The following is a 56,103-nucleotide window of genomic DNA, read 5'->3' as shown; positions in this document are numbered from 1 at the left end:
GACGACCGCCGCCAGCAGCAGCGCGACCAGGAACGCCACCCAGGTGCCGAAGTCCCCCGGCAGGGCCATCGGGAAGAACAGCGCACCGAAGATGAACGGGATCACGCCCCGCCCCGCCAACTGGAACAGCATCCGCCCCAAGTCGCTTGCCAGCCACCACAGTTGTAGATCGGCCGGCCGGTACAGATCGATCGCGATCTCACCGGTGCGAATGCGTTCCATGAGCTCGGTCTCGAAGCCTCCGCCCTGGATGGCCAGCGCCGCGAACAGCGCCTGCCCCAGCCACACATAGGTCACGGCCTGCGCCTGGTCGTACCCGCCCAGATCCGGCCGCTCCTCCCACAGCGCCAGATACGTGTACACGAGGATCAGCCCGAACACGGTATTGGTGAACACCCCCGCCGCCGTGGCCACCCGATACGTCGCGTACCGCCGGAAACTCCCCACCGCGACGGCCGCGTACAACCGCCCCGCACCCACGACCACACCCCTCCCGCGCGCCCGCCCGCCAGACACCGAAGCGCAGGAGCCTAGTCCCCGGGCCGTACCCCATGCCAGGCATTTTCCGAGCACAAAGCGTGTGCCTCGGGTCGGGAACGGAACACACGGTGCGAGAGTCTTCAAGAGCGGGCAACAGACAGTTAAAGAGGGCGTACAGGATGTACGCCGTGAAACGGGAGTACGGCACGACATGAACGACCAGCCGCAGCCGCAGCAGCCGAGCACCGCGCCCCCGAGACGGCGCACCGGCTGGCGCCGGCTGATCCCGACCTGGCGGACGGTGCTCGGCACCTTCCTCGGCGTACTCCTCCTGCTGATCGGCCTGTTCGCCCTCGGCTACTTCCTCGTCGAGATCCCCGCGGCGAACGCGGCTGCGACGAAGCAGAGCAACATCTACCTCTACGCGGACGGCAGCCGGCTCGCCCGCGACGGCGAGGTCAACCGGGAGAAGGTCACACTCGCCCGGATCTCCAAGGACACCCAGCACGCGGTGCTCGCCGCCGAGGACCGGGACTTCTACTCCGAGTCCGCCGTCGACCCCCAGGCGATGATCCGCGCCGCCTGGAACACCGTCACCGGCAAGGGAAAGCAATCCGGATCGACGATCACCCAGCAGTACGTCAAGAACTACTACCTGGCGCAGGAGCAGACGGTCACCCGGAAGATCAAGGAGTTCTTCATCGCCATCAAGCTCGACCAGGAGGTCAGCAAGGACGACATCCTCGAGGGCTACCTGAACACCAGCTACTTCGGCCGCAACGCCTACGGCATCCAGGCCGCCGCCCAGGCCTACTACGGCGTCGACGCCAAGGACCTCACGGCCGCCCAGGGCGCGTACCTCGCGGCGCTCCTCAACGCCCCCAGCGAGTACGACGTGATCGCGCACCCCGAGAACAAACCGGCGATCGTGGACCGCTGGAACTACGTACTCGACGGCATGATCAAGAAGAAGTGGCTGACCCCCTCGGAGCGGGCCGCACTGAAGTTCCCGACACCCAAGGAGGCCAAGGGCTCCGCCGGTCTCTCCGGGCAGCGCGGCTATCTCGTGCAGGCCGTCAAGGACTACCTGACCGGCAGCGAGATCCTCGACGAGAACGCCCTCGCCACCGGCGGCTACCGCATCACCACCACCATCCAGAAGGACAAGCAGGACGCCTTCGTCAAGGCCGTCGACGACCAGGTGATGGACCAGCTCGACATGAAGAACAACAAGATCGACCGCAACGTCCGCGCGGGCGGCGTCTCCATCGACCCCGCCACCGGCAAGGTCGTCGCGATGTACGGCGGCATCGACTACACGAAGCAGTACGTCAACAACGCCACCCGCCGCGACTACCAGGTCGGCTCCACCTTCAAGCCGTTCGTGCTCGCCTCCGCCGTGCAGAACGGCTCGACCACCCAGGACGGCCGCCTCATCACCCCGAACACCGTCTATGACGGCACGAACCAGCGGCCCGTCGAAGGCTGGCAAGGCGCCACGTACGCGCCCGAGAACGAGGGCCAGGTCTCGTACGGCCCGATCCCGGTCCGCGAAGCCACCGACAAGTCCGTGAACGCGGTGTACGCACAGATGGCAGTGGACGTCGGCCCCGAGAAGGTCCGGCAGACGGCCCTCGACCTGGGCATCCCCTCGTCCACCCCCGATCTGACGGCCTCCCCCTCCATCGCCCTCGGCCCCGCCACCGCGAGCGTCCTCGACATGGCGGAGGCGTACGCCACGCTCGCCAACCACGGCAAACACGGCCGGTACTCACTCGTCTCCGAGATCACCAAGGACGGCACCGAGAGCGCCGTCGAACTGCCCTCCCGGAACACGGGCGTCAGACAGGCCGTCAGCCGCGAGGCCGCCGACACCACGACCTCGGTCCTACGCGGCGTCGTCGAGGACGGCACCGGCACCGCCGCACAAGCCGCGGGCCGACCCGCCGCAGGCAAGACCGGCACCGCGGAGGAGGACCAGGCCGCCTGGTTCGCCGGCTACACCCCCGACCTCGCCACCGTCGTCGCCATCATGGGCCAGAACCCGCAAACGGGCGCCCACACCCCGCTGTACGGAGCACTCGGCCAGGCCCGCATCAACGGCGGCGGCTACCCGGCGCAGATCTGGGCCCAGTACACGCAGGACGCCCTCGAAGGCACGGAGGTGAAGGACTTCGACCTGCAGATCCAGGAGGGCGCGGAGGAGCCGGAGCTCCCGACGGAGGAGCCCTGGGAGGAGTGGCCGCCGGACACGGGCGAGGAGGACAACGGCGGGACGACGGACGGGAGCGACGGAGCGAGCGGGCCGGACGGTCCAGGCGGACCGGACGGGGGCACCACCACCGGCGGCGAGGAGACCCCGAGCGAGTCCCCGGCCCCGACGGCCCCGGACCAGCCCAGCGGCGGAACGACGACCGACGGCGGCACGACGGACGGGACGAACGGAGGGAAGCCGACGGACGGCAGCACGACCGACGGAGGCACGACCGACGGAGGCACGTCCTCGACGGGCGGCGACACGTCCACGGGAGGCGGCGGCACGACGGACGGCGGCGGGATCACCTCGGGCAGGACCGACGACGGCGTGACCTCGTGACCTTCAGAAGCGCCGGATAGCTACAGGTCCCCTGGATACCCACAGGCCGGCTACAGGTACAACCCCGTCGAATCCTCGGAACCCTCGAACCGGTCCGCCGCCACCGCGTGCAGATCGCGCTCGCGCATCAGCGCGTACGGGACACCGCGCACCTCGACCTCGGCGCGGTCCTCCGGGTCGAACAGGACACGGTCGCCCGGCTCGACGGCCCGTACGTTCTGCCCGACCGCGACGACCTCGGCCCAGGCGAGCCGACGGCCCACGGCCGCGGTCGCCGGGATCAGGATGCCGCCACCGGAACGGCGCTCGCCCTCGGTGGTGTCCTGCCGCACGAGCACACGGTCGTGCAGCATCCGGATGGGCAGCTTGTCGTGATGGGTGTTCGCACTCACGCCCCCGAACCTACCTGGCTTTGCGCGGAACGTACGCGGCCGGGGTCAGCGCTTGCGACGCCGGGAGCCCGAGGCACCGCGCCGAGAGCCGCCCATAGCACCGCGCCGGGAACCCACGGCGAGCAGCCCGACCACCCCGACCACCACCAGGGCCACCGGCACGATGCGCTCGAGCCGCGGCGCGCCCTCCTCGTTCACCAGCTGGCTCTTCACATCGCTGACCGCGCGATTCACACCGACGTAGGCACGGCCGAGGGTGTGGTCGATGTTCGAGACGACCTTGGCCTTCGCGTCGCCGACGATCGTCTTCGGGTGCACCCGCGCACCGATCTCGTCGAGCGTCTCGGCGAGGGTCTCGCGACGGCGCTTGATGTCCGCCTCGATCTGCGCCGGAGTTCTGATGTCCGGCGTGCTCGACGTATCCGACACCGCGCTGCCTCCGTGGTCGTATGTAGCCGTTTGCTCTGGCCGACAGTCTGTCAGCTCCGCCCGCGACCCACCCCCCTGGCACCCCCATTACGCTCGGATCCGTATCCACCACCCCGCAAGGAGACCGAACCGAGATGAGCGAGCGACTCCAGCCCGGCGACACCGCCCCCGCCTTCACCCTGCCCGACGCCGACGGCAACGAGGTCTCCCTGGCCGCCCACAAGGGCCGCAAGGTCATCGTCTACTTCTACCCGGCCGCCCTCACCCCCGGCTGCACCAAGCAGGCCTGCGACTTCACGGACAACCTCGAACTCCTCGCGGGCGCCGGCTACGACGTCATCGGCATCTCCCCCGACAAGCCCGAAAAACTCGCCAAGTTCCGCGAGAAGGAGTCCCTCAAGGTCACCCTGGCCGGCGACCCCGACAAGACGGTCATCGAGTCCTACGGCGCCTACGGCGAGAAGAAGAACTACGGCAAGACGTACATGGGCGTCATCCGCTCCACGGTGATCGTGGACGAGGAGGGCAAGGTCGAGCGGGCGCTGTACAACGTGCGGGCGGCCGGCCATGTCGCCAAGATCATCAAGGACTTGGGGATCTGAGGTCCGGCGCGGGCCGTCCGGCCAGTAGCATGACCGGACGGCAGGCGGCCGTGGTGGAACTGGCAGTCACGCTGGGTTTAGGTCCCAGTGGGGTAACACCCGTGGGGGTTCGAATCCCCCCGGCCGCACAGACGAGAAGGGCGCACACCATCCCGGTGCCGCGCCCTTCGTCGTACGCACCCGACGGGTGTCAGCCCAGCAACTCCCGCAACACCGGCACCAACCCCCGAAACGCCTTCCCCCGATGGCTGATCTCGTTCTTCTCCTCGGGGGACATCTCCGCGCACGTCCGCGTATCCCCGTCCGGCTGGAGGATCGGGTCGTAGCCGAAGCCGTGGGTGCCGGCCGGTTCGTGGCGGAGGGTGCCTCGGAGGTGGCCTTCGACCACGCGTTCCGTTCCGTCCGGCAGGGCCAGGGCGGCGGCGCAGGCGAAGTGGGCGGCGCGGTGTTCGTCGGGGATGTCGCTCAGCTGGTCGAGGAGGAGGGTGAGGTTGGCGCGGTCGTCGCCGTGGGAGCCGGACCAGCGGGCGGAGAAGATGCCGGGGGCGCCGCCGAGTACGTCGACGCAGAGGCCGGAGTCGTCGGCGACGGCGGGGAGGCCGGTGGCCTGCGCGAGGGCGTGGGCCTTGAGGAGGGCGTTCTCGGCGAAGGTGACGCCGGTTTCCTTGACGTCGGGGACGTCGGGATAGGCGTCCGCGCAGTCCAGTTCGTAGTGGAGGCCTGCGGCGGCGAGGATCGCCTTGAGCTCGGTGAGCTTTCCGTGGTTGCGGGTGGCGAGGATCAGGCGGGTCATGGCTCTCACAGTAGTCACGTCGCCGGTGAGGGGCGCGCCTCTCGTTCAGGGCGCCCCCCAGTTCCGTAACCCCTGGATCACCTACGAGGTGCAGACCTTCGTCAGTTCGCCGGCGGCGTCCGTCACCGGGCTGATGTCCGGTGTCTCGTCGCCGTTCTTGATGGAGTCGCGGACGTTGGTGACGGCTGCCTGGAGGTCGTCGACCGCTTTGTTGACGTCGGTGTCCTCGGTCTTGTCGCCGATCTCGTTGAGGTTCTTGTCGATGGAGTCGAGCGCTTCGTCGGTCTGCGTCGGGTCGTTCGCCGCGTTCTCGACGGCCTGTTGGAGTTCGGTGACGCTGTCGGCGATGGCGTCGGCGGTCCTGGCGCAGTCCAGCGCCTTGTTGACGGCGTCGCAGCCGGTGGTCAGCCCAGCGGTCAGCGCGACGGCTGCCACTGCGGCGGCGATGGTGATACTGCGACGTCGCGGGCGTCGGCTCGCGGCCATGGAACGGTCCTCCCGTTGCTTTCCGGGCCTCGGGGGCCCCGTGTGGTACGGCGGGGGCGTACGGCGGTGTGCCGTGCGCCCGTATTGGTAGGGACGCGGGGACCGCTGCCGTGGTTGCCCGTGGCGCTGCGGCTCCTCTTGGTGCGGAGTTGGTGCGTCCTTTACCTTTCGAGGACCGTATCAAGCGCCTTGCGCTGAGCGACAGCCAGTTCTGTGCAGCCCGAAACGGCAAGGTCGAGGAGGGAGTTGAGTTCTTCGCGGGCGAAGGGTTCGGCCTCGGCGGTGCCTTGCACCTCGACGAAGCGGCCGTCGCCGGTGCAGACGACGTTCATGTCGGTGTCGGCGCGTACGTCTTCCTCGTAGCAGAGGTCGAGGAGGGGTACGCCGCCGACGATGCCGACGGATACGGCGCTGACGGTGCCGGTGAGGGGCTGGCGGCTGGCCCTGATGATCTTTTTGGCGCGGGCCCAGGAGACGGCGTCCGCGAGGGCGACGTAGGCGCCGGTGATGGCGGCGGTGCGGGTGCCGCCGTCGGCCTGGAGTACGTCGCAGTCGAGGACGATGGTGTTCTCGCCGAGTTGCTTGTAGTCGATGACTGCGCGCAGGGAGCGGCCGATGAGGCGGCTGATCTCGTGTGTACGGCCGCCGATCTTGCCGCGTACGGATTCGCGGTCGCCGCGGGTGTTGGTGGCGCGGGGCAGCATGGAGTACTCGGCGGTGACCCAGCCTTCGCCGCTGCCTTTGCGCCAGCGCGGGACGCCTTCGGTGACGGAGGCGGTGCAGAAGACCTTGGTGTCGCCGAAGGAGATGAGGACGGAGCCTTCGGCGTGCTTGCTCCAGCCGCGCTCGATGGTGATGGGGCGGAGCTGCTCGGGCGTGCGGCCGTCGATTCGTGACATGGCGACGAGCCTAGCCCTTTCCCGAGACCGCTCAGGCACTCACATCATGTCCTCGATGTCCGCCGCGATGGGGTCGGCGTCCGTGCCGATGACGACCTGGATCGCGTTGCCCATCTTGACGACGCCGTGCGCGCCGGCGGCCTTCAGGGCGGCCTCGTTGACCAGGCCGGCGTCGACGACCTCGGTGCGGAGGCGGGTGATGCAGCCCTCGATCTCTTCGATGTTGTCGATGCCGCCGAGCCCGGCGACGATCTTCTCAGCCTTGGTGGCCATGTCCTTCTCCCTGATCCGGTCCGTTGTGCCGCGTTGCCTGGTTGACGCTGTGCCGCAGTAACGCACAGGTCTACACCAGTTTGCAATGGCCGCCAAACACAGGGTTGGCGAGAAACGAAAGTGCGGGTTCCTTATCCTCCCTTCACCGTGCTACAACAGGTCTACACCACTGAGTGGTTTAGACCAGGCGGCCGATGGATCATGGGTCGCTCCCATGTCGCTCCCATACGGAGTCACCACCGTCCCCCAGGAGGAAGTTGTGTCCACGGCCAGCGCCGCTCCCGCGGCCGACAAGAAGAAGGGCTCCGGCGCGATGGCTGTCATGCAGCGCATCGGCCGCAGCCTGATGCTGCCGGTCGCCGTCCTGCCTGCGGCCGCGCTCCTGGTGCGCCTCGGCAACACCGACATGCTCGGCCGCGAGTCGTTCCCCGAATTCCTTACCAAGATCGCCGGCTTTATGTCGGCGGGCGGCAACGCGATCCTCGACAACATGGCACTGCTGTTCGCGGTGGGCATCGCGATCGGCTTCGCCAAGAAGTCGGACGGCTCGACCGCGCTCGCGGCCGTCGTCGGCTACCTGGTCTTCAAGAACGTACTGGCCACGTTCACCGACAAGAACCTGCCGCAGGTCGCGGAAGTCGTCGACGGCAAGATCGTGATGGTCGACGCGCCGGTGGACGCCAAGGTCCTCGGCGGTGTGGTGATGGGCATCGTCGTCGCCCTGCTGTACCAGAAGTTCTACCGGACCAAGCTGCCGGACTGGGCGGGCTTCTTCGGCGGCCGACGCCTCGTGCCGATCCTCTCCGCCTTCGCCGGCCTGCTCATCGGCATCGTTTTCGGCTACATCTGGCCGGTCCTCGGTACGGCGCTGCACAACTTCGGTGAGTGGCTGGTCGGTTCAGGTGCCGTCGGCGCGGGCATCTTCGGTGTCGCCAACCGTGCGCTGATCCCGGTCGGCATGCACCACCTGCTGAACTCCTTCCCGTGGTTCCAGGCCGGCGAGTACGAGGGCAAGAGCGGTGACATCGCGCGCTTCCTGGCCGGTGACCCGAGCGCCGGCCAGTTCATGACCGGCTTCTTCCCGATCATGATGTTCGCGCTGCCGGCCGCCTGTCTGGCGATCGTGCACTGTGCCCGTCCCGAGCGCCGCAAGGTCGTCGGCGGCATGATGGTCTCGCTGGCGCTGACCTCGTTCGTCACCGGTGTCACCGAGCCGATCGAGTTCACGTTCATGTTCATCGCGCCGGTCCTGTACGCCATCCACGCCGTCCTCACCGGTGTCTCCATGGCGCTGACCTGGGCGCTGGGCATGAAGGACGGCTTCGGCTTCTCGGCGGGCGCGGTCGACTTCTTCCTGAACCTCGGGATCGCGACGAATCCGTGGGGCCTGGTCCTGGTGGGCTTGTGCTTCGCGGCGGTCTATTACGTGGTCTTCCGCTTCGCGATCACCAAGTTCAACCTGCCGACACCAGGCCGCGAGTCGGACGAGGAACTGGCCGAGCTGCAGAAGGCGGAGGCGAAGTAGGACTCTCCCCCGTACGTACGAGAAGGCCCCCGGAGGAAACTCCGGGGGCCTTCTCGTACGTACGGGCACTAGATCTCGTACGTCACTCGCGGCGCCGCCAGTTCCACCGGGCCCGTGTACGTCTCGCGGGCGTCCGCGAGGTTGACCTGGGGGTCCGTCCACGGCGGGATGTGGGTGAGGACGAGGCGGCGGGCGGCTGCGCGGGCGGCGATCTCGCCCGCCTCGCGGCCGTTGAGGTGCAGGTCCGGGATGCACTCCTTGCCGTGGGTGAACGCGGCCTCGCACAGGAACAGGTCGGCGTCCCGGGCGAGTTCGACGAGCGAGTCGCATACGCCCGTGTCCCCGGAGTACGTGAGCGTCCGGCCGCCGTGCTCGATGCGGATGCCGTACGCCTCCACCGGGTGGCTCACCTTCTCCGTGTGCACCGAGAAGGGGCCGATCTCGAAGGAGCCGGGCTTGACCGTGTGGAAGTCGAAGACCTCGCTCATGGAGGAGGCGCTGGGGGTGTCGGCGTAGGCGGTGGTGAGGCGGTGCTCGGTGCCCTCGGGTCCGTAGACCGGGATGGGGGCGGCTCGGCCGCCGTCGTGCCGGTAGTAACGCGCCACGAAGTAGGCGCACATGTCTATGCAGTGGTCGGCGTGCAGATGGCTGAGGTAGATCGCGTCGAGGTCGTAGAGACCGCAGTGGCGCTGTAGCTCGCCAAGGGCACCGTTGCCCATGTCGAGGAGCAGCCGGAAGCCGTCGGCCTCGACGAGGTAGCTCGAGCAGGCCGATTCCGCGGACGGGAACGACCCCGAGCAGCCGACGACGGTGAGCTTCATAAAGCAGAAACCTCCGCTGGCGGGGAGTGAAGTCGGGGGTCGTGCGGTCCGTCGAGCGTAAGGCGCAAAACCTCCGGTCGCTCCTCCATAAGGGGGGTTGTGGGGGAACTCACCTGCGGCGTCACCGGTTTGGGGGTGGTTCGCCCCCGCCGCCCCTACCCATTCCCGTCCCCTGGGGCTCCGCCCCAGGCCCCGTCTCCGGGGCCAGCCCCCGGACCCCCGGTCCTCAAACGCCGGACGGGCTGAAATCAGCCCGTCCGGGGGCACCTCTGGGGGCACCCCCAGCGGTAGCTGGGGGAGTTTGAGGACGAGGCCGTCAGGCCAATGGGGGGCTGGGGGCGCAGCCCCCAGCAGGGGTCCAGGGGGCAGCGCCCCCTCTAAGCCCAAAGCTGCCCCTGCAACCGCTCGATCGCCTCCTCGGTCGTCGTCGCCGTGTAGACGCCCGTCGACAGGTACTTCCAGCCGCCGTCGGCGACGACGAAGACGATGTCCGCCGTCTCCCCCGCCTTGACGGCCTTGCGGCCGACGCCGATCGCGGCGTGGAGGGCGGCGCCGGTGGAGACACCCGCGAAGATGCCCTCCTGCTGCAACAGTTCGCGCGTACGTGTCACCGCGTCGGCGGAGCCGACCGAGAAGCGGGTGGTCAGGACGGAGGCGTCGTACAGCTCGGGGACGAAGCCCTCGTCGAGGTTGCGCAGGCCGTACACGAGGTCGTCGTAGCGCGGCTCGGCCGCGACGATCTTGATGTCCGGCTTGTGCTCGCGCAGGAAACGGCCGACGCCCATCAGCGTGCCCGTCGTCCCCAGGCCCGCCACGAAGTGGGTGACGGAGGGGAGGTCGGCGAGGATCTCGGGGCCCGTGGTGGCGTAGTGGGCGCCCGCGTTGTCCGGGTTGCCGTACTGGTAGAGCATCACCCAGTCCGGGTGTTCGGCCGACAGCTCCTTGGCGACGTGTACGGCCGTGTTGGAGCCCCCTGCCGCGGGGGACGAGATGATCTCGGCGCCCCACATGGCCAGCAGGTCCCGGCGCTCCTGTGAGGTGTTCTCGGGCATGACGCAGACGATGCGGTAGCCCTTGAGCTTGGCGGCCATGGCCAGGGAGATGCCGGTGTTGCCGCTCGTCGGTTCGAGGATCGTGCAGCCCGGTGTGAGGCGGCCGTCCTTCTCCGCCTGCTCGATCATGTGCAGGGCGGGACGGTCCTTGACCGAGCCGGTCGGGTTGCGGTCCTCGAGCTTCGCCCAGATGCGGACGTCGGCGGACGGCGAGAGCCGCGGCAGGCGCACCAGAGGGGTGTTGCCCACCGCGGCCAGCGGGGAGTCGTAGCGCATCAGGGATCAGAGCCCGGTCAGACCATGCCGCCGGCTACGGCCGGCAGAATCGTCACGTTGTCGCCGTCGGTCAGTTTGGTGTTGATGCCGTCGAGGAAGCGGACGTCCTCGTCGTTGAGGTAGACGTTCACGAAGCGGCGCAGTTCGCCTGCGTCCACGATGCGAGCCTGGATGCCCGAGTGGCGGGTCTCGAGGTCGGCGAACAGATCGGCAAGGGTGTCACCGGTGCCCTCCACCGCCTTCTGACCGTCTGTGTACTGGCGGAGGATGGTGGGGATGCGGACCTCGATGGCCATGGTTGCGGGCTCCTGTCGGAAGAAGTCAGGTCGGTGGGCGCGCGGCAGCGCGGAAAGCAGGGTGGTACGCGATAAACCGCGCCGCGGCTCTCACAGCCGTACGGCGGCAGGCGGCATCAACAGATGGCGCTGGCGAGCCTGCACAGGTCGACGTGCAGCCGCGCCACGAGCAGCATGCCCGGCGTCTTGTCGCTCACGTCGTGGAAAACCATGGGCTCATCGTATCGATTCCCGGTCCGGGTCCTGGAATGTGATCTCGCATCGTGGATGATTTCTGCCCGCATCGCGGGATCAGTAGGCCTCCACGACCTTGACCTCTTCCTCCGTGACCTCGCCCTCGACGATCCGGTACGAGCGGAACTGGAAGTCGCCGACCCCGTCGGTGTCGGCGGTGGACACCAGAACGTAGTGGGCGCCGGGCTCATTGGCGTACGAGATGTCGGTGCGGGACGGGTACGCCTCGGTGGCCGTGTGGGAGTGGTAGATGACGACCGGCTCCTCGTCGCGGTCGTCCATCTCGCGGTACAGCTTGAGCAGATCGCCGGAGTCGAACTCGTAGAACGTGGGCGACATGGCCGCGTTCAGCATGGGGATGAAGCGCTCGGGGCGGTCCGAGCCCGCCGGGCCCGCGATGACGCCGCACGCCTCGTCGGGGTGGTCCTTGCGCGCGTGCGCGACGATCTGGTCGACGAGGGCCTGGGTGATGGTGAGCATGCTCGTCAGGATAAGCAGAGGGGCCGCCTCGTACCGAGGGGTGGTACGGGGCGGCCCACATACTGATCTACAGGGCTCGGATCAGTCGAGCGCCTTCGCGGTCCCCGGCTCCACGTCCGGCAGGCCGTCCTTCCGGCGCCGGACGAACTCCAGGAAGGAGTTCAGCTCGCGCTTGACGACGGGGGCCAGCAGGTAGAGGCCGATGATGTTGAACACCGACAGCATGAATAGCGCCGAGTCGGCCAGGCTGATCAGTGTCTCGAGGGAGAGGAGGGAGCCCGCGACGACGAACAGGCTCCAGATGGCCTTGAAGACGGTCTCGCTGGTCTGGCTCTTGCCGAAGAGGTACGTCCACGCCTTGAGGCCGTAGTAGCCCCAGGTCAGGATCGTGGAGAAGGCGAACAGCAGCACCGCGACGGTCAGCAGGTCCGGGAACCAGGGCAGTACGGTCTCGAAGGCGTCGGAGGTGATGGTGACGCCGCCGATGTCCGTGTTGCCCTCGCGGGCCTCGGCCCAGCTGGCCGGGTTGGCGATGGCGATGGTCAGTGCGGTCATGGTGCAGATGATGACCGTGTCGATGAACGGCTCCAGCAGGGCGACCAGGCCCTCGCTCGCGGGGTGCTTGGTCTTGACCGCGGAGTGGGCGATCGGGGCGGAGCCCAGGCCGGCCTCGTTGGAGAAGGCGGCACGCTGGAAGCCGACGATCAGAGCACCGATCACACCGCCCACGACACCCTCGGCCTCGAACGCGCCCTGGATGATGCCCTGGACCGCGTCGGGCACCGCGGTGACGTTCGACCCGATGACGACCAGGCAGGCCACGATGTACATGCCCGCCATGGCCGGGACCAGCCGGCTGGTGACCGAGGCGATGGAGCGGATGCCGCCGAGCAGCACGAGGCCGACCAGCGCGGCGACCACCAGGCCGAAGAGGACGGCACCGGCGGAGGAGGCCATGAAGCCGTCCTCGCCGCCGAAGGTCGAAGCGACCTGCGCGTAGCTCTGGTTGGTCTGGAACAGGTTGCCGCCGAAGAGGCCGAAGAAGAGGATCATGATGGAGGCCAGGACGGCGAGCACCTTGCCGAACTTGGCGCCACCGCTGCCGAAGCGCTCGGCGAGCCCCTTGGGCAGGTAGTGCATGGGACCACCGGAGACGGTGCCGTCCTCATGTTCCTCGCGGTACTTCACACCGAGGGTGACCTCGACGAACTTGGTCGCCATGCCGAGCAGACCGCAGAGGATCATCCAGAAGGTGGCGCCGGGGCCGCCGATGGAGACGGCGACGGCGACACCGGCGATGTTGCCGAGGCCGACGGTGCCGGAGACGGCGGCGGTCAGCGCCTGGAAGTGGTTGACCTCACCGGGCGAGCCCTCCTCGTCGTACTTGCCGCGTACGACGTCGATGGCGAGCTTGAACTTGCGTACCTGGATCAGCCCGAACCAGGTGGTGAAGATCAGGCCCGCGATCACGAGCCAGGCGACGATGAGCGGAAGCTCGGTGTCGCCGACGGGCACGGCGTAGAAGACGACGTCGCCGACGTGTTTGGCGACGGGTTCGAAGAAATCGCTGACGGCGTCGTCGATGGAGTTGGTGACGGACTCGAGTGACATCTGGTCTACCTCGGTGGGGCGGGGACGTAGTGGCGTGGCGCAGCAGTGGGGGGCAGGTAAAGGGACGGTGCACGCACGGCAAAGGCCGCCCCATGAAGGAATTGGGAAGTCGTATCACGTTCCCCACGGGGCCTCGAGTGACCCAAGTCACGCAAAGGCGCCCCCGGGGCACAAAACCCCAGGGGCGGTGATGCGATCGTTATCCGGATTTGAGCGTCTTCTGAGCGAACGCGCAATCCGCACAGGTCGGGGCATATGCGCCCCGCATCTCACGGCATGAGCGTTTCGACGAGCGTCTCCTGGAGTCCGCCCAGCCACAGATACGCCATCACCATCGGCTTGCGCGGATCGTCGTCCGGCAGCCGGTAGAGGAGGTCGGTGTCCTCCTCGTCGACGACGTCGAGCCGGGAGCCGATCGCGAGCCGCAGGTCGTTGAGGGCGCCCAGCCACTGCTGGGACTCCTCCGTCGACAGCTTGAGCACCGCTCCGCCCTCGCCGGCCGAGGCGAGCGCGTCCAGGGAGCGGATCACCGTGAGCGCGTTGTCGCGCTTGCCCGCGCGCAGGTCGTTCTCGGTGAAGCGGCGGAACTCCGAGGAGTACTGGCGCTGTTCCTCGGCCTGCTCGGGCGAGGTGGCCTCGACGTCGGGTCCGCTGTAGGCGTCCGGGAAGAGGCGTTGCAGTACGGGGTCGGCGGGCGGCTCGCTGGGGCCCTCCGCGAACAGCTCGGCGAGCGGGTCGGCGGTGGCGTCTTCCGCCGGTCCGGGGCCTATGAGCTCCAGGAGCTGAACCGCCAGGGAGCGGATGATGGAGATCTCGACCTCGTCGAGGGCGACGGCCGCGCCGCCGCCGGGGAGCGGTTCGAATTGTCCTGGCATGGAGTGAGTTCGCTACTTCCGGTCCTGCTGGAGGGTGGCCCACAGACCGTAACCGTGCATGGCCTGCACGTCGCGCTCCATCTCCTCGCGGGTCCCGCTGGAGACGACGGCACGGCCCTTGTGGTGGACGTCGAGCATGAGCTTGGTGGCCTTGCCCTTCGAGTAACCGAAGTACGTCTGGAAAACGTACGTCACATAGCTCATGAGGTTGACCGGGTCGTTGTGGACGATCGTGACCCAGGGAACATCCGGCTCGGGTACGGCGAAGACCTCCTCGGCTGACTCGGTCTTTTCGGTCTCTAGAGGTGCGGGAGCCGTCACATGGCCCATGCTGCCACCAGAGGGGGGTACGCGGCCAAACGGCCCCCTTCCCCGGCCGCCTCCCCGACCTCTCCTCGAAATCGTCAGAGTGACGAGATTGGCGGTAATATCTACTGCCATGCTGCATACACCGGGGGACAACCCCCGGACCCCCGGCCGACCCGGGGACACCGGAGAGTCATGGCGAGGAGAGCTTTCGTGGGTGTAGCGGACCTAGGGCTGCCGGTGGACGTCCCGTCGACAGCGCTCTTCACTGATCACTACGAGCTGACCATGCTGCAGGGCGCCCTCGAGGGCGGCACCGCCGAGCGGCGTTCGGTCTTCGAGGTCTTTACGCGCCGGCTGCCCGAGGGTCGCCGGTACGGCGTCGTCGCGGGCACGGGGCGGGTGCTGGACGCGGTCGAGAACTTCCGGTTCGACGCGGACGTCCTCGGCTTCCTGCGCGAGCGCCGCGTCGTGGACGAGCCGACCCTCGCGTGGCTGTCCTCGTACCGTTTCAGCGGCGACGTGTGGGGCTACCCCGAGGGCGAGGTCTACTTCCCCGGCTCGCCGATCCTGCGCGTGGAGGGCACCTTCGCGGAGTGCGTGCTCCTGGAGACGGTGATCCTCTCGATCCTCAACCACGACTCGGCGATCGCCGCCGCCGCCTCCCGGATGGCCTCGGCCGCGGGCGAGCGGCCGCTGATCGAGATGGGCGCCCGGCGCACCCATGAACTGGCCGCCGTGGCCGCCTCACGCGCGGCGTACGTCGGCGGCTTCACGACCACCTCGGACCTGGCCGCCGGTTTCCGCTACGGCATCCCCACCGTCGGCACCAGCGCCCACGCCTTCACGCTCCTGCACGACAGCGAGCGGGACGCCTTCCAGGCGCAGGTGCACTCGCTGGGCCGGGGTACGACGCTGCTCGTGGACACGTATGACGTGGCCGAAGCCGTACGGACGGCCGTCGAGATCGCCGGGCCCGAGCTCGGCGCCGTGCGCATCGACTCCGGTGACCTGCTGCTGGTGGCGCACCGGGTGCGGCAGCAGCTCGACGAGCTGGGCGCCGCCGACACGAAGATCATCGTGACCTCGGATCTGGACGAGTACGCGATCGCCTCGCTGGCCGCGGCGCCCGTGGACGCGTACGGAGTGGGCACCCAGCTGGTGACGGGATCCGGCCATCCGACGTGTTCGATGGTCTACAAGCTCGTCGCCCGTGCCCAGTCGGCGGATCCGAAGGCTCCGCTCGTGCCGGTGGCGAAGAAGTCGACGGGCGGCAAGACGTCCATCGGCGGCCGGAAGTGGGCCGCGCGGCGGCTCGACGAGGAGGGCGCCGCCGAGGCCGAGGTGATCGGCACGGGGACCGTCCCGGCGGAGCTGGCCGACCGTCAGCTGCTGGTCGAGCTGATAAAGGGCGGCAACGTCGTTGCCCGCGAGCCCCTGGACGTCGTACGCGACCGGCATGCGGCGGCCCGCGCCAACCTGCCGCTGTCCGCGACCCAGCTGTCCCGGGGGGAAGCGGTGATCCCGACCGAATACGTCTGAGCACGCCCGCGTACGCCCGATGCGTGCGCCCGGGTACGCCCGATTGCGTCCGACATGAGCGAAGTTCAGGACCAGGGGTACCCGGCAAACAAGTCCGGACAGCCTCGCCCCGAAGACGAATGAACCGGCGGTGAGGGGGAAAAGCAACGCCAATGCCCGCCCCGGGGCCCCGTATGGGGGTTAGGCCTACACCTTGAGGACACGACCATGCGCCGCGCACTGATCGTCGTAGACGTGCAGAACGATTTCTGCGAGGGGGGCAGTCTCGCGGTGGCCGGAGGTGCCGACGTGGCCGCCGCGATCACGGAGCTGATCGGGCAGGCGCCCGCCGGCTACCGCCATGTCGTGGCCACCCGCGACCACCACATCGCCCCCGGCAACCACTTCTCCGAGAACCCCGACTACGCCCACTCCTGGCCCAAACACTGCGTGGCGGGCACGGAGGGCGTGGGCTTCCACCCGAACTTCGCCCCGGCGGTCGCCTCCGGCGCGATCGACGCGGTCTTCGACAAGGGCGCGTACGCGGCGGCGTACAGCGGCTTCGAGGGCGCCGACGAGAACGGCGTCACGCTGGCGGACTGGCTGCGCGCCCGCGAGATCACCGACGTCGACGTGGTCGGCATCGCCACCGACCACTGCGTCCGCGCCACCGCACTGGACGCGGCCCGCGAGGGCTTCCGTACGACCGTGCTGCTCGACCTCACGGCCGGGGTGGCCGAGGAGACCACCGAGCGGGCCCTGGAGGAGCTGCGCGAGGCGGGTGTGGAGCTCACAGGGAAGCCCGTGGTGTAGCGGCCCCGGGAGCCTGAGCGGGAGGTTGAGTGGGGACGGAAGCCTGCGTGGGAGCGGGAGCCTGAGTGGGGGCCGTACGGCGCTTCAGGGCGCGGATCGAGCGCCACAGCTCCGTGGCGGTGGTGGTGGCGTCTCCGGCGGGGGGCGTGCGCCATATGAGGCCGTCGGGATGGTGCAGGACCGCGGTGATCTCGTCCGGGGTCGGCGGCTCGCTGTTGCCGCGCAGATAGACCGCCCGCAGGCCGAGGTTGCGCACCCGCGTCAGCGCGCGGGCCCGGTTCTGGGCGTGCACGAGAACGCGTACGCAACCGTTGCCGCCCATGGCGGAAGGGGTGGGCAGGTTCAACGCCACCACCACGCTGCCGTTCGGCAGTTTGCAGAAACCTCCTGCGGCCACGTCACACCCCCGTGAGAAACAGTGTCAATAAGAGAGCCACAGGACGCACCTAAACACGATCGGCCGCAACCCGCCAGAGGGTCGCGGCCGATCATGCTCTGACCTGCGAAGACGCCGTTCACTTCGTCGCGGCCGAGATCTTCACCGTGATCGTCGAGCCGTCGCGGGACTCCTTCACGATCGCGATCTTGGTGTTGGTGTCAGTTACTGCGGTACGCAGCACCCCGAGTTGGTGTACCGCTCAACCGGCGCGCCGGACCGTCCAGTGGGTGGACGCCATGACTCCGTGCGCCCCCCGTGCACCGGCACCGTGGGTTAGGTCACGCTTACCGCTCGTTCCACTCGGGCAGACAGCGGAATAGAGTCGGCTGGCGGCGCGCTGGAAATCAGCGGTTTGCCAAGCCGACACCCCTTGTCGGCACCCCCTGATTCGTATCCGCATCCTCCCCCTTGGCGAGAGGCACGGGGGGAGACCCCCGACCCGAGGAATGCTCATGCCTCGTCCGACCGCCGCACAGCTCGCCTACGGCTCATGCACCGTGATCTTCTCCACGCTCGCCATGCTGCTGCTGTCACAGACGAGTTCGGGCCCGGGAGTCGCGGTGATCGCGCTCTCCGCACTCGCACTCGGCCTCCTCGTGGCCCTGACGGTTCCCGTCCCGAAGAAACCGGCACCCATTGCCACATCCGTTGCCCGGGAGCGTGTTGCCGAATCCGTACCGGTGGCAAGCGGCAGCGAGCGCTGACCACCCCCCTCAACCGGTGCTGACCACCACGGTCTTCGCCGGCTTGTCGTGCAGGCCCTGCTTGTAGGGCTTGTCGAAGAAACTCCAGCCACCCGTGATCGCGGTCCAGATGCACGCGCAGCAGAACGCGAACGGCAACCACAGGACCAGCGCGCGGATCAACGCGGTCTGCCAGGAGGGCGTCGAGCCGTCGTTCAGGTTCGCCACCCGCATGTGGAACAGCTTCTTGCCGAGCGTCTGCCCCGACTTGGCGGTCAGGAAGGTGTCGTACGCGACGTAGAGCACCGCGGCGATCACGGACTGGCCGACGGAATCGCTGTACTCGACAGTCCCGCCGTCCACGTCGTAGTCGGTGACACCGAACGCCCACGCCAGCAGCCACGCCACGACACCCACCAGGATCATGTCGATGATCCGCGCCAGTACACGCTTGGGGCTGTCGCCGAGGGGCGGCATCCCGGCGAGGGGTTCATTGCCTTGCGGGCCACCGCCGTAGGGGTCGCCCGCGTACGGCGGGGGCGTGGCGCCCCCGCCCTCTGACGGGGTGTCGTACGGAGAGCCGCCGCCCTCGCCGGGTGGCGGCTGACGTTTCTTGAACGGATCGTCTTCCGGGGGAGGCGGCGGCTCGGTCGTCATACTGCGAGTCGACCGCGAACACTCCGGCGGCGCAATGGGCGGGGAGCCGTCCGGGGTATCGGGCGGCTCGTGGGTCGTGGGTCGGTCCGCGGGGTCAGCCCGCTACGAACGTATGCGCCGCCTTGTCGTGCCAGCACTGGCGCCACGGGCGGTCGAACAGGCCCCACAAGACACCCAGCACACCGATGCCGAGCAGTCCGGGGACGCTGTAGACGAGCCAGCGGCGCAGGGCCGCGCCGAACGACGGGGGCTCGCCGCCCTCGATGTCCCGCACCTGGATACCGCACAGCTTCTTGCCGAGCGTACGGCCCCACTTGGCGGTGGGCAGCGCCTCGTAGAGGACACCGAAGAGCAGCAGGACGGCGAGGACGATACCGAGGTAGGCGCCCGTGGTGCCGTCCAGCAGCCAGACCGTGACGGTCTCGCCGGACAGCTTGGCCGCGTCGATCTTGTCGTTGACGTGGTCGAGGGCCCTGATGCCCAGCGGCACGGCAGCCGCGCCCGTGACGGCACCGAGCACGAGCGAGTCCACGAGCCGGGCGGCCAGCCGCTTGCCGAGCCCGGCGGGACGCGCGGACGCCTGCGCCCGGGCGGCGGCCTGGAAGGGGTCCTCGGACACCGGCTTCCAGGGGACGACGGGCGGCTCGCTCTCGGGCCCGGCGAGACGGTGCACCTGCTGAGCCCAGGAGGGCTGCCCACCGCCGGCGCCCGCGGCCATGGGGGTGGACTGCTCAGGTGTGGAGGGCGTGGAGAGGGAGGAAGGCGTGGATGGAGGGGCTGGGGAATTCGTGGACTGGGCGGGCGCAGCGGGGGTCTGGGCACCGGCGGACGCTGCTGTGGCGCCCTGGGAGAGACCCGCGCGGGCGGCGGGCGAGCTTCCCGCGGTCGAGCCCCTTGCCGCTGCGCCGCCTGCGGTGGGGCCGGGGGCCTGGGGATCGCGCAGCTGCCTCTGACGCGGAGTGACGGCACGGAACGCCATCGTGCCCTCGGAAGCGAGAGGGTTACGTGCGCTGGGGACACCGGAGGCCCCAGCCCTGGGCTGAGGCGAGTCGGCCTGGGACGAGCCGGACGGCTCCTCCTCCGACCCTGGGGTCGGCCGCACCCGCCCCGTCGGCCTGCGGAACACCACCGTGCCGCCGGAAGCCGGAGACCGGTCGTCCCGGGGCGTGTCCTCGATCCGGTCCTCGGCCCTGGGCGCGCGGAACGTGACCGTACCGTCGGTGTGCTCGGACCTGCCCTCGGGTTGGGCCGGCTCGGACGGTACGCGCGGATCGGCGGGAGAACCCCAGGAGACCCTGCGGTCCTGCTCACCCCCGAAACCGGTCTGCCGGGAGCGGTCGGCGCCCCACGCGGTCGCGGGCTCGGGGCGGCTGCCGTGCTGGGCCTCGGCGGGCGAGGGGGCCGCGGCGGGCGGGTCCTCGTCGAAGAAGTGCGGGCCCGTCTCCTCCGTAGGGGCGGGGCCGGTGGCGGCGGGTCCCGCGGCGGCCGGGGCGGAGCGGCCGGCGGGTGGTGCCGGTAGCGATTCGCCGTCGGAGGGCGCCGGTCGGCTGGTGCCCGGTACCCATGAGGCACCGTTCCAGTACCGGACATATCCAGGAATGGACGGGTCCGGGTAATACCCTTCGCGGGGCCTGTCGTCGCCGGGGGCCGGGGTTGGGGCGCTCATGTCCGTCGTCCCGTATCTGCTCGGGGGTCGTATGGGGCATCCACATCTATCAGACCGGAGCAAGAGTCACGTCCGGTCCGCCAGTACCTACCCCGTTCGGGCAAGGTTCCGCCACGCCTTCCCGAATACCGGACTGAAGACGGGCGGATAACGGGCCGATACCGAGCGGGTACCGGGCAGATACCGGCGAAGGAATTTCCCCGAATACGCGTAATGCTCCGCGCCCGACCCCGTCTCCACTCGTACGGGCCCGCCCCAGGCCCCCGAACGAGAGGAAACGGACGACATGCACACCGTGGTGGAACGCGAGCTCGACATGAGACTCGTCATGTCGCCGGAGCGCAGCATCCCCGTCCCGGCTCGGCTCAGCTACCGCAGCGACGATCCGTACGCCGTCCACTTCACCTTCAACGTCGGCTCCGACCACTCCGTGAACTGGACGTTCGCCCGGGAACTCCTCGTCGAGGGCCTCCTCCGGCCGTGCGGGCACGGTGATGTGCAGGTGTGGCCGACGAAGGCGGGCAGACGCGGCGTCGTCCTGATCGCGCTGAGTTCACCCGGCGGAGACGCCCTGCTGGAGGCGCCGGCGGCCGAGGTCTCCGACTGGCTGGAACTCACCCTGCGAGCGGTCCCGGCGGGCTCCGAGGGCGAGCGGCTCGGTATCGAGGACGGACTGGTCGAGCTGTTCAGAAGACCTTGCCAGGGTTGAGGATGCCCAGCGGGTCGAAGGCCGCCTTGATCGCTCGTTGCATCTCCACGCCCACCGGGCCGATCTCGCGGGCCAGCCATTCCTTCTTCAGTACGCCCACGCCGTGTTCGCCGGTGATCGTGCCGCCGAGTTCCAGGCCGAGGGCCATGATCTCGTCGAAGGACTCGCGGGCGCGGCGGGACTCGTCGGGGTCGCCGGCGTCGAAGCAGACGGTGGGGTGGGTGTTGCCGTCGCCGGCGTGCGCGACGACCCCGATGGTCAGCTGGTGCTTCTCGGCGATCCGCTCGACGCCTTCGATCAGGTCGCCGAGCCGCGATCGAGGCACGCACACGTCGTCGATCATCGTCACGCCCCGCACCGCTTCGAGCGCGGTGAGCGACAACCGCCGTGCCTGCAGGAGCAGTTCGGACTCGGCCAGGTCGTCGGCCGGGACGACCTGGGTGGCGCCGGCGGTCTCGCACAGGGCACCGAGCGCGGCGAGGTCGGCGGTCGGGTCCGAGGTGTCGAAGCCGGCGAGCAGCAGGGCCTCCGTGGTCTCCGGCAGGCCCATGTTCGCCATGTCGTTGACGGCCTTCACCGTCGTACGGTCCATCAGTTCGAGGAGGGACGGCACATGCCCGCCCTCCATGATCCGGCACACGGCGTCACAGGCGGCGGACGCGGACGCGAACTCGGCGGCCAGCACCAGTTGCTGCGGCGGCTGCGGCTTGAGCGCGAGCGTCGCCCGTACGACGATGCCGAGCGAACCCTCCGAGCCCACGAACAGGCGGGTGAGGTCGTACCCGGCGACGCCCTTCGCCGTGCGGCGGCCGGTGGACATGAGACGGCCGTCGGCGAGGACGACGTCCAGGCCGAGGACGTACTCGGCAGTGACGCCGTACTTCACACAGCACAGGCCGCCGGAGGCCGTGCCGATGTTGCCGCCGATGGTGCACATCTCCCAGCTGGAGGGGTCCGGCGGGTAGTACAGGCCGTGTTCGTTCACGGCGCGGGAGAGCGTGGCGTTGATGACGCCGGGTTCGACGACGGCGATCCGGTCGACGGGGCTGATCTCGAGGATCCGGTCCATCTTGATCAGGGACAGCACGATGCAGCCGTCGGAGGCGTTGGCGCCGCCCGACAGTCCGGTGCGAGCGCCCTGCGGGACGACCGGCACGCGCAGCTCGGTGGCGATGCGCATGATGTGCTGGACCTCTTCGACGGTCCGTGGCAGCACGACGACCGCGGGCGTCCCGGCCTCGCAGAAGCTGGCCATGTCATTGGCGTAGGAGACCGTGACGTCCGGGTCGCTCAGCACCGCCTCGGCCGGCAGCCCCGCGAGCAGACGGTCGAGAAGGTTCCCCGTCACTTCATCGCGAGGGGCTTCGATACGGCTCATGATCACAGCGTCGCATCCGGAAGCAACGGTGTGAACCCCACCTGCACGAGGGACAGGCGGGCCACCCTGGAGCCGTACCGTCAGAGGTTGCCCCGCTTCTCCTGCTCCCGCTCGATCGCCTCGAACAGCGCCTTGAAGTTGCCCTTGCCGAAGCCCATCGAGCCATGCCGTTCGATGATCTCGAAGAAGACGGTCGGACGGTCCTGGACCGGCTTGGTGAAGATCTGCAGCAGATAGCCGTCCTCGTCGCGGTCGGCGAGGATCTTCAGTTCGCGGAGGGTGTCGACGGGGACACGGGTGTCGCCGACCCACTCCCCCAGGGTGTCGTAGTACGAGTCGGGCGTGGCCAGGAACTCGACTCCGGCCGCGCGCATGGTGCGTACGGTCTGGACGATGTCGTTCGTGTTGAGCGCGATGTGCTGGACGCCGGCGCCGTCGTAGAACTCCAGGTACTCGTCGATCTGGGACTTCTTCTTGGCGATGGCGGGCTCGTTGATCGGGAACTTGACCTTGAGCGTCCCGTCGGCCACGACCTTGGACATCAGCGCGCTGTACTCGGTGGCGATGTCGTCGCCCACGAACTCCTTCATGTTCGTGAAGCCCATGACCTTGTTGTAGAAGCCGACCCATTCGTTCATCCGGCCGAGCTCGACATTGCCGACGCAGTGGTCGATGGCCTGGAAGGTGCGGTGGACGGGCGGCTCGACGATCGGAGCGGCGGCCACAAAGCCCGGCAGATACGGGCCGTCGTAGCCGGTCCGCTCGACGAGTGTGTGCCGGGTCTGCCCGTACGTGGCGATCGCCGCGAGGACGACGGTGCCGTGCTCGTCCTTCATCTCGTACGGCTCCTCGACCGAGCGGGCGCCGTGCTCGATCGCGTACGCATACGCCCTGCGCGCGTCCGGGACCTCGATGGCGAGGTCGATCACGCCGTCGCCGTGCTGGGCCACGTGCTCGGCGAGGAAGTGGCCCCAGGTGGTGGCGGGCTTGATGACGGAGGTGAGGACGAAGCGCGCCGAGCCGTTGGTCAGGACGTACGAGGCGGTCTCGCGGCTGCCGTTCTCCGGTCCGGAGTACGCGACGAGCTTCATGCCGAAGGCGGTGGAGTAGTAGTGCGCCGCCTGCTTGGCGTTGCCCACGGCGAAGACGACCGCGTCCATTCCCTTGACCGGGAAGGGGTCTGCCTCGCGCGCGGTACCAGGGGTGTGGTGGAGGGTCTCAGTCATGGCGATACGCTCCCTCTGTTCCGCAAGGTGCGCAATAGTTTGCGTATTCACTGGGCAATATGCGCAGCGACTGGCTCGTACGACCGGGCCTTCTGTACAGGATGACCACCTGGGAGGCCTCCATGGGGATCGATCAGCTGGACGGCCGGCTCATCGTGCTGCTCGCCGAGGAGCCACGGATCGGGGTACTGGAGGCGTCCCGGCGGCTCGGCGTCGCACGCGGGACGGTCCAGGCCCGTCTCGACCGCTTGCAGTCGAACGGCGTCATCCGCGGATTCGGTCCCCAGGTGGACCCCGCGGCGCTCGGGTACCCCGTCACGGCGTTCGCGACCCTCCAGATCCGGCAGGGGCAGGGGACGGACGTACGCGCGCATTTGGCGACCGTCCCAGAGGTGCTCGAACTGCACACCACCACCGGCAGCGGCGACATGCTGTGCCGTCTCGTGGCACGCTCCAACGCCGATCTGCAACGGGTGATCGACCGGGTCGTCGGCTTCGACGGCATCGTCCGGGCCGCCACAGCGATCGTCATGGAGAACCCGGTGCCGCTGCGGATCATCCCGCTGGTGAAGCAGGCGGCGGAGGATCAGGCGTAGCCGGGCTGGGGGTTCAGCAGCTGGGGACGGAGCCGGTGCCCGTCTCCAGAGCGCGGAGAGCGTCGACCGTGCCCTTCAGCGTCGTCACCGGGATCAGCCGCAGCCCCTCCGGCAGCTCCGACTCCGCATCCGAGCACTCGGCTTTCGGTACGAGGAAGACGGTCGCACCGTCACGCTTGGCGGCCTGGGTCTTGAGGGCGACACCGCCGACCGCGCCCACCGTGCCGTCGGCGTCGATGGTGCCGGTGCCCGCGATCGTACGGCCGCCGGTCAGGTCGCCCCTGCTGCCGTCACCGTCCAGCTTGTCGACGATGCCGAGCGAGAAGAGGAGCCCGGCACTGGGCCCGCCGACGTCGGCGAGCTCCAAGGTGACCTTGATGTCGTCCGGGTCCTCGCCGAGGTAGTTCAGGGCGGCCTCGGTGGCCGTGTTCTGGGACTCCCGCATCTCCTCGGCGTTGTGCTCCTCGATCTCCTTGACGGTGTCACCGCTCGGGTACACGGAGTCACGCGGCATCACAGCCCGGTCCGTGTCGAACCACCCGTCGATCACAGTCCCCAGGCGCACATCCGCATCGGGCCCGGTCGCCTCGATGGTCGTCATCCGCAACTGCCCACGCGTCCGGTGAGTCTCCGCCCCACTGATGGTGATCACCGGCTCCCCCCGGTTCTCCCCCAGCACATCCGCCGTCATCCCCGGCTGAGCCACCGCAAACGGCAACGGCACGAAACCCACCGTGACCAGCAGAGCCACGACAGGCAGAGCACAGACGGCAACGGCCCGGGGGCGCGAGAGACGAGAGAGCACGGGATCAATCTAACGCCACTGCCTCCGGCGGTTGGGCGGGGTGCCTACGGGGAGGGTGAGTTCGGTTCGTGGGCGACTGCAGGCCCGTCGTGGCTGATCGCGCAGTTCCCCGCGCCCCTAGAAAGCCTGCGGCTACCCGCGCCTCGAAAAGCACGCGCCCCGGAAGAGCCCGTACCCCCGACTACCCGCAGCTTCCCACCGGCGGGAGGGGCCGTGGGCCGGTGCGTCGTATGCCCGTCGCGTAGGTTCAGTCTCAGGAAACCAGGACCCTGTACCAGGCCAGGGCCGTACGCCCGGCCTGCGACGGGCTGACGCACCGGCCCACGGCCCCGACCCACCGACCACCCAGGGGCGCGGGGAACGGCGCGAGCAACCACAACGCACCCGCAGCCGCCCCACCGCCGGAGGCACCCCGCGGGGAACGGCGCGACCAGCCACAACGGACCCGCACCCAAAAACCGCTCAAGCCAGCGCTAGCGCAACGCCTCGGCCACTTCCTTCGCCGCCTCCACCACCCGCGCCCCCACCCTCTCCGGCACAGAATCCGCAAGCATGACCACCCCCACGCTCCCCTCCACCCCGGTCACCCCGAGCAGCGGCGCAGCCGCCCCGCTCGCGCCGGCCTCCAGCTCCCCGTGCGTCAGCGTGTACCCGGGATCCGCCAACGTCCCGGCCGCGGCCCGCGCCGCAAGGATCGCCTTGCCCGCGGCCCCCCGGTCCAGCGGATGCCGAAACCCCGCCCGATACGCCACGTGGTAATCCGTCCACGTCGGCTCCACCACAGCGACGGCCAACGCTTCCGTCCCGTCGACCAGAGTGAGATGCGCCGTCGCCCCGATGTCCTCGGCCAACGACCGCAACGCGGGCAACGCGGCCTCACGTACCAGCGGATGCACCTGCCGCCCCAGCCGCAGCACCCCGAGCCCCACCCGGGCACGGCCACCCAGATCGCGGCGTACGAGAGCATGCTGTTCAAGCGTGGCGAGCAAGCGGTACACAACGGTCCGGTTCACTCCGAGCTTGCTGGACAGCTCGGTGACGGTCAGCCCGTGATCGGTGTCGGCGAGCAGCTTGAGGACACGCAGTCCTCGGTCGAGCGTCTGAGAGGTCTCCGCGGTCACGACGCCCACTCCTTAGTGGTGAGAGTCGACGGCCCCCTCCGCGGCGGTTGCGTCACCGGTCCCAACGGCGACGCGCTTCAGAGGCCGCCGGTCGGCAAGCGTCCCGGGCACTGCCCGGGCAGGCACCGGCTGCGCTCCGCGGCGGCGCTGCCACGGGGCGTGTGCGTAGCGGGACAGTAGCGAGCTGGTTCGCTCAGCGGAAGACTCCGTCCAGAATCCGGTCAGTGTCCAGCAAGAGCGTTGCTGCGTTTGTCCTGGTACGCCCGGCGCACATCACTCCCCGTACACCACCCCCGCACAACGCGCACACACCAGTACGCCGGTCCCGTACGCAACGAAACCGGCGCCCTGATCCCTGTACAGCCACCTGTGCCGTCACCGCATCCGCGTGGCCCACTCCCGCACTTTGTCGATCCGCTGCCTCAACTGCCCCGCTGTCGCCTCCGCACTCGGCGGTCCGCCGCACACGCGCCGCAACTCGGTGTGGATCACGCCGTGGGGCTTGCCGCTCTGGTGGACGTACGCGCCGACCAACGTGTTGAGCTGCTTCCTCAGTTCCAGCAGCTCCTTGTGTGTGACCACCGGCCGCCGCTCGGCGGGGATTTCGAGGAGGTCGGCCTCGTCGTCGGGCTTCTTGCGGCTGTGTGCGATCTGGCGCGCCTGCCGCTTCTGCAGCAGCAACTGCACCTGATCGGGTTCGAGAAGCCCCGGAATCCCGAGGTAGTCCTGCTCCTCTTCACTCCCCGGGTGCGCCTGCATGCCGAACTCGGCGCCGTCGTACAGCACCCGGTCGAAGGTGGCCTCGGACTCCAGCGCCTCGAAGGCGAACTCCTCCTGCTCGCCGGTGTCCTCGTCCTGCTCCTTGTTCGCCTCCTCCATCTCCTTCTCGGATTCGGCGTACGGGTCCTCCTCGCCCTCCTTCTTCGGCTTGTCGAGGGCGTGGTCGCGCTCGACCTCCATCTCATTGGCGAAGGTGAGGAGGTCGGGGACGGTCGGCAGGAAGACGGAGGCGGTCTCGCCGCGCCGCCGGGAGCGTACGAAGCGGCCGACGGCCTGCGCGAAGAAGAGCGGCGTGGAGATGGTGGTCGCGTACACGCCCACGGCCAGCCGGGGCACGTCCACGCCCTCAGACACCATGCGGACGGCGACCATCCAGCGGTCGTTGCTGTGACTGAACTCGTCGATCCGCTCGGACGCGCCGGTGTCGTCGGACAGGACGAGGGTCGCCTTGTCGCCCGTGATCTCACGGATCAGCTTGGCGTACGCCCGTGCCGAGTCCTGGTCGGAGGCGATGACGAGGGCGCCGGCGTCCGGGATGCCCTTCCGCACTTCCGTGAGCCGCTGATCGGCGGCGCGCAGCACGCTCGGCATCCACTCGCCGCGCGGATCGAGGGCGGTGCGCCAGGCCTGGCTGACGGCGTCCTTGGTCATGGGCTCGCCGAGGCGGGCGGCGATCTCGTCGCCCGCCTTCGTACGCCACCGCATGTTGCCGCTGTAGGAGAGGAAGATGACGGGCCGGACCACGCCATCGCCGAGCGCGCTGCCGTAGCCGTACGTGTAGTCGGCGGCGGACCGCCGGATCCCGTCGTTGCCTTCCTCGTACGCCACGAAGGGGATGGGGTTGGTGTCGGAGCGGAACGGCGTACCCGTGAGCGCGAGGCGGCGGGTCGCGGGCTCGAACGCCTCGAGGCAGGCCTCGCCCCAGGACTTCGAGTCGCCGGCGTGGTGGATCTCGTCGAGGATGACGAGCGTCTTGCGCTGCTCGACACGGTTGCGGTGCAGCATGGGTCGTACGCCCACACCGGCGTACGTGACCGCGACCCCCTGGTACTCCTTGCTGAGCGGCCCCGCGCTGTACTCCGGGTCCAGCTTGATCCCTATCCGCGCCGCCGCCTCGGCCCACTGCTTCTTCAGATGCTCGGTCGGCGCGACCACCGTCACCTGCTGCACGACATGGTGGTGCAGCAACCAGGAGGCGAGCGTCAGCGCGAAGGTCGTCTTCCCGGCGCCGGGCGTGGCGACGGCAAGAAAGTCACGCGGCTGCTCCTGGAGGTACTTCTCCATCGCCCTCTGCTGCCAGGCACGCAGCTTGCCGGCGGTGCCCCAGGGGGCACGGCCGGGGAAGGCGGGAGAGAGGTGATGTGAGGAGTGGCTGTTGGCGGCGGTGGTAGTCACGGTCTCCGTGGGGTGGTCGGGGGTTCTGCTGCGTATGACAACCGGGCCACCCTATCGGCGGCCCGGTTGTGCCAACGCGCGGACTACGCCGCCCGACCCGTGGATGGGATCCAGCTCACAGTTCCGCTCGTAGGGCGCGCCGTCTGCCCGCGATCACCCCGATATCGCCCTCGGCACCGGAGGCCACGTCGATGACCAGGTCGTACGCCGTGTCCTGATCGCACGTCGCGAGGTCCACGCCGTTGGCGGCGAGAAACGTCGCGGCGGCCAGCCAGGCAGTGCGCTTGTTGCCGTCGACGAGGGGGTGGTTGGTGGCGAGGCCGTGCAGGAGCGCGGCGGCCTGCTCGTACAGGTCCGGATAGGCGGCCGTGCCGAACATGCGGGCGCGCGGCCGGTGGACGGCCGAGGCCAGCAGCCCGGGCTCCCGGGCCTCTGGCGCCCGCCCGCCGAAGGCGACTTCGGCGATGTCGGTGACCTCGGCGACGGTGAGATGGCGGGTCACTCCCCCAGTCTCCTCAGCAACTCGGCGTGCTCCTTCGCGATCCGCTCGGCGAGGGATCGGACGAGCCTGCCCTCCGCGTGCAGATACCCGCGTACGGCCTCCTCCGCGAGCTCTTCGGGCCGGCGGCCCTGAGCGTCCGCGAGGTCGTCGAGGGCCTGCCTCAGGCTGGCGTCGAGGCGGATGGTCAGCTCTTTCATGAGGTGAGCGTAAGGCTCGCGATCACCTGGTTTCGACCGGTTTACGATCAACGCTCCCGGACCATGGCTCACTTGGTCACCGTTCCCGCACCCGCGTAGTCACCCAAGCCCCCGCCAACGCCACCCCCGCCATCGGCAGGAACACGGCGGCGAAGGCCGCCGGGGGTACGCCGGCGCCGGAGGCGGCCGTGGCGGCGTGCGTGACTGTGCCGCCGCTCAGTGCCGCGAACGCCGCCCCGCCCGCCGACAGCAGAAGCACGTTCGACAGACCGTCGGATATCTGGAGCGCGGCGGAGTTGGCACCCGCCTCCTCGGGTGCGGAGAGGTGGAGCAGCAGAACGCTGGTGGAGGAGATCACCAGCCCCATCCCGAAGCAGCCGAACGCCCAGGTCACGGCCAGCGTCCACACCGGCACCGCATCGATCAGCACACTCGGCGCGGCGGCGATCGCCGCCGCCACCAGCACCATCCCCAGGCCCATCAGCCGCTCCCGGTACGGCTCCACCCGTGCCCTCGACTGCACGAAGGACCCCAGCGCCCAAGTCCCCCCGCCCGCCGCGAGCGAGAACCCGGCGAGCGTCGGCGACAGCCCCCGCTGCGTGACCAGCATCAGCGGTACGAAGGACTCCGCCGCGATGAACGACCCGGCCGCGACCCCGCGCAACAGCACCACGGACGGCAACCCGCGCGCCGCCCGGTACGTCCCGCGCGGCAGCAGCCCCAGCACCGCCGGCACCAGCAGAGCCGTCCCCACCACGGCGGGGGCGGCCGACAGCCACCGCAGATCTTGGGCGGCGTACTGCAGCAGCCCCGCGCCCAGCGAGATCCCCAGCGCCAGCCGGATCCGGCGCCGGTCGAAGGGCGCGGCGACGGCACCCTTCGTCGGGCCGGACGCCCGCCGCCGTATCTGCGGCAGGGCGAGCGCCAGCGGGAACACCACCAGGACCGGTATCCCGATGAACACCCAGCGCCAGCCGAGCTGTTCGGTCACCGAACCGGCGGCGAGCGGCCCGACTATGGACGGGATCACCCAGCTCGCCGCGAACGCCGCCATGATCGACGGCCGCAGTCTCTCCGGATACGCCCGCCCCACGACCACGTACAACGCCACGATCACCAGCCCACCGCCCAGCCCCTGCACCGCCCGGCCGAGGATGAACAGCCACATCACCCCCGCCGTCCCGGACAGCGCAAGGCCCGCCGCGAACGCCCCGATCCCCGCGGTCAGCGACGCCAGCGGCCCGCCCTGGTCCGACCACTGTCCGGCCAGCACCATCCCGAACAGACTCGTCGTGAAGTACGCCGAGAATGCGAACGCGTACAACGAGACCCCGTCGAGCTCCCGCGCCGCCACCGGCATCGCGGTCCCCACCGCCGTCGCCTCGAAGGCGATCAGCAGCACGACGGAAACGATCCCGATGCTGAGCGCCCGGTAGGGGCGGCTGAGCACGCTGTCCTCGGAGCCGGGTTCGGCCAGTGCGGGCGCGGTGTCTGCGACGTCGGCGTCGCTCGGTTCCCGGGTGGTCATAGTCGTCAGCGTAAGGGGCACAATGCGCGTTGGCCCCTGTCGCGAGACGGTGGCCGCCTGGGACCTTGGTCGTACGCCCTCTCTCCTTTTATGAACGCGGTATGGCAGTCCCATTGCAGCCCCAGTCCATCCCTTGAGCGTCCCGTCCCCCGCGGCCTACGGTCGACGACATCGAGTTCGGAACGAGCGATTCGGAAGAAGCGCATTGTTCCCAACCCGGCCGTGTGCCCGAGTGGTTGAGGGGCTCGCCTGCAAAGCGAGTTACACCGGTTCGAATCCGGTCACGGCCTCGAGTGTGGTTACGGCCTCGGGCAACTTGCGCGGTGCAGCAACCAGAGCGTGAACGCGAGCGTGGATATGTCGGCGTTGAGCGGTCGCAGTCCGGCGTCCGGGGTGGACCACTCGTGGAGCTCCCCGGTGGTGCCGTCGACGAGGAGGTCGGTGTCCTCGACGACGAGACGGCCCGGGCGACCGAGACAACCAAGGCGACCGAGACGGATCAACCGGTCGGCCCCGTCCGGGAGTTGGCTCTCGGGGACCTGGACCTCCTCCGCCCGCTCGGCCGCGTAGCGCTCGGCGAGTGTCTGCAGCGGCACGTCCATCTCCAGCTGGAACATGTCACCGTCCTCCGGAAGACCCGTCTCCCGGAGGAAATGGCGGGTCGGCTCATGCGTGAGCGTGGCCGGGAAGTCGACGTCCTCGAAGCGCATGATCGCGCCCGCGCCGAACTCCTCGTCGAGCAGCCGGGCGGGCAGGTCGAGCAGGAGACCCGCGCACGGGTCGGCGATCCGGGTGAGGGCATGGACCAGCGCGGCCATGCGCCAGTACGCCGACATCTCGCCCCGCACAGTCGCCTCGGTCGGCACCTCCAGCCGAGGCCCCGTGCCACCGCACTCGTCGGTCAGCGTGATCGCCCCCGTACCGGCGTCAATCGTCCTCATGGCTCCCCCGTGCATGTGATCGCATAGTGCATCCCCAGCAGGGCACAGCCGCTGTCCCAGCGGCCGCTCCCCACTGATCGAAAACCATACGCCGCACCACTGACAACGCCTCAAAACCCAAGCGCCACAAGGCTTCCTGCGTCCAGTCGCGACACCAGCCGCAGACCGTCAACAGCCGCCGACCGTCACTGCCCCGTCGTCACCACGGCCGCCTGCGGCCGGATCGGCAGCCGGTTCACCGGGCGGCCGGTTGCCGCGCGTACCGCGGAGGCGATCGCCGCCGGGGTGGTCACCACCGGTACCGCGCTGGCCGACTTCGCTCCGAAGGGGGCGACCACGTCGCGTTCCTCGAGGAGTTTGACGATGCGGATGTCGGGGGTGTCGAGGGCGGTGGGCAGGGCGTAGCCGGTGAGGTCGGGGTGGCGGACCAGACCGCGTGCGGTGCGGAGGTTCTCGGTGAGGGCGGCACCCACGCCCTGGGTGACGCCGGCTTCGATACGGGCCGTGAGTTGTGCGGGGTTCAGGATCCGCCCGACGTCCTGGGCGAGCGCCAGTTCGACGACACGTACGGAGCCCAGCTCGATGTCGACGTCGACGACCGCGCGGATCGCGCAGAAGGCCATGCCTACGAAGGCGTCCCCCTGGCCGGCTTCGTCCAGTGGCTCGGTGGGGTGCGGGCGGCACTGGGCGGTGGCCCACAGCTCCTTGCCGTCCAAGGCCTCCGTGACGGTGGTCGACAGCACGCCGTCGTACGAGGTGATCTTGCCGTCAGTGATCTGGAGCAGCTCCGTGGACATCCCGAACTTGTGCGCAAGGGGCTGCAGCAGCTGCGTACGGACCATCTTGGCGGCCCGTTCGACCGCGCCGCCGGAGACCCAGGTGTGACGGCCGCGGCAGCCCGGTCCCGCAGGGGGCTGATCGGTGTCCACGGAGGCGACGTGCACCTCTTCGATGCCGAGCGTCTCCTGGACGATCTGCCGAGCCAGCATGGCGAAGCCCTGGCCGGTCTCCACGGCCGCGCAGAGCACCGTGGCGACGCCGTCGTGGACCTTCACGGTGGCCGTCGAGACCTCGTCCGCGCCCTCGGCGCCGAGCATGTGGACCATGCCGAGGCCGTAGCCCACACCGCGCCGCACCGCGCCCGGTTCGCCCGCGCCCTCGGGGCCGCCCGGCAGCAGCCACTCCTCCTCGGGGGTGTCTTTGGGGAGGGCGGGGAGCGGGAAGTCCCGTACGGCCTGGAGGAGTTCGGCCACGGGGGCCGGGCAGGTCACCGACTGGCCGGTGGGAAGTACGTCCCCTGTAGTCATCACATTGCGCAGGCGCAGCTCCGCCGGGTCGATGCCCAGCTTCTTGGCCAGCTTGTCCATCTGCGCCTCGTAGGCGGCACAGACCTGCATGGCGCCCTCGCCGCGCACATGGCCGGAGGGCGGGTTGTTGGTGCGTACGGCCCAGCCCTCGATGAAGGCGTTCGGGACGACGTACGGGCCGCAGGCGAAGGAGACCGCGGCGGCCAGCGCCTCCGACGACGTGTCCGCGTACGGGCCCGCGTCGAGCAGGATCTGCGCCTCGACCTTCACCAGGTTGCCGTCGGCGTCCGCGTGGTGGCGGTAGCGCAGGAGGGTGGGGTGGCGGTGGACGTGTCCGAGGAAGGATTCTTCGCGCGTCGCCGCGAGTTTGACCGGACATCCGGTCTTCAGGGCGAGCAGCCCCAGGGGGAGTTGGAAGCCCTGGTCCTCACGGTCGGCGGTGGCGCCGGGCACGCCGGTGACGACGACCTTCACGCGCTCCGGTTCCAGGCCGTAGCAGGCGGCGGCGGTGTCGCGGTCGGCGTGCGGGTCGGTGGACGCCAGGTAGAGCTCGACGCCGCCGTCGGGGCGGGGCACGGCGAGGCCAGCCTCCGCGCCGATCGGGGCCGGGTCCTGGCGGCCGATGCGGTACAGGCCCTCGACGACGATCTCGCCGGCGGCCTCGGAGTCGCCGTGCCGCAGCGGGATATGGCGGATCAGGTTGCCGTCGGGGTGCAGGGGTTCGGCTTCGAAGGCCTGCTCGGGGTCGGTCACCGGGTCGAGTACTTCGTACTCGACGATGACGGCGGCGGCGGCCATCCGCGCGGTGTCCGGGTGGTCGGCGGCGACGGCCGCGATGGGCTCCCCGTGGTGGCGTACGACCTCCGAGGCGAACACCGGGCGGTCGGCCGTGCCGCGGCCGTACATCGCGCTGCCTGGTACGTCCTCGTGCGTGACGACGGCCCGGACGCCGACCATCTGGAGCGCGTGAGTGGTGTCGATGGAGACGATGCGCGCGTGCGGGTGCGGTGAGCGCAGCACGGCGGCCCACAGCAGGCCCTCGGCCCACAGATCCGCCGCGTACGGGAACGTGCCCTCCGTCTTGGCGCGGGCCTCGGCGGACGGCAGGGACGCACCCAGGCCGTACTGCGGCGAGGAGTCCGGAGCGGAAGCGGCCTCCACGGTGGTCGTGGTGGCGGTTTCGTTGCTCACGCCTGGCCTCCGTCCTGACCGTAGGACCGCTCACGCGGATCGTAGGGCTGCTCACGCGGCACTGAGGCCTCGTACGCGGATGGGTTGACGCTACCCCCGCCGGGGCCCGCCTGGTGCGGGATACGGGTCTCCTCGGCGTCCTGGGCGGCTTCGGCGGACGCGTGCGCCTCGCGTTCGGCGACAACATCGCGCACGGCGTCGAGGACGCCGCGGTAGCCGGAGCAGCGGCACAGGTTGCCGGACAGCGCCTTGCGGGTCTCCAGTTCGCTGGGCGCCGGGTTGCCCTCGAGGAGGTCGTGCACGGTCATCGCCATGCCCGGGATGCAGAAACCGCACTGCACGGCGCCGCACTTGGCGAGGGCCCGCTGTACGTCCGAGGACTGCCCGTCGGCGGCGAGACCCTCGACCGTACGCACCTCGCTGCCCGCGGTGGTCACGGCCGGTACCAGGCAGGACGCCACGAGCCGTCCGTCGACCTGCACGTTGCAGGCTCCGCACTCGCCCTGCGAGCAGCCGTCCTTGGCGCCGGCGAGTCCGAGCCGTTCGCGCAGCACGTAGAGGAGCGATTCGCCGATCCAGGCGGCCGTCACGGGCCGGTCGACGCCGTTCACCCGCAGGACGTACGAGGCCAGGGGGTGCATCTCGTCGTGTGGAAGCGCACTCGGGGAGTCGTCGGCCTCGTCCTCCTCGGCGCCGTCTTCAGGGGTGTCGGCGGACGCCGCGGGCTCATCGGGCTCCTCGCGCACCTCCTGGGACACCGCTTCGGACTCGGCGCCCGGTTCGTCAGCGGGCTCCGGAGTGCCGTACTCGGGCGACTGTTCCACCGGCTCTTCGCGCTCTGCGAAGACGCTCTCCGTAGAGGCTCTCTCCGCCGAACCGCTCTCTACGGAGACGGCGATTTCGTCGGCGTGCTCTCCGGAGACGTCGATGATCTCGGCGGCCTCGTCGGCCCGGGCAGCCGCGGAACTCTCGGCGTGGCGGGCGGCCTCGTCCGAAGGGGCGAGGTGCTCGGCGGCCTGCTGGTCGGGTGCGTGCTGCTCAGGCTGCGCCCAGGACTCCTGCGCCCAAGGTGCCGCAGCCCCGCCCGGCAACGTTGCCGGAGGGTTCCCGCCCCACTGCTCGACCAGGGCCGAGGTGGTGAACTCGCCGGACTCGTCGGGCAGATCACCGTCGGCGACGGGGATGGACCATTGTCCGGTCACGTCGTGTCCGGGAGCGCCCGAGCCCTCCTGGACGGGCGCTGCGGGCTCGTCGAAGGTCCACTGGCCGGTGGCCCCCGGGTGGTACGAGAAACCGTCGTGAGCGGGCTGCCGAGGCTGCTCCTCGGGCTGTGCGTTCGGGTCCGGCCACCGCACCCCCTGCGGCTGCCCGGCCTCGGCCTCGATGTGCGGCGGTACGTAGCCGTGGCCGGGTGCGGCGAGCGGGGAGTCGGACCGGAGCGCGTCGATGCCCCCTTCGGGGAGCTGGACGAAGGCGGTGGCGCCGTCGTCGTAGTCGCCCTGGGGCAGCGGATCCCAGCGGCTGCCCGTCTGGGGGGCGCCCTCTTCGTGCTGGTCGTCGGTCACGAAAGTGCCCTCCCCAGTGCTCGTCGGGCCAGCGCGGCGACGGTGCGGCGCAGGTGCAGTACAGCGGGCGGCAGCGGCTCCACGGAGCCGTCCTCCGCGGGGACCGGGTCGGGGATGCAGGCCGCCGCGACGTACTCGCCAAAGGCGTCCCGCGCCTCCGGCACGATCGCGCGGTTGTTGTCCCAGTCGATCAGCGAGGCGACCCACTGCTCGGCCTCCAGGGGCCGCAGCGGCATCGGCGCTATGGCGCCGACGGCGCACCGCACTCCGCGCCGGGCGGGGTCGAGGACGAGCGCCACGGACGCCAGGGCGCGTCCGGGGCCGGTCCGTCCGGTCGCCTTCAGGAAGACCTGCGGGGCATGCAGCAACGGCACGCGCACGTACCCGATGAGTTCGCCGGCGCGCAGCATCTCCACGCCGGCCAGCAGATGCGAGACGGGGATCTCACGGCGGGCGCCACCTTGGCCCGCGATGATCAACGTCGCCTCCAAGGCAGCCAGTACCGGAAGCGCGTCCCCCGTAGGGGCTGCCGAGGCTATGTTGCCGCCCAGGGTGCCCGCGTTACGGATCTGCGGGGGGCCGGCGGCTCTCGCGGCGGCCGCGAGGGCGGGGATGAGGGCCGCGAAGTCGGGGCGGCCCATACGGGCGTGCGTGAGGCCCGCGCCGAGCAGCGCGTGGCCGTCCTGGTACTGCCAGCCGCGGATCTCGCTGATCCGGCCGAGGCCGACGAGCGCGGCGGGCCGCAGCTGCCCGGAGTTGACGGAGGTCATGAGGTCGGTGCCGCCGGCCACGGGAACGGCCGCCGGCATGGCGGCGAGCGCCGCCACGGCCTCGTCAAGAGAGACGGGCAGCGTCACGGTCTGCGCCGCCTGCGGTGCGTGCGTGGTCAAACCGGCTTCCCCTTCCCGCTGCCCCACCTGGTCCCACCTGTGCTGCCGTACGGTACGTGCTGACAGGGCGGACGTGGCAACTCTGGCACATCTTCCTCACAGCACGATGCGGGGGTCCGCTAGGAGGCATTCGTCACGCCATCAGCGGGATAGCCCGATTTCGCACGACATCACCGGTCGGAGCGAATTGACACTCTTCATGGACCTTGGGTGTCTTTCGCCTTGGGTGCCACCGTTCCAGGGCGGCCGGTTCGCGGCACCCCCTTGGGAGTCGCCTCACACGTTTGGAGGCGCCCCCTCGATCGGGCGTCCGAGCACCCCCGGTCGCCGCTGCCAGGGCAGCGGGCCCGTGGGCGGGCGATAGGCCACTCCCAGGGCGTCAAGTCGCCCGTAGTGGGCGGTCATCCGCTGCTCGAAGCCCGCGAAGTCGCGTTCCGCGGGAGCCGGCAGCGCACTCCACGCGACCTCGGCGAAGGCCGCGAGCCGTGGGAACGCCTGATAGTCCACGCGCGCGTGGTCCTCCATCACCTCGGTCCACAGGTTGGCCTGCGTACCGAGGACATGCCGTGCCTGATCGGGGGTCAACTGCTGCGGTACGGGCTCGAAGCGGTAGACGTCCTCCAGGGTGCGCACGTAGCCGATGGGCACCGGTTCGTCGGCGCCGCCGTCCTGGCGGTGATCCAAGTACACCTGCTCCTGCGGGCACATGACGACATCGTGGCCCGCCTGGGCGGCCGTGATGCCGCCTTGGTAGCCGCGCCACGACGACACAGCGGCCCCAGGAGCCAAGCCGCCCTCCAGGATCTCGTCCCAGCCGATCAGCCGACGCCCGCGCGCGGTCAGCCAGTTGTCGAAGTGCCGGATGAACCACGACTGCAGCTCGTCCTCGTCCGCGAGCCCGAGATCCTTGATGCGCGCCTGCGCGGTGGGCGACTGCTTCCACTGCTCCTTGGCGCACTCGTCGCCGCCGACGTGGATGAACTCCGAGGGGAACAGCTCCAGGACCTCCTCGAAGACCTGCTCGTAGAAGCGCAGGGTGTTGTCAGTGGGGGCGAGTACGTTTAGGGAGATGCCCCAGTTGTCCCAGACGGAGAGGGAGGTCGTGTCGATGACATCGGTGTTGCCGAGTTCCGGATATGCGGCGATGGCGGCCTGCGAGTGGCCGGGGATGTCGATTTCGGGGACGACGGAGATATGCCGCTCGGCGGCGTACGCGACGATCTCGCGGATGTCGTCCTGGGTGTAGTAGCCGCCGTGCGGCTTCTCCTCCCAGAGGGGCGAGGCGCGATGGCCGAATTTCGTGCGCTTCCGCCAGGATCCGATCTCCGTGAGCTTCGGGTGACGCTTGATCTCGATGCGCCAGCCCTGGTCGTCGGTGAGGTGGAAGTGGAAGACGTTCAGCTTGTGCGCGGCCATCAGGTCGAGATAGCGCAGCACACCGTCCTTGGGCATGAAGTGGCGTGAGACGTCGAGCATGAGGCCGCGCCAGCGGAAGCGGGGGGCGTCCTCGATCGTGACGTGCGGCACGGCCCAGGTGCGGTCGCGACCGATCGGGGCCCTGCGGTACGCATCGGGGCCGAGGAACTGCCGCAGTGTCTGGGCGCCCCAGAAGACGCCGGCCGCGCTGCCGCCCTCGACAACTACACCGGTTTCGTCGCTGACGAGGCGGTACTCCTCAGGGCCGAGCTCGGGGTCGAGCTGGAGCCCGATGCCATCACCGTAGGTGTCGTCGAGCTCCCGCCCCTCGGGCAGCGGCAGGCCGGTGGCCTCCCGGAGGACGGTACGCAGCCAGTGACCGACGCCCTCCGTCGCGGTGCCGGCGTAGAGCTGGGAGTGCGCCGTCAGCCGCACCTCGCCCGAACCGGCGACGATGCTGCGGGGCGCGGGAATCAGTTCACTCACGTCAGTCCTTTACCGCTCCGCCCAGTCCGGAGACCAGCCGTCGCTGTACGAGTACGAAGAAGACCAGCACCGGAATCGTCATCACCGTGGACGCCGCCATCACACCGCCCCAGTCCGGCCTGTCCGGGTTGTAGAAGACAAGGAGGGCCATCGGCAGAGTCGACTGCGAAGTGTCGCTGATGATGAAGGACCTGGCGAACAGGAAGTCGTTCCAGGTGGAGATGAAGGAGAACACGCTGGTGGCGACGAGCCCCGGAAAGACCAGCGGGAAAAGGATCTGCCACAGGAAACGCGCCCGGCTCGCCCCGTCGATGTACGCGGCCTCCTCCAGCGCCTCCGGGACGGCCTTCACAAAACCCCGCAGCATCCAGATCGCGAACGGCAGGGAGAACGCGATGTGCGGCAGGATCAGCGAACCCAGCGTGTTCAGCTGACCGAAGTCCCGCATCAGGAAGAAGAGAGGGATCGTCAGCGCCTCGATCGGCACCATCTGCGCGATGAGGAACATGATCAGCAAGGTCGTACGGAAACGGAAGCGGAACCGTGTCACCGCCGTCGCCGCGAGAAACGCGATCAGTGCGGAGACGACGACCACGGTGACCGCGACGAGAAGGCTGTTGACGAAGTAGCGGCCGAATTCCTGCTGCCCGAAGACGCGTCGGAAGGAGTCCAGGGACGGCGTGAGCGTCCACGGGTGGGGCTCGCTCGACTCGATCTCGCCGGCCGGTTTGAAGGCGCTCAGCACCATCCAGTAGAGGGGGAACGCGACCACGGCGGCGATCAGCAGAGCCGATGCCTCCGCGGCCAGCCGCCAGGGCCGCCGCACCCGGAAACGTACGGGGAAACTCAACGACTTCACCGAACTCAACGCACTCACAGCTCCTCCCCCTGCCTGCGCAACAGCCGCAGATAGACCAGCGTGACCGCCAGCAGAATCAGCAGCATCACCACTCCGATCGCCGAGCCGAGGCTGTACTGCGAGGAGGCGAACGCCTTCTGGTACGCGTACACGTTCAGCACGAGGTTCTGACCGGCGATGCCTCCGCCGTTCGTCATGACGTAGATCTGGGTGAAGACCTTGAAGTCCCAGATGACCGACTGAATGGTGACGACCACGAGGATCGGCCGGAGCATCGGCGCGAGCACCGAGCGCCAGATGCGCCACTGCGAGGCGCCGTCCAGGGACGCCGCCTCCAGCACCTCGCCGGGGACGGCGCGGATGCCCGCGTACACCGTGACCATCACGAACGGGAAGGAACACCAGACGACTTCGAGGAGTACGAGGGTGAAGGCGCTGTAACGGCCGTACGTCCACGAGTGGTCACCGAGCCCCAGCATCCGGTTGACCGGCCCGAAGTCGGGGTCGAACAGCAACAGCCAGACCGTGGAGCCGGTGATCGCGGGCGTGGCCCAGGCGCCCAGCGCGGCCAGCATCAGGGCGAGCCGCGGCAGCGCCCGTACGCGCGTCAGCAGCACGGCGAGCGCGCAGCCGACCGCGAGCGTCGACACGACACAGGCCGCCGCGAACACCACGGTGGCGAGCAGCACCTGCCAGAACTGATCGTCCCCGAAGAGCGTCGCGTAGTTCCCGAAGCCCTGGAAGGTCGTCGGTTCGCCACCGCTGACCTGGGCCTGCGTGTACTCCAGGAAGGAGATCAGCCCAAGCTGGTAGACGGGATAGACGAGCAGCCCACCGATGACGACAAGGGCGGGGGCGAGATAGAGCCAGGGCGCCCAACCCCCGCCCCCAGGCCGCGACTTCCGGCCCGCAACTCCGGCCCCGCGTACCCGATTGCCCCCACGCGCCGGGCCGGGCGAGGCCGTCGCCCCGCCCGGCGAACCGGCGGCAGGACCACCGCCGGCCGGAGACTTACGGGTCACCACCGCGCCACCGCGCCGCTGCGGGGGCGCACCCTCGGTCATCCGGTTCACCCCGCGGAGCTGAACGCGGCGTTCATCTTCGTCGCCGCGTCCTTCGAAGCCGCGGCCACATCCTTCTTGCCGCTGACGATCTCCTGGAACATCGTCGGCAGGACGAGCGAGGCGTCGATCTCGGCCCAGGCCGGCGAGGCGGGCACGAACTTGGTGCCCGCGCCGAGCGTCTGCACGAAGGGCGCGACGAACGGCTCCTGCTTCGCGACGTCCGCGCGCACATCCGAGTACGTCGGCAGGAAGCCCATCGCGTCGAAGAGCTCGCCCTGCGTCTTCTTCGACGCGAGCTGCTTCATCAGGTCGACAGCGAGCGTACGGTGCGAAGTGCTCTTCAGTACGCCGATGTTGTTGCCGCCCGCGAAGGCCGGCGCGATCTCGCCCGCCTTCAGCCCCGGCAGCGGTACGACGGCGTACTTGCCCTTGACGCTCCCGGCCTCGACCGCCTGGTGGTTGAAGTCACCGCCGATCGCCATGCCCGCCTTGCCGGAGGCGAAGGCCGTGATCGTGTCGTTGCCGCCCATGCTCGCGCACTTGGCGGCCGGGCAGTTGTCGTCGCCGAACAGCGAGGTGTACGCCGTGATGCCCTTTTGGGCCGCAGCGCTGTCGATCGCCGCCGCGTACGAACCGCCCTTGCCCTCGGCGATCTCGCCGCCGTTGGACCAGACGAACGGCATCGCACCGTACGTGAACGCACCGCCGACCGCGAGCCCGTACAGCTCGGGCTTCGCCTGCCGGATCTCCTTGGCGGTGGAGATCAACTCACTCTGCGTCTTGGGAACTTCAAGGTCCAGCTCCTTGAAGACATCGGTGCGGTAGTACAGCGCGCGGACGCCCACGAAGAACGGGGCACCGTAGATCTTCCCGTCGACCGTCACGGACTGCTTGGCCGTCGGGTCGGTGTCCTTGGCCTCGTTCCAGTCCGTGAACTCCTGGGTCACGTCGGCGAGTCCGCCATCCTTGACGTACCCGGCGGTGTCGGTGTTGCCGTACTCCATGAGATCCGGCGCGCTCTTGGGGTCGTTGAAGGCGGCCTTGATCTTCTGGGCGCGGGTCTCGACGGGTATGTACTCGACCTCGACCTTCGTGCCCTCGTGGGCCTTCTCGAAGGCGTCCACGGTGGCGTCGACGACCTTCTCCTTGGGCCCATTGCTGACCTCCTGGAAGAGCCACACGCGCAGCGTCCCGCTCTTCTCGTCCGTACCGCCGGAGTTGTCGGAGGACTCAGGGGCACAGGCGGTCGCGGTGAGGGCGGCGACCACAAGTGCGGCTACCGGGGCGGCTGTTCGGGCAGAGAAGCGGGCAGAGAATCTGGCGGGGAACTTCATCGGGCATCCTCCGAAGGGGCGAGTGTTGCAACATGCGCAATGCTTGTTTCACTCTGCACAACACGACGGAGGCTAGAAGTTCATGAGCATGCAAACAAGGCCTACCCAAAGGTCTCTACCAGTCTGTGACCGCTAAAAGCACCCTGTGCAACGGCCCTGGACACACGACAAGGCCGCGGCACCCCGCACTGGGGTGCCGCGGCCTCGCTGGGCATGCCGGACTACACGACGTACCGCGCCTGTCTAAGGGAGAGCGGGCGTTACTTGTCGCCGCCCTTGCCCTGGTCTCCGCCGGAGCCCATGGACTCGTAGATCTCCTTGCACATGGGACACACGGGATACTTCTTCGGGTCACGGCCCGGGACCCACACCTTGCCGCAGAGCGCGACAACAGGCGTGCCGTCCAGCGCGCTCGCCATGATCTTGTCCTTCTGGACGTAATGGGCGAAGCGCTCGTGGTCACCGTCACCGTGCGAGGTCTGCGGCGCCGGCTCGACCAGGGTCCCCGTACCAGTCCCGCGCTGAGGCTGGGTCTCAGGCTCAAGAGTGCTCATGACTGCAAGGGTACTGAAAGCTCACACGCATCAGTTGAGCGAAGGGTCATCCGGGTACGTGGCCACCATCGCCAGCTCGTTGCGCTGCCGGCGGAGCACCTCGCGCCACAGGCGTTCCGGGGACGGGGAGGAGACATCGCCGGGCTCGGACTCGACGACGTACCAGGCGCCCTCGACCAGTTCGTCCTCCAGCTGACCCGGGCCCCAGCCGGCGTACCCGGCGAAGATCCGCAGGCTGCCGACGGCCGAGGCGAGCAGTTCCGGCGGGGCCTCCAGGTCCACGAGCCCGATCGCGCCGTGCACCCGGCGCCAGCCGAGCGGCGCGCGCTCCCCCAAGGAGCCGCCGGGGATGACTGCGACACCGAGCGCCGAGTCGAGCGAGACGGGGCCGCCCTGGAAGACGACGCCCGGCTCTCCGGCGAGGTCGGCCCAGCCCGAAAGGATGTCGCCGACGTCCACCGGTGTGGGGCGGTTGAGGACGACGCCCAGGGAGCCCTCCTCGTCGTGGTCGAGGAGCAGCACCACAGCGCGGTCGAAGTTCGGGTCCGCCAGGGCGGGAGTGGCCACGAGCAGCCGCCCTGTGAGCGAGGACACCTCGGTCATGCCAGACATGATCCCGCATCTTCCTCTTGGGTGGGGAGGCATTGCCAGTACGCGAGTGAATGCAGCTCAGGGCGTACAGATGCAGGTGGAGCGCACGCCCCCGCCAGTGACCCCGCGTACCCACCGAAGAACCGTTCGTGTTGTGGCAAAGCTATGACGGGCTGAGCCGTACTTGGGCTACCGGTACCGGGGTAGGCGGCCATTACGCTTGCTTCTCCGGTTCTGCGCCGACCCAGCGCTACCTGCCCCTGTCCAACTTCATCGGAACGCGAGATACATGACCGTCAACGGTTCAGACGATGTCCTGCTTGTCCACGGCGGAACCCCGCTGGAGGGTGAGATCCGTGTCCGTGGTGCGAAGAACCTCGTACCGAAGGCCATGGTCGCCGCCCTGCTCGGCAGCGCTCCGAGCCGGCTGCGCAATGTGCCCGACATCCGCGACGTACGTGTCGTACGCGGGCTGCTGCAGCTGCACGGAGTGACGGTCCGGCCGGGAGAGGAACCGGGCGAGCTGGTCCTGGACCCCTCGCACGTGGAGAGCGCGAACGTCGCGGACATCGACGCGCACGCGGGTTCGTCGCGCATCCCGATCCTGTTCTGCGGACCACTGCTGCACCGGCTCGGCCACGCGTTCATCCCGGGTCTGGGCGGCTGTGACATCGGCGGTCGGCCGATCGACTTCCACTTCGAGGTGCTGCGGCAGTTCGGCGCGAAGATCGAGAAGCGGGCGGACGGCCAGTACCTGGAGGCTCCGCAGCGGCTGCGCGGCACGAAGATCCGGCTGCCGTACCCGTCCGTGGGCGCGACCGAGCAGGTGCTGCTGACGGCGGTCCTGGCGGAGGGTGTGACGGAGCTCTCGAACGCGGCCGTGGAGCCGGAGATCGAGGACCTGATCTGCGTACTGCAGAAAATGGGCGCGATCATCGCGATGGACACCGACCGCACCATCCGCGTCACGGGCGTGGACAAGCTCGGCGGCTACACCCACGCGGCCCTCCCGGACCGCCTGGAGGCCGCCTCGTGGGCTTCCGCGGCGCTGGCGACCGAAGGCAACATCTACGTCCGCGGCGCCCAGCAGCGCTCGATGATGTCGTTCCTGAACACCTACCGGAAGGTGGGTGGCGCCTTCGAGATCGACGACGAGGGCATCCGCTTCTGGCACCCCGGCGGCCAGCTGAAGTCCATCGCGCTGGAGACGGACGTGGCCCCCGGCTTCCAGACCGACTGGCAGCAGCCGCTCGTCGTCGCTCTGACGCAGGCGACAGGCCTGTCGATCATCCACGAGACGGTGTACGAGTCCCGCCTCGGCTTCACCTCCGCCCTGAACCAGATGGGCGCGCACATCCAGCTCTACCGCGAGTGCCTCGGCGGCTCCCACTGCCGCTTCGGCCAGCGCAACTTCCTGCACTCCGCGGTCGTCTCGGGCCCGACCAAACTCCAGGGCGCCGACCTGGTCATCCCCGACCTCCGCGGTGGCTTCTCCTACCTGATCGCGGCGCTCGCGGCCCAGGGCACCTCACGGGTGCACGGCATCGACCTGATCAACCGCGGCTACGAGAACTTCATGGAGAAGCTCGGGGATCTGGGCGCGAAGGTGGAACTGCCGGGCAAGGCGCTCGGCTAGCCAAAACAGCCCGGCCGGCGCCAGGCCATTGGTAAGCGCAACAGCGATGGGGCGGCACCCGAAGTCCGGGTGCCGCCCCATCGCATTGCCTACCTGCCGTACACCGTCCGGGGAGGTGTAGACGGCAAGGTCACTTGCCCTTGGCGGCTTCCTTGAGCTTGCTGCCAGCGGAGACCTTCACGCTGTAGCCGGCGGGGATGTCGATCGGGTCGCCGGTCTGCGGGTTGCGCGCGGTACGAGCGGCACGGTGAGTGCGCTCGAAGGTCAGGAAGCCGGGGATGGTGACCTTCTCGTCGCCCTTCGCGACGACTTCGCCGACGGTCTCGGCGAACGCGGCCAGAACGGCGTCGGCGTCCTTGCGGGTCACCTCGGCGCGGTCGGCCAGCGCGGCCACCAGCTCACTGCGGTTCATGTTGTTACTCCCGTGTTCTTCTTGCCGTTGAGGCGTGCCACGCGGCGGAGCCGCATGATGAGCACCAGCGGAGCCGATGCTGCCAGGGTCCTCGGTCGGTCCCCGGACCCGGGTCCAAAGCCAGACCCTCGCGCCCAGAGACGCATCCTGCCCCCACCTGCGGCGGGAAAGCCAATCCGGCACCCCTGGGAGTCACACGAAAAGCGCCACAGCCTGGAAAAGGTGACGCTCCGTCCGCTCCCGGCAGCGGATCGCAGGGCCTACAAGGCCTGAGCCTGGCCGCCACCCTAGGGGCGGCCAGGGACACCATGTCCCACGACGCGCCGTATCCGGGCGGCCGTGGCGACCATCACAGGCTACGACGCAACCGGTCCGGACGGCGGCTCAGGGCGTCGTATTGCCCGTGGCCGCCACGCCCGCCGCCTTCGCCGCGTTGCGCACCGCGCCCGCGACCGCGCCCGCGACCTTGTCGTTGAAGACGCTCGGGATGATGTAGTTCGGGTTCAGCTCGTCCTCGGTCACCACGTCCGCGAGGGCGGTCGCGGCGGCCAGCATCATCTCCGTGTTGACCGTGCGGGACTGGGCGTCCAGGAGGCCGCGGAAGACGCCCGGGAAGACCAGCACGTTGTTGATCTGGTTCGGGAAGTCGGAGCGGCCCGTGGCCACGACCGCCGCCGTCTGGCGGGCGATCGCCGGGTCGACCTCGGGGTCGGGGTTCGCGAGCGCGAAGACGATCGCACCCTCGGCCATCGCCGCCACGTCGTCGCCGTCGATCACGTTGGGCGCCGAGACGCCGATGAACACGTCGGAGCCGCGTACGGCGTCCTTCAGCGTGCCCGTGACGCCCTCGGGGTTGGTGTTGTCGGCGATCCATCGCAGCGGCGAATCCGCGGCAGCCGACACCAGGTCCTCGCGACCGGCGTGCACAACACCGTGGATGTCGGCGACGACGGCGTGCTTGACGCCCGCCGCGATCAGCAGCTTGAGGATGGCCGTACCGGCCGCGCCCGCACCGGACATGACGACGCGGATGTCACCGATCGCCTTGCCCGCGACGCGCAGCGCGTTCGTCAGGGCGGCGAGTACGACGATGGCGGTGCCGTGCTGGTCGTCGTGGAAGACGGGGATGTCGAGGGCCTCGCGCAGGCGTGCCTCGATCTCGAAGCAGCGCGGGGCCGAGATGTCTTCCAGGTTGATGCCCGCGAAGCCCGGCGCGATGGCCTTGACGATCTCGACGATCGCGTCCGTGTCCTGGGTGTCCAGGCACAGCGGCCAGGCGTCGATGCCGGCGAAACGTTTGAAGAGGGCCGCCTTGCCCTCCATGACGGGCAGGGCCGCCTTGGGCCCGATGTTCCCGAGGCCGAGCACCGCCGAACCGTCCGTCACGACCGCGACCGAGTTGCGCTTGATGGTCAGACGGCGGGCGTCCTCGGGGTTCTCGGCGATCGCCATGCAGACGCGGGCCACACCCGGCGTGTAGATCATCGAGAGGTCGTCACGGTTGCGGATCGGGTGCTTGGACTGCATCTCGATCTTGCCGCCGAGGTGCATCAGGAACGTACGGTCGGAGACCTTGCCGAGCGTGACGCCTTCGATGCCGCGCAGCTGCTCGACGATCTCGTCCGCGTGCGCCGTCGACGTCGCCGCGATGGTGACGTCGATCTGGAGCTTCTCGTGGCCGGACGCCGTGACGTCGAGGCCGGTCACCGAGCCTCCGTGGGACTCGACGGCTCCGGTGAGCTGGGAGACCGCGGTTCCGCTCGCGGGCACCTCCAGCCGGACCGTCATCGAGTAGGAGACGCTGGGCGCCGTTGCCATGGCCGACTTCCTCTGCTTTCACCGTGTGTCGCTGTGGGTCGCTCTTGTGCCGTCCGATCGTCGCACCTACCGCGGAGTACGCGGTAGCCGCCTCTGATTGCGAACGTTTTGTTCGCGCGGGTTTCGCGCAGGTGGCACGGGGTGCCAGGGAGAATCCGGCGTACTTGGGACAGAGAAAAGGGGCCCGTGTCACCAGGTGACACGGGCCCCTTCACATTCAATGACACCGACCCGCCATGCTCGCCTCGCGGCAAGTGGTCGCTCGAAGCGACGAAGGTTGGGCCCGGGGGCTTGGATCGGGCCGGTGTCTCATCCAAGGTAACAAAGGATCCCCTCAAGGCAATTCCCGTCTCGGGAGTTCATTGCCGAGTCACAGGGAAGGCCACGCGGTCAGTCCCTCAGGAGGTCGGGCACCCCGTTCGCGTCGGGCTCGTCGCGGTCCTGCGAGACGACGGTGAGCTGCTGGGTGGCGCGGGTCAGGGCGACGTACAGCACGCGCAGCCCGGCCGGCGACTCGTCGGCGATCTCCGCGGGCGAGACGACGACGGTCGCGTCGTACTCCAGTCCCTTGGCCTCCAGACTCCCGAGGGCCACGACCCGGCCGCCGAGCCCGGCCAGCCATCGTGCGGCTTCCGCCCGCCGGTTCATGGCGACGACGACGCCGACCGTGCCGTCGACCCGGTCGAGCAGCCGCGCGGCCTCCTCGCGGACGGTCCGCGCGAGACCGTCCCGTACGACGCTGAAGCGGGGCTCCACGCCCGTCGAGCGGACCGCCGACGGGGACGTCGAGCCGGGCATGGCCAGCGCCAGTACGCGGGCGGCCAGTTCGGCGATCTCGGCCGGGTTGCGGTAGTTCACGGTGAGGGTGAAGCGGCGGCGTGGGCGGGTGCCGAGGGCCTCGTCGCGGGCCTCGGCGGCCTCGTCCGGGTCCGACCACGAGGACTGGGCGGGGTCGCCGACGACCGTCCAGGTGGCGTGCCGGCCACGGCGGCCGATCATGCGCCACTGCATGGGGGTGAGGTCCTGTGCCTCGTCGACGATGACGTGCGCGTACTCGGTACGTTCCTGGGCCAGCCGTTCGGCGCGCTCGCGCTGTGACTCCTCGCGGACCGGCATCAGCTCCTCCAGGCCCGTGAGCTGGTCGAGCGGGTCCGCCTCGCGCCTCTTGCGGGGGCGGGCCGGTGTGCCGAGGATCGCCTGGAGCTCGTCGAGCATCGCCACGTCGTGCACGGAGAGCCCGTCGCGCCCCAGGGAGCGGGCGACGCGGCGCACCTCGCCGGGGTTGAGGATCCGCCGGGCCCAGCGCCCGAGCCGCTTCTCGTCGGCCATCGCGGCCAGTACGGCACGCGGGGTGAGCTCGGGCCACCAGGCGTCCAGGAACGCGATGAAGTCGTCCTCGGAGCTGATGTCCTCGTCGAACGACGACCGCAGCTCGGCGGCCAGCTCCGGGTCGGTGTGCCGGGATCCGGCGCCGGACTTCGCCCACAGGGCGTCGAGCAGCAGCCTGCGGGCGCGGGGGCGCAGCAGGTTCACGGGCGCGGTGCCGGACAGGGCGGTGTGCCGGATGCGGTCGAGTTCCGGGGCCTCCAGTTCCAGGCGGCGGCCGAAGGCGACGACGCGGAGGCGAGTGGGGGTGGAGGCGGGGGCGACGGGGGTCTGCGCATCGTCCTCGCCGCTGAAGTCGTCACCGAAGGCGAGCTGCCCCGTAGCGGCCGGAGCAGAAGTCGGCGCTCCCGGCATCTCCAGCGCCCCCCGCGCCGCCTTCCGCAGCACCTTCAGCATCCGGTACGAGCCCTTGGCGCGGGCCACCGCCGGGGAGTCGTACAGCGTGGCCTCCGCGCCGTCGACGAGGGAGCCGACTGCGCGGATGGCGACCTGCCCCTCCTCGCCGAGGGACGGCAGGACGCCCTCCGTGTACGCGACGAGCAGCGGCGTGGGCGAGACGATCAGGATGCCGCCCGCGTACCGGCGGCGATCCTGGTAGAGGAGGTACGCGGCCCGGTGCAGCGCGACGGCGGTCTTGCCGGTTCCGGGGCCGCCCTCCACGTACGTCACCGACGCGGCGGGCGCCCGGATGACCAGGTCCTGCTCGGCCTGGATGGAGGCCACGATGTCCCGCATGGTGTGGCTGCGGGCCTGGCCGAGCGCGGCCATCAGCGCGCCGTCGCCCACGACAGGCAGCTTGTGCCCGTCGAGGAAGGCGGACAGCTCGGGCCGCATCAGGTCGTCCTCGACGCCGAGTACGCGGCGGCCCTTGGAGCGGACGACCCGGCGGCGGACGACCCGGCCCGGATCGACCGGTGTCGAGCGGTAGAACGGCGCGGCAGCCGGCGCCCTCCAGTCGATGACCAGCGGGGAGTAGTCCGCGTCGAGGACGCCGATCCGGCCGATGTGCAACGTTTCCGCGATGTCGGCGGTGTTGTCGGACCGTATGGCGCCCTCGGCGGGCTCGACCGCCGTGTAGGCGCCGTCCGGGCCCTTCTTGCCGTCCTTGCCGGCCAGCAGGTCGATCCGTCCGAAGAGGAAGTCCTCGAACTCGTTGTTCAGGCGGTTGAGGTGGACCCCCGCCCGGAACACCTGCGCGTCACGCTCGGCCAGCGCGCCCGGCGTGCCGACCTGACCGCGTTTGGCCGCGTCGTTCATCAGGAACTCCGCCTCGTGGATCTTCTCCTCGAGGCGCCGGTAGACCCGGTCCAGGTGTTCCTGTTCGACGCCGATCTCCCGATCCCGTACGGAATCGTGAGCTGACGGGTCGACCGAGCGCAGCGCGGCTTCCTGCTGAACCTGAGCGGCCACCGGGCCCCCTTCTGACGTGCATGGCAGCCGTCAACCGTACGCGAAGGGGGCCCTGGAAGCTATGTGTCCGCTCGTGGTTCGCTCAGTTCCGTCAGGCGTCCACCTGCACGAGACGCGTGCCCTCGAACGTCACGACCTCGAAGTGGTCGATCTCGTTCGGTGTCATGGCCGCGCCGCCGTGGACGTACAGCGGGTTCTTCGCCTTCTCGTTGGTGCTGTTCTCGATGCCGTAACCCCACTTGGGGACGGACCAGGAACTCACCGTCTCGCGCTCGCCGTTCTTGCCGACGGCGACGAGGGAGCACTTCTCCGGGCCCTTGAGGTTCTTCAGCTCCAGGACCGCGTGGGTGCCCCAGCCCTTGGACTCCATGCCGACCGTGGCGACGACCTTGGTGGTCGGGTCGGTGGCGGAGACCTTGTCCTTCATGTCGTTGAAGAAGGCGTCCTCGGCGGGGCTCGTGGAGTGCGGTGCCGCCGTCACGTTGTTGTTGCTCTCGCCGTCGCCGGTGACACCGATCGCGGTGACCGGGCCGCCGATGATCAGCGCGGCTGCCGCCGCGACCATGTACATACCGCGCCGCCGCTTCTGGGCACGGCGCTCCGCGACCTCGTCGACCAGCCGGTTGACCAGGCGTGGGCTCGGCTTGGCGGACAGCGACTCGCCGATGGCAGGCGTTCCCTGGGAACCCGGCAGATCCGCGAGGGCGGCCAGCATCGGCTCCATGCCCGCGAGCTCGTCCAGTTGCTGTGCGCACCAGTCGCAGGTCGCGAGGTGCGCCTCGAAGGCGGTGGCCTCGGCGTCGTCGAGGATGCCGAGGGCGTACGCGCCCACGGTCTCGTGCACATCACCCTGACCCTGCGAACTTTGCATGGGTCCAGGAGTACCCGTTCCGTATCCCCCGTATGTACTCATGCCGTCACCCCACGCTCTTCCAGCGCCAGCTTCATCGAACGCAGGGCATAGAACACCCGTGAGCGCACGGTGCCGCTGGGTATGCCCAGCGTCTCGGCCGCCTCATTGACGGTACGCCCCTTGAAGTAGGTCTCGACCAGGACCTCCCGGTGAGCAGGGGTCAGGTCGTCCAACGCGTCCGACAGTGTCATCAGCCACAACGCCTTGTCGATCTCGTCCTCCGCGGGGATGACCTCCAGCGGCGACGGGTCCACCTCCTGCGGCCGGGCCTGCCGGCTGCGGTGGCCGTCGATGACGATGCGCCGGGCAACCGTCACCAGCCAGGGGCGTACCGAACCGGTAGCTCGGTTGAGCTGCCCGGCGTTCTTCCAGGCACGGATGAGCGTCTCCTGCACAACGTCCTCCGCGCGCTGCCGGTCCCCCGCGACCAGCCGCAGCACATAGGCGAGCAGGGGCCCCGCGTGTTCCCTGTACAGCGCACGCATCAGCTCCTCGTCGGGCTCCGAGGGCTGGGACATGCGATGTCGGGCCCTCGGCGATCGTTCATCGGCCACGGCGGAATCCTTGCGCACGCCTACCTCCGGTGTCCGGGGATCCCCCCGAGTCGGTCGCTCAACACCGGGTACGCACATGGGGCTCGGCCTGTTCAACGTGTGACCCAAGTTTCTTCGAGCCCCCGGGACCAGCCGGACATGGCCGCACATTCCCGTCACTAGTGCTTTACATTTCCGCCATGCTGGCAAGATCGCACTGTTGCCCCGGCAGCGACAGGAGGAAACACGTTGTTGCCAATGTCACTCGAAGTCGAGGAGAACAAAGGGGACTTACGGGACTGGCTTGAGCGCGGGCACGTTCCTAAGCCCTCGCGAGTGCTGCCCGCCGCCGATGCCGGGCAACCCTCTCCCGGTTCCCACACGTCTCGCTGGAGCACCACCGGCGCCTGCGCCCCCGGGACGTATCGAGGTACACGATGGGGCAGTTGTCCCCCTCGCACTGCCGGATGCCCGCCCGGGCGACGGGGTCGGTCAGCAGCTCCACGGCATCGCGGGCCACGGCGGCGAGGAGCGCGGCGCACGAGGGGGCGCCGTCGAGGGCCCGTACGAGAGAACCCGCGTCGTCCCAGACGGCACGCGGAGCCGGCGGCGCCGCGGCGCGTGCCAGCTCATTGACGCGGGCCAGCGCGATGCCGAAGGGCCGGGACTCCCGCGAGGGCTCCCCGCGCACCAACTGTCCGATATGGCCGCGCAGTTCGCGAAAGCCCACCAGCCAGGAGGCGTCGGCCGCCGCCAGCGACGTACCCGCCGGAACAAGCCCCGATCCGCCGATCCAGGCCCGCAACGGCTCGAGAGAGTCGAACCGTTCCTCGGGATGCGTGGTCGCCAGCAGGTCCAGACAGATCCGCCCGGAGTCGAACCGCAGCTCGTACGAGACCGTGGCCGCGACTGTGCCCAGTGCCATGTTCCTGTCACCGCCTTGGGGTTACCGCCATAGGGGGTCGGTGAGGGTCCGTACCCCTACAGTGCCTCCCCGCACGCGCGGCCGGAACCCCACGCACCTGGTTGCCCTGCAACCATCGCGCATGCACAACGGCTGACGCGAAGCCGAGGAAGCCTCACACGTCGGCGTACTTCGTGTCCGCCGCCGGGTCGAGGGCGAGCCGGTAACCGCGCTTGACCACCGTCTGGATCAGCTTCGGCGCCCCCAGTGCCGTACGCAGCCGGGCCATCGCCGTCTCGACGGCGTGCTCGTCCCGCCCTGCGCCGGGCAGCGCCCGCAGCAGTTCGGCGCGGGACACGACCCAGCCCGGCCGCCGGGACAGCGCGCGCAGCAGGGACATTCCGGCCGGCGGTACGGGCCGCAGCGCGCCGTCCACCAGCACCGCGTGCCCGCGGATCTCCACCCGATGGCCCGCGATCGGCAACGTACGCGCCCGCGAAGGCAGTTCCTGACACAGCAGCTGTACGAGGGGGCCGAGCCGGAAGCGCTCCGGCTGGATGGTGTCGATGCCCCGGGCCTGCAACGGCAGCGCGGTGACCGGGCCGACGCAGGCCGACAGTACGTCGTGATTGAGGGCGGCGAGGAGTTCGGGCAGCAGTCCGCGGTCCTCGGCGCGGCCCAGCAGCGAGGCGGCGGCCGGCGCGCTGGTGAAGGTCAGCGCGTCCAGGCCGCGACAGACCGTGGCGTCGAGCAGCCGGTCGACGGGGCCGATGTCCTCCGGCGGCATCCACCGATAGACGGGTACGCCGACGACCTCCGCGCCCGAGTCCCGCAGCGCCTCGACGAAACCGGGCAGCGGCTCACCGTGCAGCTGGATCGCGATCCGGCGCCCTTCGACCCCTTCCTCCAGCAGCCGGTCGAGCACCTCGGCCATGGACTCGGAGGACGGGGACCACTCCTCGGTCAGCCCCTGGGCCCGGACCGCGCCCTTGACCTTCGGGCCACGGGCGAGCAGTTCGACACCGCGCAGCCGGTCGAGCAGGGCCTCGCCGAGCCCCCATCCGTCGGCGGCCTCGACCCACCCCCTGAACCCGATCGCGGTGGTGGCGACCACGACGTCCGGCGCCTGGTCGATGAGCTGCTTGGTCGCCGCGAGCAGTTCGCTGTCGTCGGAGAGGGGCACGATGCGCAGGGCCGGGGCGTGCAGGACGGCGGCACCGCGCCGCTGGAGCAGGGCGCCGAGTTCGTCGGCACGGCGGGCCGCCGTCACGCCGACGGTGAATCCCGCGAGGGGGCCGTGTTCGTGTCGGTCTGGTCGCTGCAGTTCCTCGTGCATCAGCTCTCGTCCCGATGTTGATTCATCCCGCACCGGTCTGCAACCGGTCGTGCACCCGCCGTACATCAGCGGTCGACCGAGCCTGTCAACGGCTCGTGACAGGCTCGGTTCCGCTTGATGTCGGTGGTGTTACGTCACACCTTCGCGTAGCTGAGCTGCGACTTCGTCTCGGCGGCGGCGGTGGACTGACTCTGGGCGGGCGCCTGGCTACGAAGGTATACGGCCCAGGTGACCACGAAGCAGACCGCGTAGAAGGCAAGGAAGCCCACGAAGGCACCAGTACCCGATCCCACGCTCAGGAACGACTGCCGGAAGGCGAGGTTGATGCCGAGCCCGCCGAGCGCACCCACAGCCCCGATGAGGCCCATGGAGGCACCGGAGAGCCGGCGCCCGTAAGAGGCGGCTTCCTCTCCCTCAAGGCCCATGGCGACGGCCTTGGCCTGGAAGATGCCGGGGATCATCTTGTACGTCGAGCCGTTGCCGAGCCCCGTCAGGATGAACAGCGCGATGAACGCGGTGGTGAACAGGGCCAGCGACTTCGACATCGAGGCGGAGATGATGACGCCGGTCGCGGCACCCATGCCGACGAAGTTCCACAGGGTGATGCGCGCCCCACCGTACTTGTCGGCGAGCCAGCCGCCGAAGGGCCGGATCAGGGAGCCGAGCAGCGGGCCGATGAAGGTGACGTACGCGGCCTGCAGCGGCGTACGACCGAACTGCGTCTGCAGCACGAGCCCGAAGGCGAAGCTGTAGCCGATGAAGGATCCGAAGGTCCCGATGTAGAGGAAGGACATGATCCAGGTGTGCGCGTCCTTGACGGCCTCCTTGGCCGCGCCGGTGTCGTTCTTCACGGACGAGATGTTGTCCATGTAGAGGGCGCCGAGGACGGTGGCGAGGATGATGAAGGGGATGTAGATCCCCAACAGGACGCGCGGTCCGGCGCTGGCGCCGATGACGGCGAGACCGACCAGCTGCACCACGGGCACACCGATGTTGCCGCCACCGGCGTTCAGGCCGAGGGCCCACCCCTTCTTACGCAGCGGGAAGAAGGAGTTGATGTTGGTCATGGAGCTGGCGAAGTTACCGCCACCGACGCCGGCGAGCATGGCGCACACCAGGAACGTACCGAAGGACGTCCCCGGCTCCATCACGATGAACGCCGCGATCGTCGGGATGAGCAGCATGCTCGCCGAGATGATCGTCCAGTTCCGGCCGCCGAAGCGGGCGACGGCGAAGGTGTAGGGGACGCGCACGATGGCGCCGACCAGGGTCGCCATCGACACGATGAAGAACTTGTCGGCGGGGGTGAGCCCGTACTCCGGCCCCATGAAGAGCACCATCACCGACCACAGGGTCCAGATCGAGAACCCGATGTGCTCGGACAGCACGGAGAAGAACAGGTTCCGCCGGGCGACCTTCTCGCCGGTCTCTTTCCAGAAGGTCTCGTCCTCCGGATCCCAGTGCTCGATCCAGCGGCCTCCCCTGCTCGATGCGGGGGCTGTACTAGGGGCTGTCATGACGCCTCCACGGTTCTCCGGTGCTCAGGTGTCGTACGTGGGGTCCGTACGTGAGGTGATGAGTCCCGAAGGTAGGGATGGCGCGTTTCCGGTCTGTGCCTCTGAGTGACCGCCCGGGAACGTTGCTCTCACGAGCGGGCGGGGGTGGCGGTGAGGTCGGGAGGGGGGACGGAGTGGGTTCGGGGTGCGCCGGGTGGGGTTCGTACGTTGCTGAGTGAGAGTACGTGGGTGGGTGCGGGTGGGTTCAGCAAGCGAAACGCCCCGCCTTGGGGGCGGGGCGTCGGCTCGGTGGTGTCGGTTCAGCGCTGAGGGGGTTGGGGCTGGCCGTAGGGGTTGTTGGGTTGGGCGTAGGGCTGGGGCTGGGCATAGGGGCCGGGGGCTGGCTGGCCTGGGTGACCCGGCTGGCCGCCGTACGGTCCGGGGGCGGGGGCCGGCTGACCGCTGTACGGTCCGGGGGCGGGGGCGTGCGCTTGCGGAGCCGCGTATGGCTGCTGAGGGGCGTAGGGCTGCTGAGGTGCATAGGGCTGGCCCTGCTGCTGACCGTGCGGCTGCCCCGGCTGAATGTGCTGCTGACCGTACGACTGACCCTGCTGCTGGCCGGCGAACGGATTGCCCTGCCCCGCCTGCATGTGCTGCTGACCGCCGAACGGATTCCCATGCCCCGGAAGCTGCGAACCCGGAGGCAGATACCGCACCCTCCCCGTCTCATCCGCAACGGGCGCGAACCCGGCAGCCTGCAACCGCGCCGCGAACTTGGCGTTCCGCTTCCGCGTGACGACGAACCCGACACCCAGGATCGCCATGAGGAGCACCCACGTCCCTATGACGAAGAACACCCCGTCCCCACTGGACCGCGCGACCCCGATGGCCATACCGACGGTGACCCCGATGGCCCCGAACCCCATCCGCTTCTCGGCACTCTTGCCGGTGAGATCGAAGTTGATCCGAGCCTTGAGCAGCTCCAGCGCATCGGGCACGACGGGCGGCAGCGACTTCCCGTCGCCGGCTTGCGGATACTGGGCCCAGTTCTGCGCGGCCCGATTCTGAGCCTGCGGACTGGGATCGGGCACGATGAGCATCTTCAGCGCGTTGTTCTGCCCACCCGACTGCCGAACGTCCGCGTACTGATACCCGAACTGCTCCGCAACGAAGGCAAGCCGAGCAAGCTTCTTCACGGACGCCATGGCACTGGTGAGCTCAACGGGCTCCCCACTGGCCATGAGCCGAAACATCTTCTGCAACTGCCGCTGACTCACGCCAACCCTTCCCCGTACCCATCAGTGACCACCTGTTTGCACACGCACCCTATCGGCCACGGGAGTTGGGGCACAGGGGCTGCCAGGGGCCTGCACGGGAAGGCTTCCGAGCCTGCACGGGAAGGCTCACGCACGTCGGTTCCGCTGGCCGGAATCCAGCTAGTGCTGTGTCCGGAAACGATCACCGGGTTGGTGCGAGTGCCGGGTGCTGCTCGATCTGTTCCGTAGGCTCGGCCGCCATGGAAGCATCAATGTCCTTCGTCCATCACCTGGGCGTGTTCGCTTCAGACTTCGAGGCGAGTGAGCGGTTTTACACCGCTGCGCTGGAGCCGCTTGGAATCA

Annotated in this window: 53 protein-coding genes, 2 tRNA genes and 1 pseudogene (1 of these 56 only partly in view); 11 read left to right on the top strand and 45 right to left on the bottom strand. The window is 69.4% G+C overall.

Annotated features, from left to right (window positions below):
* Positions 1-480, bottom strand: partial view of an ABC transporter permease gene (locus ACYVO6_RS45640; protein ID WP_461072267.1) — the 5' portion only. 321 nt of this gene lie to the left of the window's left edge; only the first 480 of its 801 coding nucleotides appear in the window; it begins with the start codon at positions 478-480; its stop codon lies beyond the left edge, outside the window.
* A 211-nt stretch (positions 481-691) separates the two neighbouring features.
* Here ACYVO6_RS45640 and ACYVO6_RS45635 point away from each other — a divergent pair, with 211 nt between their 5' ends.
* Positions 692-3,076, top strand: a complete 2,385-nt coding sequence (locus tag ACYVO6_RS45635) for a transglycosylase domain-containing protein (RefSeq protein WP_461072265.1) — start codon at positions 692-694, stop codon at positions 3,074-3,076.
* A gap of 50 nt (positions 3,077-3,126) precedes the next feature.
* On the opposite strand, the gene ACYVO6_RS45630 is transcribed toward ACYVO6_RS45635, so the two are convergent.
* Positions 3,127-3,468, bottom strand: coding sequence for a GroES family chaperonin (locus ACYVO6_RS45630; protein ID WP_033325888.1), 342 nt, complete (start codon positions 3,466-3,468; stop codon positions 3,127-3,129).
* Positions 3,469-3,513: 45 nt separating this feature from the next.
* Positions 3,514-3,897: a DUF3618 domain-containing protein gene (locus tag ACYVO6_RS45625; protein ID WP_461072263.1), complete on the bottom strand. Its 384-nt coding sequence runs from the start codon at positions 3,895-3,897 to the stop codon at positions 3,514-3,516.
* 134 nt (positions 3,898-4,031) lie between these two features.
* On the opposite strand from ACYVO6_RS45625, the gene bcp reads away from it, so the two are divergent.
* On the top strand, positions 4,032-4,499 hold the full coding sequence (gene bcp, locus ACYVO6_RS45620; RefSeq protein ID WP_461072261.1) for a thioredoxin-dependent thiol peroxidase: 468 nt from the start codon (positions 4,032-4,034) through the stop codon (positions 4,497-4,499).
* 44 nt (positions 4,500-4,543) lie between these two features.
* Positions 4,544-4,627: transfer RNA gene (locus ACYVO6_RS45615), tRNA-Leu, on the top strand.
* Between the two features lie 62 nt (positions 4,628-4,689).
* On the opposite strand, the gene rdgB is transcribed toward ACYVO6_RS45615, so the two are convergent.
* The 4 genes from rdgB to ACYVO6_RS45595 all read right to left on the bottom strand — a co-directional run bounded on the left by rdgB (position 4,690) and on the right by ACYVO6_RS45595 (position 7,016).
* The gene (rdgB, locus tag ACYVO6_RS45610; protein WP_461072259.1) at positions 4,690-5,292 is read right to left on the bottom strand and encodes an RdgB/HAM1 family non-canonical purine NTP pyrophosphatase; all 603 of its coding nucleotides are present in this window, start codon (positions 5,290-5,292) and stop codon (positions 4,690-4,692) included.
* 81 nt (positions 5,293-5,373) lie between these two features.
* Positions 5,374-5,778, bottom strand: coding sequence for a hypothetical protein (locus ACYVO6_RS45605; RefSeq protein ID WP_461072257.1), 405 nt, complete (start codon positions 5,776-5,778; stop codon positions 5,374-5,376).
* A 161-nt stretch (positions 5,779-5,939) separates the two neighbouring features.
* Positions 5,940-6,677, bottom strand: coding sequence for a ribonuclease PH (gene rph / locus ACYVO6_RS45600; protein WP_461072255.1), 738 nt, complete (start codon positions 6,675-6,677; stop codon positions 5,940-5,942).
* A gap of 39 nt (positions 6,678-6,716) precedes the next feature.
* On the bottom strand, positions 6,717-7,016 hold the full coding sequence (locus ACYVO6_RS45595; RefSeq protein ID WP_461072253.1) for a glucose PTS transporter subunit EIIB: 300 nt from the start codon (positions 7,014-7,016) through the stop codon (positions 6,717-6,719).
* A 193-nt stretch (positions 7,017-7,209) separates the two neighbouring features.
* On the opposite strand from ACYVO6_RS45595, the gene ACYVO6_RS45590 reads away from it, so the two are divergent.
* On the top strand, positions 7,210-8,475 hold the full coding sequence (locus ACYVO6_RS45590; protein WP_461072251.1) for a PTS transporter subunit EIIC: 1,266 nt from the start codon (positions 7,210-7,212) through the stop codon (positions 8,473-8,475).
* Positions 8,476-8,543: 68 nt separating this feature from the next.
* Here the strand turns inward: ACYVO6_RS45590 and ACYVO6_RS45585 are convergent, their stop codons facing one another.
* From ACYVO6_RS45585 to clpS, 8 genes are all read right to left on the bottom strand, one after another.
* Positions 8,544-9,296 (bottom strand): MBL fold metallo-hydrolase, encoded by a 753-nt coding sequence (locus ACYVO6_RS45585; RefSeq protein ID WP_461072249.1) that lies wholly within the window; start codon positions 9,294-9,296, stop codon positions 8,544-8,546.
* Positions 9,297-9,673: 377 nt separating this feature from the next.
* Entirely contained in the window at positions 9,674-10,624 is a 951-nt protein-coding gene (locus ACYVO6_RS45580) for a PLP-dependent cysteine synthase family protein (RefSeq protein WP_461072247.1), read from the bottom strand.
* Between the two features lie 17 nt (positions 10,625-10,641).
* A complete protein-coding gene (locus ACYVO6_RS45575) occupies positions 10,642-10,920 on the bottom strand; it encodes a MoaD/ThiS family protein (RefSeq protein ID WP_165341182.1) in 279 nt (92 codons plus the stop codon).
* A gap of 116 nt (positions 10,921-11,036) precedes the next feature.
* Positions 11,037-11,132, bottom strand: coding sequence for a putative leader peptide (locus ACYVO6_RS45570; RefSeq protein WP_020270288.1), 96 nt, complete (start codon positions 11,130-11,132; stop codon positions 11,037-11,039).
* A 79-nt stretch (positions 11,133-11,211) separates the two neighbouring features.
* Positions 11,212-11,634, bottom strand: a complete 423-nt coding sequence (locus ACYVO6_RS45565) for a M67 family metallopeptidase (protein WP_461072244.1) — start codon at positions 11,632-11,634, stop codon at positions 11,212-11,214.
* 81 nt (positions 11,635-11,715) lie between these two features.
* Positions 11,716-13,245, bottom strand: a complete 1,530-nt coding sequence (locus ACYVO6_RS45560) for an alanine/glycine:cation symporter family protein (protein ID WP_461072242.1) — start codon at positions 13,243-13,245, stop codon at positions 11,716-11,718.
* 269 nt (positions 13,246-13,514) lie between these two features.
* The gene (locus ACYVO6_RS45555; protein WP_461072240.1) at positions 13,515-14,120 is read right to left on the bottom strand and encodes a DUF2017 domain-containing protein; all 606 of its coding nucleotides are present in this window, start codon (positions 14,118-14,120) and stop codon (positions 13,515-13,517) included.
* A 12-nt stretch (positions 14,121-14,132) separates the two neighbouring features.
* On the bottom strand, positions 14,133-14,450 hold the full coding sequence (clpS, locus tag ACYVO6_RS45550; RefSeq protein ID WP_461072238.1) for an ATP-dependent Clp protease adapter ClpS: 318 nt from the start codon (positions 14,448-14,450) through the stop codon (positions 14,133-14,135).
* Between the two features lie 189 nt (positions 14,451-14,639).
* Here clpS and ACYVO6_RS45545 point away from each other — a divergent pair, with 189 nt between their 5' ends.
* Entirely contained in the window at positions 14,640-15,968 is a 1,329-nt protein-coding gene (locus ACYVO6_RS45545; RefSeq protein WP_461072236.1) for a nicotinate phosphoribosyltransferase, read from the top strand.
* Positions 15,969-16,175: 207 nt separating this feature from the next.
* On the top strand, positions 16,176-16,760 hold the full coding sequence (locus ACYVO6_RS45540) for an isochorismatase family protein (RefSeq protein WP_461072234.1): 585 nt from the start codon (positions 16,176-16,178) through the stop codon (positions 16,758-16,760).
* Between the two features lie 67 nt (positions 16,761-16,827).
* Here the strand turns inward: ACYVO6_RS45540 and ACYVO6_RS45535 are convergent.
* A pseudogene (locus tag ACYVO6_RS45535) lies at positions 16,828-17,157 on the bottom strand (hypothetical protein); the annotation flags it as partial.
* Positions 17,158-17,645: 488 nt separating this feature from the next.
* On the opposite strand from ACYVO6_RS45535, the gene ACYVO6_RS45530 reads away from it, so the two are divergent.
* Positions 17,646-17,903: a hypothetical protein gene (locus ACYVO6_RS45530; RefSeq protein ID WP_461072232.1), complete on the top strand. Its 258-nt coding sequence runs from the start codon at positions 17,646-17,648 to the stop codon at positions 17,901-17,903.
* Positions 17,904-17,912: 9 nt separating this feature from the next.
* Here ACYVO6_RS45530 and ACYVO6_RS45525 read toward each other — a convergent pair whose 3' ends face one another.
* Together ACYVO6_RS45525 and ACYVO6_RS45520 are read right to left on the bottom strand one after the other, a co-directional pair.
* Entirely contained in the window at positions 17,913-18,539 is a 627-nt protein-coding gene (locus ACYVO6_RS45525) for an RDD family protein (protein WP_461072230.1), read from the bottom strand.
* Positions 18,540-18,633: 94 nt separating this feature from the next.
* Entirely contained in the window at positions 18,634-20,205 is a 1,572-nt protein-coding gene (locus tag ACYVO6_RS45520; RefSeq protein ID WP_461072228.1) for an RDD family protein, read from the bottom strand.
* A 286-nt stretch (positions 20,206-20,491) separates the two neighbouring features.
* Here ACYVO6_RS45520 and ACYVO6_RS45515 point away from each other — a divergent pair, with 286 nt between their 5' ends.
* On the top strand, positions 20,492-20,914 hold the full coding sequence (locus ACYVO6_RS45515) for an SsgA family sporulation/cell division regulator (protein ID WP_461072226.1): 423 nt from the start codon (positions 20,492-20,494) through the stop codon (positions 20,912-20,914).
* Here ACYVO6_RS45515 and ACYVO6_RS45510 read toward each other — a convergent pair.
* Together ACYVO6_RS45510 and hppD are read right to left on the bottom strand one after the other, a co-directional pair.
* Positions 20,892-22,298, bottom strand: a complete 1,407-nt coding sequence (locus ACYVO6_RS45510) for an FAD-binding oxidoreductase (protein WP_461072224.1) — start codon at positions 22,296-22,298, stop codon at positions 20,892-20,894. The two genes, ACYVO6_RS45515 and ACYVO6_RS45510, sit on opposite strands and share 23 nt — an antisense overlap.
* A 74-nt stretch (positions 22,299-22,372) precedes the next feature.
* A complete protein-coding gene (hppD, locus tag ACYVO6_RS45505) occupies positions 22,373-23,518 on the bottom strand; it encodes a 4-hydroxyphenylpyruvate dioxygenase (protein WP_461072222.1) in 1,146 nt (381 codons plus the stop codon).
* A gap of 122 nt (positions 23,519-23,640) precedes the next feature.
* On the opposite strand from hppD, the gene ACYVO6_RS45500 reads away from it, so the two are divergent.
* Positions 23,641-24,114, top strand: a complete 474-nt coding sequence (locus tag ACYVO6_RS45500; protein WP_461072220.1) for an Lrp/AsnC family transcriptional regulator — start codon at positions 23,641-23,643, stop codon at positions 24,112-24,114.
* Between the two features lie 13 nt (positions 24,115-24,127).
* Here ACYVO6_RS45500 and ACYVO6_RS45495 read toward each other — a convergent pair whose 3' ends face one another.
* The 6 genes from ACYVO6_RS45495 to ACYVO6_RS45470 form a co-directional block, all read right to left on the bottom strand.
* On the bottom strand, positions 24,128-24,919 hold the full coding sequence (locus ACYVO6_RS45495; RefSeq protein WP_461072218.1) for a YlbL family protein: 792 nt from the start codon (positions 24,917-24,919) through the stop codon (positions 24,128-24,130).
* A gap of 473 nt (positions 24,920-25,392) precedes the next feature.
* Entirely contained in the window at positions 25,393-26,040 is a 648-nt protein-coding gene (locus tag ACYVO6_RS45490; protein WP_461072216.1) for an IclR family transcriptional regulator, read from the bottom strand.
* Positions 26,041-26,415: 375 nt separating this feature from the next.
* Positions 26,416-28,215 carry a DEAD/DEAH box helicase gene (locus ACYVO6_RS45485; protein WP_461072214.1) on the bottom strand — a complete coding sequence of 600 codons (1,800 nt, stop codon included), beginning with the start codon at positions 28,213-28,215 and terminating at the stop codon, positions 26,416-26,418.
* A 115-nt stretch (positions 28,216-28,330) separates the two neighbouring features.
* Positions 28,331-28,717, bottom strand: a complete 387-nt coding sequence (locus ACYVO6_RS45480; protein ID WP_461072212.1) for a type II toxin-antitoxin system death-on-curing family toxin — start codon at positions 28,715-28,717, stop codon at positions 28,331-28,333.
* Complete coding sequence (locus ACYVO6_RS45475; RefSeq protein WP_033325920.1) at positions 28,714-28,914, bottom strand: ribbon-helix-helix domain-containing protein; 201 nt, start codon at positions 28,912-28,914, stop codon at positions 28,714-28,716. The genes ACYVO6_RS45480 and ACYVO6_RS45475 overlap by 4 nt, the downstream gene beginning before the upstream one ends.
* Positions 28,915-28,990: 76 nt before the next feature.
* Positions 28,991-30,442 carry an MFS transporter gene (locus ACYVO6_RS45470; protein ID WP_461072209.1) on the bottom strand — a complete coding sequence of 484 codons (1,452 nt, stop codon included), beginning with the start codon at positions 30,440-30,442 and terminating at the stop codon, positions 28,991-28,993.
* 218 nt (positions 30,443-30,660) lie between these two features.
* Between ACYVO6_RS45470 and ACYVO6_RS45465 the strand changes: the two genes are divergently transcribed.
* Positions 30,661-30,732 (top strand) — tRNA-Cys (locus tag ACYVO6_RS45465).
* Positions 30,733-30,741: 9 nt separating this feature from the next.
* On the opposite strand, the gene ACYVO6_RS45460 is transcribed toward ACYVO6_RS45465, so the two are convergent.
* The 10 genes from ACYVO6_RS45460 to ACYVO6_RS45415 form a co-directional block, all read right to left on the bottom strand.
* Positions 30,742-31,383 (bottom strand): SUKH-4 family immunity protein, encoded by a 642-nt coding sequence (locus ACYVO6_RS45460; RefSeq protein WP_461072207.1) that lies wholly within the window; start codon positions 31,381-31,383, stop codon positions 30,742-30,744.
* Between the two features lie 185 nt (positions 31,384-31,568).
* Entirely contained in the window at positions 31,569-33,881 is a 2,313-nt protein-coding gene (locus ACYVO6_RS45455; RefSeq protein ID WP_461072205.1) for a xanthine dehydrogenase family protein molybdopterin-binding subunit, read from the bottom strand.
* On the bottom strand, positions 33,878-35,446 hold the full coding sequence (locus tag ACYVO6_RS45450) for a (2Fe-2S)-binding protein (protein WP_461072203.1): 1,569 nt from the start codon (positions 35,444-35,446) through the stop codon (positions 33,878-33,880). Before ACYVO6_RS45450 ends, ACYVO6_RS45455 begins: the two co-directional genes overlap by 4 nt.
* Positions 35,443-36,336, bottom strand: a complete 894-nt coding sequence (locus ACYVO6_RS45445; protein ID WP_461072201.1) for an FAD binding domain-containing protein — start codon at positions 36,334-36,336, stop codon at positions 35,443-35,445. The genes ACYVO6_RS45450 and ACYVO6_RS45445 overlap by 4 nt, the downstream gene beginning before the upstream one ends.
* 276 nt (positions 36,337-36,612) lie before the next feature.
* Positions 36,613-38,238 (bottom strand): beta-N-acetylhexosaminidase, encoded by a 1,626-nt coding sequence (locus ACYVO6_RS45440; RefSeq protein ID WP_461072199.1) that lies wholly within the window; start codon positions 38,236-38,238, stop codon positions 36,613-36,615.
* Position 38,239: 1 nt separating this feature from the next.
* Entirely contained in the window at positions 38,240-39,115 is an 876-nt protein-coding gene (locus tag ACYVO6_RS45435; RefSeq protein WP_461072197.1) for a carbohydrate ABC transporter permease, read from the bottom strand.
* A complete protein-coding gene (locus tag ACYVO6_RS45430; protein WP_461072195.1) occupies positions 39,112-40,161 on the bottom strand; it encodes a carbohydrate ABC transporter permease in 1,050 nt (349 codons plus the stop codon). Before ACYVO6_RS45430 ends, ACYVO6_RS45435 begins: the two co-directional genes overlap by 4 nt.
* A gap of 5 nt (positions 40,162-40,166) precedes the next feature.
* Positions 40,167-41,495, bottom strand: coding sequence for an extracellular solute-binding protein (locus tag ACYVO6_RS45425; RefSeq protein ID WP_461072193.1), 1,329 nt, complete (start codon positions 41,493-41,495; stop codon positions 40,167-40,169).
* Positions 41,496-41,755: 260 nt separating this feature from the next.
* The gene (locus ACYVO6_RS45420) at positions 41,756-42,049 is read right to left on the bottom strand and encodes a DUF3039 domain-containing protein (protein ID WP_165263639.1); all 294 of its coding nucleotides are present in this window, start codon (positions 42,047-42,049) and stop codon (positions 41,756-41,758) included.
* 30 nt (positions 42,050-42,079) lie between these two features.
* Positions 42,080-42,652 carry a YqgE/AlgH family protein gene (locus ACYVO6_RS45415; protein ID WP_189320310.1) on the bottom strand — a complete coding sequence of 191 codons (573 nt, stop codon included), beginning with the start codon at positions 42,650-42,652 and terminating at the stop codon, positions 42,080-42,082.
* A gap of 277 nt (positions 42,653-42,929) precedes the next feature.
* Between ACYVO6_RS45415 and murA the strand changes: the two genes are divergently transcribed.
* Positions 42,930-44,276, top strand: a complete 1,347-nt coding sequence (gene murA, locus ACYVO6_RS45410) for a UDP-N-acetylglucosamine 1-carboxyvinyltransferase (protein ID WP_461072190.1) — start codon at positions 42,930-42,932, stop codon at positions 44,274-44,276.
* 130 nt (positions 44,277-44,406) lie between these two features.
* Here the strand turns inward: murA and ACYVO6_RS45405 are convergent, their stop codons facing one another.
* The 9 genes from ACYVO6_RS45405 to ACYVO6_RS45365 form a co-directional block, all read right to left on the bottom strand.
* Entirely contained in the window at positions 44,407-44,688 is a 282-nt protein-coding gene (locus ACYVO6_RS45405; protein ID WP_033325929.1) for an HU family DNA-binding protein, read from the bottom strand.
* 384 nt (positions 44,689-45,072) lie between these two features.
* Positions 45,073-46,506 carry a malic enzyme-like NAD(P)-binding protein gene (locus tag ACYVO6_RS45400; protein WP_461072188.1) on the bottom strand — a complete coding sequence of 478 codons (1,434 nt, stop codon included), beginning with the start codon at positions 46,504-46,506 and terminating at the stop codon, positions 45,073-45,075.
* A 390-nt stretch (positions 46,507-46,896) separates the two neighbouring features.
* Complete coding sequence (locus ACYVO6_RS45395; RefSeq protein WP_461072186.1) at positions 46,897-49,302, bottom strand: HelD family protein; 2,406 nt, start codon at positions 49,300-49,302, stop codon at positions 46,897-46,899.
* Between the two features lie 91 nt (positions 49,303-49,393).
* Entirely contained in the window at positions 49,394-50,173 is a 780-nt protein-coding gene (locus ACYVO6_RS45390; RefSeq protein WP_461072184.1) for an anti-sigma factor family protein, read from the bottom strand.
* 38 nt (positions 50,174-50,211) lie between these two features.
* Positions 50,212-50,733 carry a sigma-70 family RNA polymerase sigma factor gene (locus tag ACYVO6_RS45385; RefSeq protein ID WP_010039908.1) on the bottom strand — a complete coding sequence of 174 codons (522 nt, stop codon included), beginning with the start codon at positions 50,731-50,733 and terminating at the stop codon, positions 50,212-50,214.
* 337 nt (positions 50,734-51,070) lie between these two features.
* Positions 51,071-51,673, bottom strand: a complete 603-nt coding sequence (locus ACYVO6_RS45380; protein WP_461072181.1) for a CGNR zinc finger domain-containing protein — start codon at positions 51,671-51,673, stop codon at positions 51,071-51,073.
* Positions 51,674-51,827: 154 nt separating this feature from the next.
* Complete coding sequence (locus tag ACYVO6_RS45375) at positions 51,828-52,988, bottom strand: uroporphyrinogen-III synthase (RefSeq protein ID WP_461072179.1); 1,161 nt, start codon at positions 52,986-52,988, stop codon at positions 51,828-51,830.
* 134 nt (positions 52,989-53,122) lie between these two features.
* On the bottom strand, positions 53,123-54,505 hold the full coding sequence (locus ACYVO6_RS45370) for a nitrate/nitrite transporter (protein ID WP_461072177.1): 1,383 nt from the start codon (positions 54,503-54,505) through the stop codon (positions 53,123-53,125).
* Positions 54,506-54,804: 299 nt separating this feature from the next.
* Positions 54,805-55,761 carry a hypothetical protein gene (locus ACYVO6_RS45365; protein ID WP_461072175.1) on the bottom strand — a complete coding sequence of 319 codons (957 nt, stop codon included), beginning with the start codon at positions 55,759-55,761 and terminating at the stop codon, positions 54,805-54,807.
* Positions 55,762-56,103: the final 342 nt, after the last annotated feature.

The sequence above is a fragment of the Streptomyces pseudoechinosporeus genome, assembly GCF_054783935.1.
Note: the sequence above shows the minus strand (reverse complement) of the source record. Positions and strands in the feature narration are given on the sequence as shown.

What these genes read in the sequence shown, in the direction of transcription:
- ACYVO6_RS45470 (WP_461072209.1), bottom strand. Translation starts at nt 30,442, where the DNA reads ATGACCACCCGGGAACCGAGCGACGCCGACGTCGCAGACACCGCGCCC.
- hppD (WP_461072222.1), bottom strand. Translation starts at nt 23,518, where the DNA reads ATGACTGAGACCCTCCACCACACCCCTGGTACCGCGCGCGAGGCAGAC.
- ACYVO6_RS45415 (WP_189320310.1), bottom strand. Translation starts at nt 42,652, where the DNA reads ATGACCGAGGTGTCCTCGCTCACAGGGCGGCTGCTCGTGGCCACTCCC.
- ACYVO6_RS45605 (WP_461072257.1), bottom strand. Translation starts at nt 5,778, where the DNA reads ATGGCCGCGAGCCGACGCCCGCGACGTCGCAGTATCACCATCGCCGCC.
- ACYVO6_RS45635 (WP_461072265.1), top strand. Translation starts at nt 692, where the DNA reads ATGAACGACCAGCCGCAGCCGCAGCAGCCGAGCACCGCGCCCCCGAGA.
- ACYVO6_RS45375 (WP_461072179.1), bottom strand. Translation starts at nt 52,988, where the DNA reads ATGCACGAGGAACTGCAGCGACCAGACCGACACGAACACGGCCCCCTC.
- ACYVO6_RS45430 (WP_461072195.1), bottom strand. Translation starts at nt 40,161, where the DNA reads ATGACCGAGGGTGCGCCCCCGCAGCGGCGCGGTGGCGCGGTGGTGACC.
- ACYVO6_RS45475 (WP_033325920.1), bottom strand. Translation starts at nt 28,914, where the DNA reads ATGAAAGAGCTGACCATCCGCCTCGACGCCAGCCTGAGGCAGGCCCTC.
- ACYVO6_RS45390 (WP_461072184.1), bottom strand. Translation starts at nt 50,173, where the DNA reads ATGCAAAGTTCGCAGGGTCAGGGTGATGTGCACGAGACCGTGGGCGCG.
- clpS (WP_461072238.1), bottom strand. Translation starts at nt 14,450, where the DNA reads ATGGGCCATGTGACGGCTCCCGCACCTCTAGAGACCGAAAAGACCGAG.
- ACYVO6_RS45565 (WP_461072244.1), bottom strand. Translation starts at nt 11,634, where the DNA reads ATGCTCACCATCACCCAGGCCCTCGTCGACCAGATCGTCGCGCACGCG.
- ACYVO6_RS45525 (WP_461072230.1), bottom strand. Translation starts at nt 18,539, where the DNA reads ATGACGACCGAGCCGCCGCCTCCCCCGGAAGACGATCCGTTCAAGAAA.
- ACYVO6_RS45500 (WP_461072220.1), top strand. Translation starts at nt 23,641, where the DNA reads ATGGGGATCGATCAGCTGGACGGCCGGCTCATCGTGCTGCTCGCCGAG.
- ACYVO6_RS45515 (WP_461072226.1), top strand. Translation starts at nt 20,492, where the DNA reads ATGCACACCGTGGTGGAACGCGAGCTCGACATGAGACTCGTCATGTCG.
- ACYVO6_RS45520 (WP_461072228.1), bottom strand. Translation starts at nt 20,205, where the DNA reads ATGAGCGCCCCAACCCCGGCCCCCGGCGACGACAGGCCCCGCGAAGGG.
- ACYVO6_RS45580 (WP_461072247.1), bottom strand. Translation starts at nt 10,624, where the DNA reads ATGCGCTACGACTCCCCGCTGGCCGCGGTGGGCAACACCCCTCTGGTG.
- bcp (WP_461072261.1), top strand. Translation starts at nt 4,032, where the DNA reads ATGAGCGAGCGACTCCAGCCCGGCGACACCGCCCCCGCCTTCACCCTG.
- ACYVO6_RS45560 (WP_461072242.1), bottom strand. Translation starts at nt 13,245, where the DNA reads ATGTCACTCGAGTCCGTCACCAACTCCATCGACGACGCCGTCAGCGAT.
- ACYVO6_RS45380 (WP_461072181.1), bottom strand. Translation starts at nt 51,673, where the DNA reads ATGGCACTGGGCACAGTCGCGGCCACGGTCTCGTACGAGCTGCGGTTC.
- ACYVO6_RS45530 (WP_461072232.1), top strand. Translation starts at nt 17,646, where the DNA reads ATGCTCATGCCTCGTCCGACCGCCGCACAGCTCGCCTACGGCTCATGC.
- ACYVO6_RS45585 (WP_461072249.1), bottom strand. Translation starts at nt 9,296, where the DNA reads ATGAAGCTCACCGTCGTCGGCTGCTCGGGGTCGTTCCCGTCCGCGGAA.
- murA (WP_461072190.1), top strand. Translation starts at nt 42,930, where the DNA reads ATGACCGTCAACGGTTCAGACGATGTCCTGCTTGTCCACGGCGGAACC.
- ACYVO6_RS45400 (WP_461072188.1), bottom strand. Translation starts at nt 46,506, where the DNA reads ATGGCAACGGCGCCCAGCGTCTCCTACTCGATGACGGTCCGGCTGGAG.
- rdgB (WP_461072259.1), bottom strand. Translation starts at nt 5,292, where the DNA reads ATGACCCGCCTGATCCTCGCCACCCGCAACCACGGAAAGCTCACCGAG.
- rph (WP_461072255.1), bottom strand. Translation starts at nt 6,677, where the DNA reads ATGTCACGAATCGACGGCCGCACGCCCGAGCAGCTCCGCCCCATCACC.
- ACYVO6_RS45425 (WP_461072193.1), bottom strand. Translation starts at nt 41,495, where the DNA reads ATGAAGTTCCCCGCCAGATTCTCTGCCCGCTTCTCTGCCCGAACAGCC.
- ACYVO6_RS45575 (WP_165341182.1), bottom strand. Translation starts at nt 10,920, where the DNA reads ATGGCCATCGAGGTCCGCATCCCCACCATCCTCCGCCAGTACACAGAC.
- ACYVO6_RS45570 (WP_020270288.1), bottom strand. Translation starts at nt 11,132, where the DNA reads ATGGTTTTCCACGACGTGAGCGACAAGACGCCGGGCATGCTGCTCGTG.
- ACYVO6_RS45555 (WP_461072240.1), bottom strand. Translation starts at nt 14,120, where the DNA reads ATGCCAGGACAATTCGAACCGCTCCCCGGCGGCGGCGCGGCCGTCGCC.
- ACYVO6_RS45405 (WP_033325929.1), bottom strand. Translation starts at nt 44,688, where the DNA reads ATGAACCGCAGTGAGCTGGTGGCCGCGCTGGCCGACCGCGCCGAGGTG.
- ACYVO6_RS45420 (WP_165263639.1), bottom strand. Translation starts at nt 42,049, where the DNA reads ATGAGCACTCTTGAGCCTGAGACCCAGCCTCAGCGCGGGACTGGTACG.
- ACYVO6_RS45460 (WP_461072207.1), bottom strand. Translation starts at nt 31,383, where the DNA reads ATGAGGACGATTGACGCCGGTACGGGGGCGATCACGCTGACCGACGAG.
- ACYVO6_RS45540 (WP_461072234.1), top strand. Translation starts at nt 16,176, where the DNA reads ATGCGCCGCGCACTGATCGTCGTAGACGTGCAGAACGATTTCTGCGAG.
- ACYVO6_RS45385 (WP_010039908.1), bottom strand. Translation starts at nt 50,733, where the DNA reads ATGTCCCAGCCCTCGGAGCCCGACGAGGAGCTGATGCGTGCGCTGTAC.
- ACYVO6_RS45370 (WP_461072177.1), bottom strand. Translation starts at nt 54,505, where the DNA reads ATGACAGCCCCTAGTACAGCCCCCGCATCGAGCAGGGGAGGCCGCTGG.